Origin of the sequence: Xanthomarina spongicola (assembly GCF_003148645.1) — a bacterium.
In the GTDB taxonomy this organism is placed as follows: Bacteria; Bacteroidota; Bacteroidia; order Flavobacteriales; family Flavobacteriaceae; genus Xanthomarina; species Xanthomarina spongicola.
Genome location: NZ_QGGP01000001.1, coordinates 288,358 through 346,028, shown reverse-complemented (window position 1 = coordinate 346,028; position 57,671 = coordinate 288,358). Strand labels below are relative to the sequence as shown.

Annotated in this window: 53 protein-coding genes (2 of these 53 only partly in view); 9 read left to right on the top strand and 44 right to left on the bottom strand. The window is 29.4% G+C overall.

Annotated elements, in window-relative coordinates:
* From porW to LX78_RS01505, 3 genes are all read right to left on the bottom strand, one after another.
* Positions 1–800 carry the 5' end (the start) of a type IX secretion system periplasmic lipoprotein PorW/SprE gene (gene porW, locus LX78_RS01515; RefSeq protein ID WP_170109781.1) on the bottom strand. Its footprint begins 1,771 nt before the window's first position, so the window shows 800 of its 2,571 coding nt (coding positions 1–800); its start codon is at positions 798–800; its stop codon lies off the left edge, out of view.
* Between the two features lie 184 nt (positions 801–984).
* Positions 985–1,692 carry an ABC transporter ATP-binding protein gene (locus tag LX78_RS01510; protein WP_109680869.1) on the bottom strand — a complete coding sequence of 236 codons (708 nt, stop codon included), beginning with the start codon at positions 1,690–1,692 and terminating at the stop codon, positions 985–987.
* Positions 1,693–1,704: 12 nt separating this feature from the next.
* On the bottom strand, positions 1,705–3,186 hold the full coding sequence (locus tag LX78_RS01505; RefSeq protein ID WP_109680868.1) for a DUF5687 family protein: 1,482 nt from the start codon (positions 3,184–3,186) through the stop codon (positions 1,705–1,707).
* 103 nt (positions 3,187–3,289) lie between these two features.
* On the opposite strand from LX78_RS01505, the gene LX78_RS01500 reads away from it, so the two are divergent.
* Positions 3,290–4,345, top strand: coding sequence for a ferredoxin--NADP reductase (locus LX78_RS01500; protein WP_109680867.1), 1,056 nt, complete (start codon positions 3,290–3,292; stop codon positions 4,343–4,345).
* On the opposite strand, the gene LX78_RS01495 is transcribed toward LX78_RS01500, so the two are convergent.
* Both LX78_RS01495 and LX78_RS01490 read right to left on the bottom strand, forming a co-directional pair.
* A complete protein-coding gene (locus LX78_RS01495; protein ID WP_245881453.1) occupies positions 4,314–5,369 on the bottom strand; it encodes a glycosyltransferase family 9 protein in 1,056 nt (351 codons plus the stop codon). The two genes, LX78_RS01500 and LX78_RS01495, sit on opposite strands and share 32 nt — an antisense overlap.
* Positions 5,370–5,405: 36 nt before the next feature.
* A complete protein-coding gene (locus LX78_RS01490; protein WP_109680865.1) occupies positions 5,406–6,014 on the bottom strand; it encodes a DUF4254 domain-containing protein in 609 nt (202 codons plus the stop codon).
* Between the two features lie 161 nt (positions 6,015–6,175).
* On the opposite strand from LX78_RS01490, the gene upp reads away from it, so the two are divergent.
* On the top strand, positions 6,176–6,835 hold the full coding sequence (gene upp / locus LX78_RS01485; protein WP_109680864.1) for a uracil phosphoribosyltransferase: 660 nt from the start codon (positions 6,176–6,178) through the stop codon (positions 6,833–6,835).
* Here upp and LX78_RS01480 read toward each other — a convergent pair.
* Complete coding sequence (locus LX78_RS01480) at positions 6,824–7,750, bottom strand: DUF6427 family protein (RefSeq protein WP_109680863.1); 927 nt, start codon at positions 7,748–7,750, stop codon at positions 6,824–6,826. The two genes, upp and LX78_RS01480, sit on opposite strands and share 12 nt — an antisense overlap.
* Positions 7,751–7,891: 141 nt before the next feature.
* Here LX78_RS01480 and LX78_RS01475 point away from each other — a divergent pair, with 141 nt between their 5' ends.
* Entirely contained in the window at positions 7,892–8,119 is a 228-nt protein-coding gene (locus LX78_RS01475; protein WP_109680862.1) for a DUF6341 family protein, read from the top strand.
* Here the strand turns inward: LX78_RS01475 and purD are convergent.
* On the bottom strand, positions 8,114–9,385 hold the full coding sequence (purD, locus tag LX78_RS01470) for a phosphoribosylamine--glycine ligase (protein WP_109680861.1): 1,272 nt from the start codon (positions 9,383–9,385) through the stop codon (positions 8,114–8,116). The two genes, LX78_RS01475 and purD, sit on opposite strands and share 6 nt — an antisense overlap.
* 89 nt (positions 9,386–9,474) lie before the next feature.
* Here purD and LX78_RS01465 point away from each other — a divergent pair, with 89 nt between their 5' ends.
* Positions 9,475–10,791 carry a phenylacetate--CoA ligase family protein gene (locus tag LX78_RS01465; RefSeq protein ID WP_109680860.1) on the top strand — a complete coding sequence of 439 codons (1,317 nt, stop codon included), beginning with the start codon at positions 9,475–9,477 and terminating at the stop codon, positions 10,789–10,791.
* Between the two features lie 3 nt (positions 10,792–10,794).
* Positions 10,795–11,958, top strand: a complete 1,164-nt coding sequence (locus LX78_RS01460) for a glycosyltransferase family 4 protein (RefSeq protein ID WP_109680859.1) — start codon at positions 10,795–10,797, stop codon at positions 11,956–11,958.
* Here the strand turns inward: LX78_RS01460 and LX78_RS01455 are convergent.
* The 5 genes from LX78_RS01455 to LX78_RS01435 form a co-directional block, all read right to left on the bottom strand.
* Positions 11,955–13,313 (bottom strand): exopolysaccharide biosynthesis polyprenyl glycosylphosphotransferase, encoded by a 1,359-nt coding sequence (locus LX78_RS01455; protein WP_109680858.1) that lies wholly within the window; start codon positions 13,311–13,313, stop codon positions 11,955–11,957. The genes LX78_RS01460 and LX78_RS01455 overlap by 4 nt on opposite strands.
* A complete protein-coding gene (locus LX78_RS01450) occupies positions 13,314–14,300 on the bottom strand; it encodes a UDP-glucuronic acid decarboxylase family protein (protein WP_109680857.1) in 987 nt (328 codons plus the stop codon). It lies immediately after the preceding gene.
* A 96-nt stretch (positions 14,301–14,396) separates the two neighbouring features.
* On the bottom strand, positions 14,397–15,794 hold the full coding sequence (locus tag LX78_RS01445; protein ID WP_109680856.1) for a UDP-glucose 6-dehydrogenase: 1,398 nt from the start codon (positions 15,792–15,794) through the stop codon (positions 14,397–14,399).
* Positions 15,795–16,925, bottom strand: a complete 1,131-nt coding sequence (locus tag LX78_RS01440; RefSeq protein ID WP_109680855.1) for a glycosyltransferase — start codon at positions 16,923–16,925, stop codon at positions 15,795–15,797.
* On the bottom strand, positions 16,922–17,857 hold the full coding sequence (locus tag LX78_RS01435) for an O-antigen ligase family protein (protein WP_170109780.1): 936 nt from the start codon (positions 17,855–17,857) through the stop codon (positions 16,922–16,924). Before LX78_RS01435 ends, LX78_RS01440 begins: the two co-directional genes overlap by 4 nt.
* Positions 17,858–17,918: 61 nt before the next feature.
* Here LX78_RS01435 and LX78_RS14755 point away from each other — a divergent pair, with 61 nt between their 5' ends.
* On the top strand, positions 17,919–18,107 hold the full coding sequence (locus LX78_RS14755) for a hypothetical protein (RefSeq protein ID WP_170109779.1): 189 nt from the start codon (positions 17,919–17,921) through the stop codon (positions 18,105–18,107).
* Positions 18,108–18,132: 25 nt separating this feature from the next.
* Here LX78_RS14755 and LX78_RS01430 read toward each other — a convergent pair whose 3' ends face one another.
* The 24 genes from LX78_RS01430 to LX78_RS01315 all read right to left on the bottom strand — a co-directional run bounded on the left by LX78_RS01430 (position 18,133) and on the right by LX78_RS01315 (position 43,751).
* Positions 18,133–18,936: a glycosyltransferase gene (locus LX78_RS01430; RefSeq protein WP_109680853.1), complete on the bottom strand. Its 804-nt coding sequence runs from the start codon at positions 18,934–18,936 to the stop codon at positions 18,133–18,135.
* The gene (locus LX78_RS01425; protein WP_109680852.1) at positions 18,920–20,329 is read right to left on the bottom strand and encodes an O-antigen ligase family protein; all 1,410 of its coding nucleotides are present in this window, start codon (positions 20,327–20,329) and stop codon (positions 18,920–18,922) included. Before LX78_RS01425 ends, LX78_RS01430 begins: the two co-directional genes overlap by 17 nt.
* Position 20,330: 1 nt before the next feature.
* Positions 20,331–21,236: a sulfotransferase domain-containing protein gene (locus LX78_RS01420; RefSeq protein WP_109680851.1), complete on the bottom strand. Its 906-nt coding sequence runs from the start codon at positions 21,234–21,236 to the stop codon at positions 20,331–20,333.
* A gap of 3 nt (positions 21,237–21,239) precedes the next feature.
* Entirely contained in the window at positions 21,240–22,157 is a 918-nt protein-coding gene (locus LX78_RS01415; protein WP_109680850.1) for a sulfotransferase family protein, read from the bottom strand.
* A 6-nt stretch (positions 22,158–22,163) separates the two neighbouring features.
* On the bottom strand, positions 22,164–23,468 hold the full coding sequence (locus LX78_RS01410; protein ID WP_109680849.1) for an MATE family efflux transporter: 1,305 nt from the start codon (positions 23,466–23,468) through the stop codon (positions 22,164–22,166).
* Positions 23,469–23,524: 56 nt separating this feature from the next.
* Positions 23,525–25,345 (bottom strand): CotH family protein, encoded by a 1,821-nt coding sequence (locus tag LX78_RS01405; protein WP_109680848.1) that lies wholly within the window; start codon positions 25,343–25,345, stop codon positions 23,525–23,527.
* A 3-nt stretch (positions 25,346–25,348) separates the two neighbouring features.
* Complete coding sequence (locus LX78_RS01400; protein ID WP_109680847.1) at positions 25,349–26,026, bottom strand: DUF4956 domain-containing protein; 678 nt, start codon at positions 26,024–26,026, stop codon at positions 25,349–25,351.
* 29 nt (positions 26,027–26,055) lie between these two features.
* On the bottom strand, positions 26,056–26,796 hold the full coding sequence (locus tag LX78_RS01395) for a VTC domain-containing protein (protein ID WP_109680846.1): 741 nt from the start codon (positions 26,794–26,796) through the stop codon (positions 26,056–26,058).
* A gap of 12 nt (positions 26,797–26,808) precedes the next feature.
* Positions 26,809–29,364 carry a hypothetical protein gene (locus LX78_RS01390; protein ID WP_109680845.1) on the bottom strand — a complete coding sequence of 852 codons (2,556 nt, stop codon included), beginning with the start codon at positions 29,362–29,364 and terminating at the stop codon, positions 26,809–26,811.
* A gap of 119 nt (positions 29,365–29,483) precedes the next feature.
* Positions 29,484–30,320, bottom strand: coding sequence for a metallophosphoesterase family protein (locus LX78_RS01385; RefSeq protein WP_109680844.1), 837 nt, complete (start codon positions 30,318–30,320; stop codon positions 29,484–29,486).
* Positions 30,321–30,374: 54 nt separating this feature from the next.
* A complete protein-coding gene (locus tag LX78_RS01380; protein ID WP_109680843.1) occupies positions 30,375–30,971 on the bottom strand; it encodes an inorganic diphosphatase in 597 nt (198 codons plus the stop codon).
* A gap of 56 nt (positions 30,972–31,027) precedes the next feature.
* Positions 31,028–32,281: a sulfate adenylyltransferase subunit CysN gene (cysN, locus tag LX78_RS01375; protein ID WP_109680842.1), complete on the bottom strand. Its 1,254-nt coding sequence runs from the start codon at positions 32,279–32,281 to the stop codon at positions 31,028–31,030.
* A 56-nt stretch (positions 32,282–32,337) separates the two neighbouring features.
* The gene (gene cysD / locus LX78_RS01370; RefSeq protein WP_109680841.1) at positions 32,338–33,243 is read right to left on the bottom strand and encodes a sulfate adenylyltransferase subunit CysD; all 906 of its coding nucleotides are present in this window, start codon (positions 33,241–33,243) and stop codon (positions 32,338–32,340) included.
* Positions 33,240–33,839, bottom strand: coding sequence for an adenylyl-sulfate kinase (gene cysC / locus LX78_RS01365; protein ID WP_109680840.1), 600 nt, complete (start codon positions 33,837–33,839; stop codon positions 33,240–33,242). Before cysC ends, cysD begins: the two co-directional genes overlap by 4 nt.
* A gap of 4 nt (positions 33,840–33,843) precedes the next feature.
* Positions 33,844–34,296, bottom strand: coding sequence for a DUF2061 domain-containing protein (locus LX78_RS01360; RefSeq protein ID WP_109680839.1), 453 nt, complete (start codon positions 34,294–34,296; stop codon positions 33,844–33,846).
* A gap of 1 nt (position 34,297) precedes the next feature.
* Positions 34,298–35,098, bottom strand: coding sequence for a 3'(2'),5'-bisphosphate nucleotidase CysQ (cysQ, locus tag LX78_RS01355; RefSeq protein ID WP_109680838.1), 801 nt, complete (start codon positions 35,096–35,098; stop codon positions 34,298–34,300).
* A gap of 172 nt (positions 35,099–35,270) precedes the next feature.
* Positions 35,271–36,122, bottom strand: a complete 852-nt coding sequence (gene rfbD / locus LX78_RS01350) for a dTDP-4-dehydrorhamnose reductase (RefSeq protein ID WP_109680837.1) — start codon at positions 36,120–36,122, stop codon at positions 35,271–35,273.
* A 9-nt stretch (positions 36,123–36,131) separates the two neighbouring features.
* Positions 36,132–36,677: a dTDP-4-dehydrorhamnose 3,5-epimerase gene (rfbC, locus tag LX78_RS01345; RefSeq protein WP_109680836.1), complete on the bottom strand. Its 546-nt coding sequence runs from the start codon at positions 36,675–36,677 to the stop codon at positions 36,132–36,134.
* Positions 36,674–37,543 (bottom strand): glucose-1-phosphate thymidylyltransferase RfbA, encoded by an 870-nt coding sequence (gene rfbA, locus LX78_RS01340; protein ID WP_109680835.1) that lies wholly within the window; start codon positions 37,541–37,543, stop codon positions 36,674–36,676. The genes rfbC and rfbA overlap by 4 nt, the downstream gene beginning before the upstream one ends.
* 2 nt (positions 37,544–37,545) lie before the next feature.
* Positions 37,546–38,601 (bottom strand): dTDP-glucose 4,6-dehydratase, encoded by a 1,056-nt coding sequence (rfbB, locus tag LX78_RS01335; RefSeq protein ID WP_109680834.1) that lies wholly within the window; start codon positions 38,599–38,601, stop codon positions 37,546–37,548.
* On the bottom strand, positions 38,591–39,649 hold the full coding sequence (locus LX78_RS01330; RefSeq protein WP_109680833.1) for a hypothetical protein: 1,059 nt from the start codon (positions 39,647–39,649) through the stop codon (positions 38,591–38,593). The genes rfbB and LX78_RS01330 overlap by 11 nt, the downstream gene beginning before the upstream one ends.
* A 14-nt stretch (positions 39,650–39,663) precedes the next feature.
* Positions 39,664–41,352: a DUF6909 family protein gene (locus LX78_RS01325; RefSeq protein WP_109680832.1), complete on the bottom strand. Its 1,689-nt coding sequence runs from the start codon at positions 41,350–41,352 to the stop codon at positions 39,664–39,666.
* A 27-nt stretch (positions 41,353–41,379) separates the two neighbouring features.
* On the bottom strand, positions 41,380–42,882 hold the full coding sequence (locus tag LX78_RS01320; RefSeq protein WP_109680831.1) for a GH3 auxin-responsive promoter family protein: 1,503 nt from the start codon (positions 42,880–42,882) through the stop codon (positions 41,380–41,382).
* Complete coding sequence (locus LX78_RS01315) at positions 42,882–43,751, bottom strand: M23 family metallopeptidase (RefSeq protein WP_109680830.1); 870 nt, start codon at positions 43,749–43,751, stop codon at positions 42,882–42,884. Before LX78_RS01315 ends, LX78_RS01320 begins: the two co-directional genes overlap by 1 nt.
* 118 nt (positions 43,752–43,869) lie before the next feature.
* Between LX78_RS01315 and LX78_RS01310 the strand changes: the two genes are divergently transcribed.
* Complete coding sequence (locus LX78_RS01310; protein ID WP_007647261.1) at positions 43,870–44,052, top strand: Sec-independent protein translocase subunit TatA/TatB; 183 nt, start codon at positions 43,870–43,872, stop codon at positions 44,050–44,052.
* An 83-nt stretch (positions 44,053–44,135) separates the two neighbouring features.
* On the opposite strand, the gene LX78_RS01305 is transcribed toward LX78_RS01310, so the two are convergent.
* From LX78_RS01305 to LX78_RS01295, 3 genes are all read right to left on the bottom strand, one after another.
* A complete protein-coding gene (locus tag LX78_RS01305) occupies positions 44,136–45,113 on the bottom strand; it encodes a DUF4837 family protein (RefSeq protein WP_109680829.1) in 978 nt (325 codons plus the stop codon).
* A 28-nt stretch (positions 45,114–45,141) separates the two neighbouring features.
* The gene (locus LX78_RS01300; RefSeq protein ID WP_109680828.1) at positions 45,142–46,734 is read right to left on the bottom strand and encodes a LysM peptidoglycan-binding domain-containing protein; all 1,593 of its coding nucleotides are present in this window, start codon (positions 46,732–46,734) and stop codon (positions 45,142–45,144) included.
* A gap of 87 nt (positions 46,735–46,821) precedes the next feature.
* Entirely contained in the window at positions 46,822–48,009 is a 1,188-nt protein-coding gene (locus LX78_RS01295) for a phosphoglycerate kinase (protein ID WP_109680827.1), read from the bottom strand.
* A 74-nt stretch (positions 48,010–48,083) separates the two neighbouring features.
* Here LX78_RS01295 and LX78_RS01290 point away from each other — a divergent pair, with 74 nt between their 5' ends.
* Together LX78_RS01290 and LX78_RS01285 are read left to right on the top strand one after the other, a co-directional pair.
* On the top strand, positions 48,084–49,238 hold the full coding sequence (locus LX78_RS01290) for a DNA polymerase III subunit (protein WP_109680826.1): 1,155 nt from the start codon (positions 48,084–48,086) through the stop codon (positions 49,236–49,238).
* A 1-nt stretch (position 49,239) separates the two neighbouring features.
* A complete protein-coding gene (locus LX78_RS01285; RefSeq protein WP_109681348.1) occupies positions 49,240–50,160 on the top strand; it encodes a diacylglycerol/lipid kinase family protein in 921 nt (306 codons plus the stop codon).
* A gap of 51 nt (positions 50,161–50,211) precedes the next feature.
* On the opposite strand, the gene LX78_RS01280 is transcribed toward LX78_RS01285, so the two are convergent.
* From LX78_RS01280 to LX78_RS01260, 5 genes are all read right to left on the bottom strand, one after another.
* The gene (locus LX78_RS01280) at positions 50,212–50,727 is read right to left on the bottom strand and encodes an OmpH family outer membrane protein (protein ID WP_109680825.1); all 516 of its coding nucleotides are present in this window, start codon (positions 50,725–50,727) and stop codon (positions 50,212–50,214) included.
* A 231-nt stretch (positions 50,728–50,958) separates the two neighbouring features.
* On the bottom strand, positions 50,959–51,810 hold the full coding sequence (locus LX78_RS01275) for a class I SAM-dependent methyltransferase (RefSeq protein ID WP_109680824.1): 852 nt from the start codon (positions 51,808–51,810) through the stop codon (positions 50,959–50,961).
* A 65-nt stretch (positions 51,811–51,875) separates the two neighbouring features.
* Positions 51,876–53,747 carry a tRNA uridine-5-carboxymethylaminomethyl(34) synthesis enzyme MnmG gene (mnmG, locus tag LX78_RS01270; protein WP_109680823.1) on the bottom strand — a complete coding sequence of 624 codons (1,872 nt, stop codon included), beginning with the start codon at positions 53,745–53,747 and terminating at the stop codon, positions 51,876–51,878.
* A 127-nt stretch (positions 53,748–53,874) separates the two neighbouring features.
* Positions 53,875–54,294, bottom strand: coding sequence for an rRNA maturation RNase YbeY (ybeY, locus tag LX78_RS01265; protein ID WP_109680822.1), 420 nt, complete (start codon positions 54,292–54,294; stop codon positions 53,875–53,877).
* Positions 54,287–57,671, bottom strand: the 3' portion of a protein-coding gene (locus tag LX78_RS01260; protein WP_109680821.1) for a DUF4175 family protein. Its footprint extends 35 nt past the window's final position; only the last 3,385 of its 3,420 coding nucleotides appear in the window; its start codon lies beyond the right edge, outside the window; the stop codon is at positions 54,287–54,289. Before LX78_RS01260 ends, ybeY begins: the two co-directional genes overlap by 8 nt.

The following is a 57,671-nucleotide window of genomic DNA, read 5'->3' as shown; positions in this document are numbered from 1 at the left end:
ATACGAGGGGTTTTTCTGTTTAATTTTATAACTTCCTCAAAAGCTAGATTTGCGCTATCCTTATAACCAAGTCGGTTATAAAGCTGTCCTTGAATGTAACGATAACGACCTCTTTCGTCGTGATTTTTCGTATTTATACTAGCTATTTCTAATTGGGTTACAGCACTATCTAATGATTTTGTATTAATGTATGCTTGTGCTAATGTTGAAGTTGCATCGGCTAAATCTTGGTCTTCTAAAGCTTCAAGTTTTAGCAAGCGTTTAAGGTTTTCTATTGCAAGCTCATCGTTTTCTAATCGTAAATTTGTTTTTTCACGCCAGATTCTAGCTTGATTAATTTTATCGCTAGCTGCATATTTATAAAGAATATAATTAAAAGCTTCTAACGCTGGTACAAATCTTTGATCGAAGTATCTAGATTTTCCTAAAAGCAAATACGCTTCATCCATTTGAGGATTTACTTCTTTGCCTTGAATATTCATACTGTGCTTTTGAATGGCTTTAACAGCTTTTTCTTCAGCTCTACTAAACCTTTCGTTTTTGTTTTGTCCTGGAAGTGTTACCTCGTCTTGAATTTGCATTCTTTCTATTGGAAGAATATCCCAATAATTATCTTGGTAAGATTCGTTCAAATCCAGCCTTCCTTCTTCTAAAGAAATATAACCGTTATACAAGGTGTTATCCTTCGCAGATAAAGCATGATAATTTCTGTTAATAAAGGAGTCTTTTTTTCGAGAACAACTCGATATAAAAAGAGTGATACAGAACAAGAACAATATGATTCTAAAAGATGTACGCAACGTTGACAGTATTTGGTTTAAGTATAAACTAAAATAAGCTACATATATTATGTATAGCCGTAAAAATAAGGCATCTTTTTGAATTATTTGTAAAGAAATATATCAAATATGAATGTATGAGAAATATATCGAATTCTCTCAATCGCTTTTTTGTATAAAAACCAACTTGTTTATTTTGAAAACATTAAACAGTTTCAGTTCCTGCAAAATGAGCTTCTAAATCTTTTAAAGTAGCTTCACTAGTGGCTAAATCCTTAATAATTTTTCCTTTTTCTAAAACTACAATACGCTCGCAAACGTCTGTTACATGCATTAAATCGTGACTTGAAATTAAAACTGTAACACCTTTAGTTTCAGCAAGATTTTTAATAATCCCTTTTAAACGAATTTGCGTTGTTGGATCTAAATTTGCAAAAGGTTCATCTAGAATAATAACTTCTGGATTTCCTATTAAAGCCGCAACGATACCTGCTTTTTTCTGATTTCCTTTACTCAAGTCTCTTAAATATTTTTTCTGATTTAATATTTCTCCATGGAAAAAGTCTTCAAATTGAGATAATAAAGCATCAACATCTGCTTTATTTTGTCCACGAAGTTCTCCTATAAAATAGAAGTATTCTTCTGGTGTTAGGTAACCAATTAAAAAGCTTTCGTCTATAAAAGCAGATGTAAAAGGTTTCCAATCTTCGCTTTCTTTTACTAAAATGTCATTGCTTCTTATCTCTCCTTTTGAAGGTCTAATTAAGTCTAATAATAAACTGAAAAAAGTAGTTTTTCCTGCTCCATTATTTCCAACCAAGCCAAAACTTTGCCCTTTAGGAATATCTAAATGCTCTATATCTAAAACGGTTTTACTTCCGTATGTTTTTGTAAGGTTTGATGTATGTATCATAATCTATTTTTATTAATTGTCTTGACTAAATGCTTGAATCATTTTATATTTTGAATCTAAATATTTTTCGGTAATAAGATTCATTAGTTTTTGATGGAAAACAATTCCTATTACTCCAAGAATTGTTAATACTAGACAGCCTATTTCGAAACTAAAAAAGTAATACGAAGCTCCAAAAATAGCCAGTGGAAGTGCCATTAATGGAATACCAATAAGCCATTGTACTGCTCCAGTACCTTGGTAATTAAAAGCTGCACGTTGGTTTAGGTCTATCTTCTTTCTATTAAAAGAACCACCAAGTAACATAACATGTGTATTAACTCCAATATTATATACTGCTGCTGCAAAATGCGCTAATAAAATTTTCCATCCAAAATATACATACGGAATACTTAAAATAAATAAGATAACAACACTAACAGCCATCAAGGTATATTTAGATTTTAAATACTGTTTGTATTTAATATTTTGGCTCATAAGCATTTTGTAGTAACCACTATCCCAAGCTGGAATAAACTGTCCGAAATTAATTAAAAAGATTCCTGTAACAAATATGCCTACAAAAGCAAACATCCAAGGCATGTCTTGATATACTGGATTCGGATAGAAAAACAAGCCATAAAGCAAACCAATAACTAAAATAAAAACAGAAGATCTTGGGCGTTTATTACGCCAAATTAATTTTAAATCTAATTGCATAAAAGGAGCTGCATCTCCAAATTTTCTAGTCCATTCTAGATTTGAAGCTTTTACTTCTTGAGCTTTAGCTTTTAAAGAACTATCTAAATACAATTGCTTTTTTAATTTGCCAAAATTAACAAGATATAACCCTATTAAAACTAATACAGGAATAGCAATAAGCAATGGCGTTTCATAAATTGATGAAACAGCATTTGAAACTAAATTTGTAAAAGAGATTAAGTCGAAATAATTGATAGCAAATAAGCCTCCAGCAAATAATATTATTGGTAAATAAGATAACTCTGTTTCAGAAGAAAGGCTTTCAATAATAAAATTTAAAAAGTTAATAACTAAGGTTATAACAAATATGGCTATTACCCAAAAAATAACTGAGGTTATTGGATACCCATTTATTATTAGCATAACTCCAAAAGGCACAAACGCGAAAAGTGGTAAGAAATTAAAAAAAGAAAAACCCGATTTCCCTAACACATAATGAACCACTTTAGATCGTTTTATTGGGAGTGTTAATAAGGGTTTTACGCTCATAACTGGCAATTTTTGAAAGAAAAATCGCATGATTACATCAGCCAAAAACCAGTAAAATAAATAACTATTTACTATTACTAATGGATCTTGTTCTGGAAATGTTTCTTTTAAAATTGGATATAATGCAATCCCTAATGCTAAGAATGTTACTACAAAATACAAGGCAACAAAAACAAGCAAAACATTAAGAGCCATGCTTTTTTGCCAATAAGCAGACCTAAAATATTGTTTCCATTCTAAGTTAATAAAGTGTTTAATTTTCATACGCTTCGAGTTGGTTTCTTCTATTAGTAATATTAATACACATTTTGTTACAATCAAAACTTAATTAATAACTGTATTTCTTATTTTTGTGAAAAATTATAATATGTCACATTTTCATAAGCTTACTATAAAAGAAATTAGAAGAGAAACAGATAAATCTGTTGTTATAAGTTTCGATGTCCCAGAAAATTTAAAATCGACTTATGCTTTTAAAGCTGGTCAATATATTACTTTAAAAACTAATATTAATAACCACGAAGTACGTAGAGATTATTCGTTGTGTTCCTCGCCAAAAAGTGGTGATTTAACAGTAGCTGTTAAAGAAGTTACAGATGGCACATTTTCGGCTTATGCTAATAATACGTTGAAAGCTGGAGACACATTAGAAGTAGCTCCACCAAAAGGACGCTTTCTTTTTGAACCTAACGATTCTAAAACAAAAAACATTGCGCTTTTTGCTGCTGGTAGTGGTATTACGCCAATTCTAAGTATTATTAAATGTGCTTTAGAAGAAGAAGTTTATAGCAAAGTGATTCTGGTTTATGGTAACAAATCGACTAAAAATACCATGTTTCTGCAAGAACTTCTAGATTTACAACATCAATATAAGGACCGTTTTTCTATACAATTTGTGTTTAGTCAAACAGATGAAGATGATGCCATTTTTGGACGCATTGAAAAAAGTACGGTTAATTTTGTTATGAAAAATACGCATAAGCACGTAGTTGTAGATGCCTTCTATTTATGTGGTCCAGAAGCCATGATTCATACGGTTAAAGATGTGTTAACCGAACACAATATCCCTGAAGACAATATTCATTACGAGCTTTTTAAAGCAGCAAAACCTGCAGATGTTAATGAAGATGAAATAGCTAGTGGGAAAACTAAAATTACTGTTGTTGTTGATGAAGAAGAAACCACGTTTGAAATGTCTCAAAAACAATCTATTCTTGAAGCTGCTTTAGATGAAGATTTAGATGCACCTTATTCTTGCCAAGGTGGTATTTGCAGCAGTTGTTTGGCGAGAGTGACTGAAGGTGAAGTAACCATGAGACAAAACAACATTTTAACTGATGGTGAAGTGGCCGAAGGATTGATTTTAACTTGTCAAGCACATCCAACAACGCCTACTGTGAAAGTGGATTATGATGATATTTAATTTTAGTTGTTAAAACGTCCTTTATTTTCCCTACAACAGTTTCTGGAGTTATACTTCTTGAAGCTTCTTCATAACCTTCGGGATATTTATTTCCGTAGATAGATGTTGGAATTGAAGGAAATTGTTCTCTGTCTGAAAGTAAGGCAAAATCTTCTGGTTGGTTAAAAGGCGCAAAGCCAGCAAAAGGATGCGTCACTCCCCAAATGGTAATTACTTTTACACCTAACATAGCTGCCATGTGTGCATTTCCAGAGTCCATAGAAAGCATAACATCTAGATTGGAAATAACATCTAATTCTTCACCTAACGTTAGTTTTCCAGCTAGATTGACAAGATGTTCGTACTTATTTTGATACGAATTAAGAATATCAATTTCTTTTTTTCCACCACCAAAAAGTAAAATTTTGTTTGTTTTTGAAAGCGAATCGATTACTTTTTCCATCAAATCTAAAGGATACATTTTGCTTTCATGAGCTGCGAAAGGAGCAATACCAATCCATTTTTTAGTGTCTGCTCCTACTAAATCCTGCAATTTGGAATTCAACGCTACACGATTTGGAAATTTAGGGTTTGCTAAATCTAAAGGAAATCCTAATTTTCTAAAAACATCAGTATATCGTTCGTGCGTTGTTTTAAGTTGTTGGAATGTTTTTCCTGTAATCAACCCTTTTTTTTCTGCTCTTCCTTTATCTATTTGAACAAAAGATTTTCCGAAGAAAAAGCATTTTAAAATATTTGTGCGCAATACATTATGTAAATCTGCAACAGCGTCAATATTCAGCTTTTTTAACTCTTTAGATAATTTATAAAGCCCAAAAATACCTTGATGATTTCCTTTTAAATCTGCAGGATAAACAGTTACGTTTTCTAAATCTCTAAAGAAAGGTGTGAAAAATTCTCTAGTTAAAACAGTTAGCTTTGCTTCTGGGTATTGTGTAGTGAGTGCCTTTATAACAGGAACAGTCATGGCAACGTCTCCCATAGCTGAAAGACGAATGACTAGGATGTGTTTTGGTTTTGACATCTTAATTAAGATGAGATTCCTGCTTTTGCAAGAATTTTATTTTTGGGAACGCAATACAGGATTCAACTCGTCGTCGTTGTACATTTTCATTTGCTTATACACTTTCATGTACTTATCGCCTTTTTCAATATCGCTTAACAAAGTGTCAATTGCAGTAGATAAATCTACTCTTTGTTCTAACAAAACGTCCAATTTCTTTTTACATGCTGCTAAATGTGCTTCGGAAGCATCTGTTCTTGTTGCTTCTTCGTTCATATGATACACTTTTAGTGCTAAAATAGACAATCTATCAATTCCCCAAGCTGGACTTTCAGTGTTAATTGTAGCGCCAGTTTTTGGTGTTACATGTTTATATTTTTCAAGAAAATAACTATCAATATATTCCACCATATCTGTTCTATCTTGGTTAGAAGCATCTATCTGGCGTTTTAGTTTTAAAGCAGCAACTGGATCTATTTGTGGATCGCGAATAATATCTTCGTAATGCCATTGAACTGTATCTATCCAACTTTTTCTGTAAAGCAAATGTTCTAATAAATGTGATTCTTTGTTATATGGGTTTTCAAAAGATTGATCGACTGTATTTATAACATGATATTTTTCAATTACGTCCTGAAAAATTTTATTGGCTTTGTCTGTAAACATGATTTCAAATTTAAGACACAAATCTACATATTTTTTAGCTAAAAGGTTTTTAAAGCCTTAAGAAAGTAGATTCACGTTTACTTTTCTATTAAAATAAAAATTACAAACGTAAATATAAGCCTAATTAATTAACTTTACCACTCAACAAAATTAGCACAAACATGCACATTCATAATTTTTCAAAACAAAATACCATCTTAAATACATTTGTCTCTGAAATGAGAGATGTTAGTATTCAAAAAGACAGCATGCGCTTTCGAAGAAACATAGAACGTATTGGTGAAATTTTGGGTTACGAATTAAGCAAAAAATTAAGTTATAAACCCACAACCATTAAGACGCCTCTAGGAGTTTGCGAAATTGAAAAAATAGATAATGACATCGTGCTTTGCTCTATTTTAAGAGCAGGAGTTCCGTTACACGATGGCTTATTGAATTATTTTGATAAAGCAGAAAATGCTTTTATTTCTGCCTACAGACATCATAAAGAAAAGCCTGAGAGTTTTGAAATAATCGTCGAATATTTAGCGTGTCCTAGTTTGGAAAATAAAACTTTAATTTTAGCTGATCCAATGTTAGCGACTGGACAATCTATGGTTGCTACTTTTGAGGCTTTAAAACCATTTGGAACGCCTAAAAATATTCATTTAGTTAGTGTTATTGCTGCACAAGAAGGGATTGACTTTATTGAAAATCATTTTGATAAAGACACCCATTTATGGGTTGCAACTGTAGATGAAAAACTGAATGAAAAAGGATATATTGTTCCTGGATTAGGTGATGCAGGTGACTTAGCCTTTGGTGAAAAACTACAGCAATAAATTGATTATTGGAACAAGGATAAGAATCCAAATTAATGCTTCTTTAAACCATTTTTCTTTAACTATTTCAAAATAGCTTGCCATTATTATAGATAATGGAGCAAAGAGAAATATAAATTCTGCACCAGTTTTTTGTGGTGAAATTATAATGATTGTAACAGCAATTATAGCTGCTAAAAGTATTAATAAATATGAAGGTTTATAGCTTTTAGATTTAGTTTTTATATTGATTATATAGAAGAAGACTGCCCATACAAAATAGGATAATATAACTGTAGAAGAGAGCACGATTTGAGTTTCGTTTAACATGCTAAAATCGAAACTAATATCTGTATTAATATTAGAAAAATAACTTATAATATCTGTATTTGTAAGCAATAAATAGCAAATGCTGATTACACCAACAGTTAATATACCAATAAAAGGTATAATCCAATTTTTTACATCGGCAACAGTAAATAATAAAAGAGCTGCGAAAATTAAAATATAAAAAAGAGATGACCAAAAACATAATAGTGTTGCAAGGCTTATCCAAAAGGCTGCATCAAAAACTTTTTTATTTATCTGCTTTTTTGTCCTAATACTAATAATTCGTCTTAAAGCAAACAGAATAAAAAGGTTTGCGACTAAAATCTTAGAGTTTATAAAAGTTTGTGGCATCATGACCATGAATAAGCTAAAAAATAAAATTTTGTAGCTATTGCTTTTGGTCAAATCGTTTTTACCTGATAAAAAATCGAAAACAAATACTGAAAAGATACAAACACCAAACAATACTATTTGTTTACCAACATTAAGTGCATTATATGCTACTGTAGTTTTAAAAACTTTAGTTGAAATAAAAGCAATCATCAACAAAGTACTTACAACAACAAAATGTATGGGTTTGGCTTTGCTAAAGAAACTAGATATCATTTAAAAAAATATTTGTTTGTAGTAGTTATTTTAATATTCTTTACAATTTATTAAAATTTAAAATGAAAAAAATGTAATATTGCTATGTAAATATATTGATAATCCCTTTTGGCTCTCTTTGAGCATTAAATTTTATATATAATGAAAGACTTTTTTTACGCAATCCAGGATTTATTTGTAAACGTATTATTTGCTCCTTATGATGCATTAGCTAAACTAGAACTAGAAAATTGGTTTGCAGCAAATATAGTTTCTTGGTTATTTGTTATTATTGGTTTTGTTGCTTTTTTATATTGGATGAAACAATTAAAAGGATATAACGATGTTAATGATGATGATAAAAGTATTACATCGCATTCATACTTATAAATCGAATCCAATATCTTTTCGATAATTCATCTTATCAAAATGTAGTTTTTCTATATTTTGATAAGATTTTTTTATGGCTTCTTGGTACGTATTCCCAAAAGATGTTATTGCCATAACTCGTCCTCCAGAAGTTACAATTTTTCCGTCTTTATTAATTGCTCCAGCATGAAAAGGTATTGAATCTATAATCTGTTCTAGACCTGTAATTACCTTTCCCTTTTCGTAAGCTTCAGGATAACCACCAGAAACTAGCATGACTGTTGTTGCAGCACGTTCATCAATTTCTAAATTAATTTTATCTAATGTTTGATTGGCTATTGCTTGGAAAATTTCAACCAAATCGGTTTTTAGTCTTGGTAAAACAACTTCAGTTTCTGGGTCTCCCATTCTAACATTGTACTCGATTACTTTCGGATCATCTCCTACTTTAATCAATCCAATAAAAACAAACCCTTTGTATGGCAGATTGTCTTTTTTAAGTCCTTCAATTGTTGGTTTTACTATACGCTCTTCAATTTTATTTAAAAAGTCATCTGTAGCAAAGGGAACTGGAGAAACTGCTCCCATACCTCCTGTATTTAAACCTGTATCGCCTTCACCTATACGTTTATAATCTTTAGCTGTTGGTAGTACTTTATAGTTTTTTCCGTCTGTTAAAACAAAACAACTTAACTCAATTCCGTCAAGGAACTCTTCAATAACTACTTTCGTGCTTGCTTCACCAAATTTAGCGTCAATTAACATGCTTTTTAATTCGGCTTTTGCTTCGTTTAAATTGTTTAAAATCAAAACACCTTTTCCGGCTGCAAGACCATCTGCTTTTAAAACATAAGGTGGGTTTAAAGTTTCTAAAAAAGCATAGCCTTCTTCAACGTTAGAAGCGTTAAAGCTTTTATAAGCTGCTGTTGGAATGTTATGACGCACTAAAAATTCTTTTGCAAACTCTTTACTTCCTTCTAATTCGGCTGCTGCTTTTTGAGGTCCAATAACAGAAACGTGCTTAATATCCTCATCATTTAAAAAGAAATCGTGAATACCTTGTACCAAAGGATCTTCTGGTCCAACGACAACCATATTTATTTTATATTCTAAAACAGCTTCTTTAATGGCTAGAAAATCTGTTACTTTAATATCTAAATTTTTTGCAATTTGATTGGTCCCAGAATTCCCAGGAGCCACAAAAAGTGACTTACATAAAGGGCTTTGTGCCATTTTCCAAGCAAAAGTATGCTCTCTTCCACCAGAGCCAAGAATTAAAATGTTCATGTTGTGTGTTGTTTGTCGCAAAAATAAAACTAATGCTTCGAATACACGAATAATTTTTGTTTACTTTACAGAAATTATGTTTTTATATTTTGAATTTATTCGATCTTACTTTAAAATTTAATGGCTTTCCAATTAAGAAGGCTGAAATTGCTTTAGAAGGAATTCAACAAATAAATGAGGATGTATTTGAGGTATATATCAACGAAAAAAAGCAGGCTATTGTTGATTTTCATTTAAAAAACAACTCCTTTTACAAAGAACTAGCAAAAGACGCAATTTCTTTAGACTGGAATTCAATTCCTGTTATGACAAAACGCGATTTACAACAGACTTTAGATAAACGTTTATCGAAAGGTTTCACACGCAAAAACGTTTATATAAATAAAACCTCTGGCTCTTCAGGAGACCCTTTTGTTTTTGCAAAAGATAAATTTTGTCATGCTTTAACTTGGGCTCTAATTAAAAATAGATTTGGTTGGTATGGTTTAGATTTTAATAGCTCAAAACAAGCTCGATTTTATGGTATCCCATTAGATAAAAAAAGTTATTATAAAGAGCGGTTTAAAGACGTATTAAGTAAACGTTATAGATTTTCTGTGTTTGATTTAAGTGATAAGGCTTTTCATAAATATTTAACTGTTTTTAAATCTAGTAAGTTTGATTATATAAATGGTTACACCAGTTCTATTATTCAATTTGCCAAATTTTTAGAACGACAAAACCTAAATCTAAAAACCATTTGTCCAACGTTAAAAGCATGTATTGTAACTTCTGAAATGCTTTTTGAAAACGATAAGGTACTCATGGAAACTCAGTTTGGAATTCCAGTAATTAACGAATATGGAGCGTCAGAACTTGATTTAATAGCTTTCCAAGACCCTAATAATAATTGGCTAGTAAATAGTGAAACGTTATTAGTGGAAATATTAGATAAAAACAACAATGTACTTCCACTTGGACAGGAAGGACGAGTCGTTATAACCTCACTTTACAACAAGGCTCACCCTTTTATAAGATACGATATTGGAGATATTGGAATACTTTCAACACAAAGTACATTTAAAAAACCCATTTTAGAAAAATTAATAGGACGAACTAATGATATTGCTATTTTACCAAGTGGAAAAAAAGCAGCAGGTTTAACATTTTATTATATCACAAAAAGTATCATTGAGGACGATGGAAACGTGAAGGAATTTGTTATAGAACAACATAAAAAAAATACTTTCATCATAAAATATGTGAGTTTATATGAACTTTCTGTTGAAAAAATGAAACTAATTTCAAAAGAAATGGAACAGTATTTAGAAAAAGGGCTTCATATTGATTTTGAACGAAAACATCAATTAGAACGTTCGAAGAGTGGTAAACTGAAACAGTTTTCGTCTTTAATTCAGGAACCTTAAAAGATGAAAAGCATACTAATAATTACAAGTTATTTTCCTCCAGAAACTGGAGCTGCCTCAAATAGGATGTTCCATTTAGCTAATGGCTTACAAAATCAAAATTATAAAGTTTCAGTAATTACACCATTACCTAATTACCCAACAGGTGAAATTTTTCCAGAATATAAAGGTAAATTTAAGTGTACCACAATTGAAAACAACATAACCATCCATAGACTTTGGCTTTATGCTAGCAACTCTAAAAACAAATTTTTACGCTTATTCGCAATGTTTTCTTATAGTTTTAGCTTGATTTGGTTTTTTATTTGGAATAAGATTCCTCAAACAGTTATTGTGCAATCACCTCCTTTAATAGTGGCTTTTACTAACATGATTTTTTTAAGATCTAAAAACAGAAAACTTATTTTAAATGTAAGCGATTTATGGCCAATTGCTGGATTGGAATTGGGAGCTTTTAAAAAGAATTATAGCTATAGATTACTAGAGAAAATTGAACGTTTTAACTATAAAAAGGCAGATATTGTTTTAGGGCAAAGTGACGAAATTTTAACTCACGTAAGATCACTTATTCCAAACAAAACGTCTTACTTATATAGAAATTACCCAGATTTTGAGGTGGCTGAATTAGTATTACCTTATCCTTCTGAAGGAAAAATAAAATTAGTTTATGCTGGCTTATTAGGAATGGCTCAAGGTATTTTTAAATTATGTAAACAACTAGATTATTCTTACTTAGAGTTTCATATTTATGGCGCTGGAGCAGAGCAGAAAAAAATTGAAACATTTATTCTGAATCATCCAGAATTACCAATTGTATATCATGGAGAGATATTAAGAACTAAACTCCATTCAGAGCTTTTAAATTATGATATAACTATTATCCCTTTGCTTAATAGAATATATGGCTCTGTTCCATCAAAAATTTTTGAATATGCTAGATTAGGATTGCCGATACTTTATTTTGGAGGAGGAGAAGGTGAAAGTATTGTTAAAAAAAATAGTTTAGGTTGGACTGCAAAGGCTGGTGATTACGAGGCTTTAAATAAAGTGATTTCGTGTATCAAAAAATCAGAATTAACTTTAGAATTTAAAAAAAATATAAGAAAGACTGCGTTAGAAAATTTTGATTTTAAAACCCAATTTAAAACCATAAAAAAGCTTATTTAATAAGCTTTTTCTTCTCCTTTTATAGCATTTAAAAACGTTTTGAAAATAATTTTAATATCTAATAAAAGAGACCAGCTTTCAATATAAAATATATCGTACTTAACACGTCCAATAATGTCTTTATCTGTTTCAACTTCACCTCTAAAACCACTTATTTGCGCCAATCCTGTTATGCCTGGTTTTACAAAATGTCTTACCATGAATTTATCAATTCTTTTTGCATACATATTTGTATGGCTAACCATATGAGGTCTTGGCCCAACTACAGACATATCCCCAAATAGTACATTAAAGAACTGAGGTAATTCATCTATACTGGTTTTTCTTATAAACTTTCCAATTTTTGTGATTCGTTGATCTCCTCTTGTTGCTTGATATAAATGTGCATCTTTATTAGGCATCATAGATCGAAATTTATAACAATCAAATTCTTTATAATTAAAACCGTTTCTTGATTGTTTGAAAAATATTGGCCCTTTAGATTCAATTTTTATAAGAATCGCTATCAAAGGTGTAAGCCATGATAATAAAAAAATAATGACCAAAGAAGAAAACAAAATATCAAATGTTCTTTTTAAAAACAAATTAACTGAGTCTTCCAGAGGAATATTTCTTAAAGATAAAATTGGAATATAATCATAATACTCGTATTTAAGTTTTTTAGAATATATGTCTTTATTATCAGGTAAAAACTTTAGTATTTTTAAATTATTATCTGCAAAATCAATAACCCTATACATTTGAGTGTTTGATAGTTCTGAGATAGAGCAATATATTTCATCAATTGACTCCCTTTTAATAAAATTAAAACATGCTTCTAAGCTAAAGTTGTCTTTATCTTTAATATTAAATGTTTTCTTATGCATATAGCCATATTCTGGATTTTTATTAAAAAAACTCTCTAGAGCCATAGTTTGTTTGTTCTTACCTATAATGGCTGTAGTTCTGTAATTTCCACCAAATACTGTTCTATATTTTTGTAGTAAATAATATAAGGTAAATTTAAAAAGCCCTATTAATAAGAAAACTAATAAAGAATATTTTATAATGGTTAAAGGTTGAATGTTTAATTCATGGTTGAAACCAGAAAAGGCAAACATTAATAATGTAAACAAAGCCAATTGTTTAATTAATAATGATGCAATTGTAATTTCTCTTGAATATCTATAAACTTCGTAAAATTTTGAATAAATAGAGAGTACTACCCAACAAATAGAAACAATAAATACAAACTTTATTGGCTCTACCATTTTAAAAAAATACAAGACAGCCAATACATTAATGATACTTAAATCAATAATGTAAGCTATATGCTTTAAATAACCAGAGTATCTACCTTGTTTAAATGTTGTCACTTATTTTCTAATATGCTTTGAAAAGTCTTTGTGTTCGCTTTTATATAATTCGTCTTTTGTAAGGCTTTTAAAATAATTAAATGTTTTAAGCATACCTTCTTCTCTTCCAACTTTAGGCTCCCAGCCTAATAGTTTTTTTGCCAGTGTAATATCTGGTTGTCTCTGTAATGGGTCATCTTTTGGAAGTTCTTTATAGGTTATCTTTTGGTCTGTTCCTGTTAATTTAATTATTTCTTCGGCAAAATCTTTAATTGTAATTTCATGAGGATTCCCAATATTTACTGGATTAGAATAGTCGCTAAATAAAAGCTTATAAATTCCATCTACTTGGTCGCTAACATAACAAAACGATCTAGTTTGCATGCCGTCTCCAAATACCGTCAAATCTTCACCTCTTAAAGCTTGACCCATAAAAGCAGGAATAACCCTTCCGTCGTTTAATCTCATTCTTGGACCATAGGTATTAAAAATACGTACAATTCTAGTTTCTAATCCATGAAATCTATGATAGGCCATTGTTATAGATTCTTGAAATCTTTTAGCCTCATCATAAACACCTCTCGGTCCAATAGTGTTTACATTTCCATAATATTCTTCGGTTTGTGGATGAACTAATGGGTCGCCATAAACTTCAGATGTTGATGCTATTAGAAGTCGTGCATTTTTAGCTTTAGCAAGACCTAATAAATTATGTGTCCCTAAAGAACCAACTTTAAGTGTTTGAATAGGAATTTTTAAATAATCAATTGGACTTGCAGGTGATGCAAAATGAAGTATATAATCTAGTTCTCCTTCAATTTTAATGAATTCTGTAACATCATGTTCGATAAATTGAAATAGAGGATTATCTAATAAATGGCTTATATTTTTTTTGTCGCCTGTTATAAAATTATCCATCCCAATAACTTGGAATCCTTCTTTAATAAATTTATCGCATAAATGCGAACCTAAAAATCCTGCTGCACCTGTTATTAATACTTTTTCCATTATTTCAATATATAACTAAGCTTAAATATTATTTAATATTATTTAATAGCCAAATTTTAGCTATAGATAGTTTAATAAATTAGATAAATGAATTTATTAGGCACCACTCCCTATTTTATAATACACAAAGCCAATTCTTTCTAATTCTGTTTTGTTTAATATACCTCTTCCGTCAAAAACAAAAGCTGGTTTTTGCATATTATCATAAATTCTCTGCCAATCATAGCTTACAAATTCATCCCATTCAGTAAGAATAGCTACGCTATGAGATTGATTGCAAGCTTCATAAGGATCTTTGTGTACTTGTAACAAATTTCTATTTTCTTCAGAAGATCTGGTTTTTAAATAATCTAAGTCTGAATATATTTGTTTAGCAACTACTTTAGGATCGTAAACAGAAATTTTAGCTTGTTCGCTTAATAAGCTATCTGCTACTTTTATTGCTGCTGATTCACGAGTATCATTCGTGTCTTTTTTAAATGCCCAGCCTAAGAATGTTATTTTTTTACCTGAAACTGTATTGTATAATGTGCTTACAATAAGATCTGAGAAACGCTGTTTTTGATGTTCATTTATTAGTATTACTTGTTCCCAATAATCTGCAACCTCATCTAGTCCATAGCTTTTTGCTATATATACTAAATTTAAAATGTCTTTTTGAAAACATGAGCCTCCAAAACCTACTGAAGCTTTTAAAAATTTTGGGCCTATTCTACTATCCATTCCTATAGCTTTTGCTACTTCGTTTATGTCTGCTCCTGTTTTTTCACAAATTTCTGACATGGCATTTATTGAAGAAACACGTTGTGCTAAAAATGCATTTGCAGTTAGTTTAGAAAGTTCTGACGACCAAACGTTTGTAGTCAATATTTTCTCTCTAGGAACCCAATTAGCATAAATGTCGGTTAAGGCTTTTAAAGCCTCCTTGCCTTTAGGAGTAGATTCTCCTCCTATTAAAACGCGATCTGGCATTAGTAGATCGTTAACTGCTGTTCCTTCGGCTAAAAATTCCGGATTAGATAATATTTCGAAATGTACATGATGACCTGTATTGTTTAAAATACTTTTTATTGCAGCTGCAGTTCTAACTGGAAGTGTCGATTTTTCAACAACTATTTTATCTTGTTTTGAAACTCTAGCAATTTGGCGAGCACAAAGCTCAATATATTTTAAATCTGCAGCCATTCCTTTACCTTTTCCATAAGTCTTAGTAGGCGTGTTTACAGAAATAAAAATAATTTCAGAATTATCAATCGCTTTATCTACTTCTGTTGAAAAAAATAAATTTCTCCCTCTTGCTTCTTTTACTATACTGTCTAGACCCGGTTCGAAAACTGGAAGGTTATCTAAATTTTCGTCATTCCATGCTGCAATTCGATCTTCGTTTATATCAACAACTGTTACATTTATATGTGGGCATTTTTGTGCAATAACAGCCATAGTTGGACCTCCAACATAGCCTGCGCCTATACAGCAAATATTTTTTATTTTCATTTATTTAATTTTATTATACTCGAAATATACTTTTTCTAACTTAAAAATATTCTTACTTAGGTCAAAGTTATCTAAAAATAGTTGAACTGCATTTTTTGAGAATTGCAAACTCAATTCTTTGTTTCCTAAAATCCTTAAAATATAACTTGACATTTCTTTAACATTATTATTTTTAACAAGGTAGCCATTAAATTCATGCTTAACCAAATCTCTATTCCCATCGCAATTTGTAGCCACAATTGGTTTGCCAATGGCTAAGCTTTCTATAACTGAATATGGTAAGCCCTCATATCGTGAAGTAGAAATATATAACTGACTATTTGTTATTATATGAAATATATCCTGTCTGGATGTCCAGTCTAATAAGGTAATATTTTTATCTAAGTCTAAACTCATTATTTTTTGTTTAACTGCCTCTAAATTAGGCGCATGAAAACCAACTCCCATTAATACCAAATGAATACTACTATTTGTTTTTTTTAGCTCATAAACAACATCAACCATAAACTCAATATTTTTTTGAAAAGATGGTCTTCCTACGGAGCATATATATTGTTCCGGCCATGTTTTTTCAATACTTAAAGGCTCAATGCTTTTTACTGGTAAAATTGAATTATTAAATAGTAAGGCTTTATTCTTTTTGTATCCTACTTTCTCAATTCCTTGATTTAATTCCGATTCTGAAGTAGCCAATAAATACGAATTAGCATGTTTAAAAATTTTCTCAATTATTAAAAAAAAACTTTTTTTGAAATTAGATTCTGCACTTAAGAAAGAATACGCATGAGGTGTATGCAACACATTTACTTTATAAAATAATGAAGCAGCTCTAGCAATAATCCCTCCTTTAGCGCTATGAGCATGGATAATGTTTGGGCGTTCTTTTTTTAAAATCTTTACTGTAGAAATAATAGACTTTAAATCTTGAATAAAACTAATTTCTCTTTGAATAGGAATTTTATATTCAGCTATTGGATTGTTATTTTTATCAGTATACGGCTTTTTATCTTTATCATCTTGATGAATAATAATACTTTGAACTTTATTAGGGTCTATGTTATTAGTTACTAGCCTTAAATAAACATCAACACCTCCAACTGAATGTAATATATGTGCAACTTTTACTTTCATTGATGTTTTATTGATTTTTCTGTTTGAAAATATTCAGAGTTATAAAAAATCAAAACTATTGAAAATAAGAATACACCTAACTGCCTGTGTAATAAATTTTCTATGGTACAAAAGAATAGTAATATTAATACCATTGATAAGCTTTCAATGTTTTTTCTAGAAACAATAATCAAGTATACAAGTAATATGTTGAAAATTAAAAGGGCAATTATACCATAACTCAATAATAAATCTAAATATTGATTATGGGTATTGAAGCCTTTAGTAATAAACCAATTTTTTCGCTTTTCTTTAGTAACCACTTCAGAATAACACTTAATAAGCTTTTGTGTTGTGTGCTTAAAACCATGTCCTAAAAGTATGTTACTATTTGGAGCGTTTAAAATATTTAGACAGCAATTCCAGATAACATATCTAGGTTCCCAAATTTTTATATTTTCAATAAATTCATTTTTCTGGTCTGAATAAAAGAACCTCTGAGATAAATTTTTATTTACAGAAAAAAATATGACTATTATTACAAATGATGCTAAAATAGAGACAATGGCTTTTTTTATATTTAATCTTGAAAAAGCTCTAATTAAAAACACAATCATCAATGTTAAAATGGCCATTCTAGCTACGATGGTAAGCGTAAATAATACACAAATAATTATACTTATAATTAGTGCTCTTTTATATTTGATATTAGTTGTTTCATTAAATAGTTTTAATGAAAAAACAATACTTAAACAACACAGTAATCCAAAATACAACCTTTCGTTAATTAAAATTGAATTTATACCATCTCCTCTAGAAAAATCAAAAGATCCTTGTTCTACAATAAGATTTATAATACTAAAGGAAGAAATTAGAATACTTATAAATACAGCAATTATAAAAGAAATGAAAATTTGTTTGTAGTTTTTAATAGGCAAAGAAAGGATTGCCATTGCAACTATTATTAAAAGCTTTTTTATAACATAAAAATCTTCTAAGAAATCATTATATAATATGGCTTTTAAGAGAATAAAAATAATTAATAGAAATGCAAGTAAATATTTTGTGTCTTTTAACTTAATAAAATCGTTACTCTTTACAACAAAAGGTAATAATACAGCTAGCACTCCAAGTGTTATGTTTGGTATTGCCTTAACTAAATCAATTATTGGAAAAGTAAATACTAGCAAGCAAAATAGATAATGGTATATCTGTTTTATATGCAATTTCATTTATTAAAAAGTTTTTTTATTTTATTACTTAAGTCTCTCGAAACAAAATATAAAATAATACTTCGAAACAAACCAATTATTGGATAATATCCTAAATAAAAATGCTTTAAAATAATTCTAATTCTACTTTTTACCTGAAGTTTTCGTTTTGTTGAGGAAATAGAATTTTCATCAACAATATAATCTAACAATATTTCTGGGAGATTTTCAGATTTATATTTTTTTATAATATTAAAGAAATAAGCATAATCTTCTGCTGCTTTAAAATTGGTTGGATAATAACCAACAGAATCAACAATACTAGTTCTAAATACTACTGATGGATGCACAAACATACTGTTTAAATACATTTTTTTCTTTAATTCATTATAAGTTACTGGGTGTTCTAAAACATATAATAAATTACCCTTTTCATTGAGTATATTAACCCAAGTTCCTAATAAGTATATGTCTTCGTTATTATTTAAATATTCTATTTGCTTAATAAATCTATTAGGTTTACAAAAATCTCCGCAATCTAGCCTTCCTATATATTTGTAATCTTTTTTTTTAATTTCTTTTAATCCAACATTTAAAGCGTTTTCTATTCCTTGATTTTGTTGTAATTCAATAAATTCAATCTCACCAAGAGTAAAGATTTCTTTTAATTTGGTTTGGTTTGGTTTCTGGTAACTTCCATCATCAACAATAAATACATCAATAGGAATGAGTTCGACAATAGATAAAATAGTTTTTTCTAAATCTATTGGGTTATTATAATGTGGTATTAAAACAGCAATGTTGCTAAGACTTTTCGGCATTTAAATTAAACTTTATTCTGTTTTTTGTTATGGCTAATAATAATGCTAAGTTAATCCAAAAATTAAAAGTTCTAAAGGTGTCCATTTTTAACCAATTAAAAAAGACACCTAGTATAGAAACAAAAACCACTATTGCTATTAGAGAGGTGCCTTCGTCTTTATTTCGGGACATTTTGTATGCTACATATAAAATGGCAAATAAAAGAAATAGAAAAATAACTAAACCAATAATCCCTAATTCAGCCATTATTCTTAGATAAATGTTATAACCAGGTGGAAAGCTTTTAACATCTTCATTTAAATATTTTAATCTAAATTCCCAATTGTCTTCTGTTGCCCAATCTGGATAAAAATCTTTAGATACAAATGTCTGTTGTCCTAAACCAACACCAAAAACTGGGTTTTGCAAAAACACTTGGTAAAGAGCGTACTGTATTCCAAATCTAGATTTGTTAGAAATGGCATGAGTATCGTCTTCTATCTCAAATGATGTTGCTTTTTCGTAAATATAGGTGGTTACTGTTCTTCCTTTAAAAATAAATATTACAGCAAAAAGTAATAACGAGTACTTTACAATTCTAACAAATAGAATTTGATATTTTTTACTTTTTAATAAAAAATATCCAAAAGCTATTGCTTGAATAAAAATTATTAAAAACCCAGCTCTTGAACCTGAAAACAATGTTAATACTATAGTTAATAATCCTGGAACATATTTCTTAAGTCCTTTTTCTGTTATGACATAACTAAACATCCATCCTGAAATAAAAAACAAGTAAGTGGCTAATGCTGGAGTTTCAAAAGTAACAGATGAAATTCTAAAATTTCTATCGTCTATATAAACATCAACAAATGGAAAATAATTAAACAACTCAACTACTGGACTTAACCATAACATGTTTAATTTTAGAATTAAAATCTCTAAAAAGGCATAAATAAGTACTATTACAAAAGAATAATATAATATTTTTCTGATTTTAAAAAAAAGTTCTTTTGCAGTAAATTGAATAAACGCATTATAGTATGTAATTAAAAAAACAATACTTGAAAAAATAAGCACAATGTACTGCCTAATCGTTCTACTTATTCCTGATGTTTGCTTAAAATAATATCCAGCAATACTTATGCTGTTTATAATTGTAGAAATAACCACCCAAATAATTAAAAGCAGAATTAAATGAAAAAGAGGATTTGAATAAGGAACTTCTATTTTCCCTTTTAATATAGCCCTAAAAGCTAAGACCATTGCTGCTAGCAAAAAAAATATGGTACAAGAGTCTTGACCAAACTCACCTAAAAAACTTATTCCCATATATGAGTTGAAAGGCAGGAAGAAAATACCTATGAATACCAACCAGGAAACAATATTTTTTAAGTTATATTTTATTTTCATGTTATATTTTCCATGAACTTAAATCTTTTGATAAAAAAACTTCTAAATGTTCTATATCTTGTTTGAAAAAAGAAATTAATTCATTTTTTAAATCTACATCAATTGCATCTAAATAAGTTGATTGCTTTTCTTTTGTATTTAAATGAATAATTTTCCATCTTAACTTTGCTTTTAAAGCATCTGAAATAATTGATTTAAAAACCTTTTTTACTAGAAAATTCCTAAAAGCTCCATCTCCAAAAACGATTTTTTGAAATGTTTTATTTTTAATATCTCCAGTATTATTTAATGACTTAAATTCTGGAATAAAACCATCATCAATGTTTAAAAAAGTAAACAAATCTTTTACTACCTGATTAGAGTTTTCTGAAACATCATCATACAATACTACCTTTAGTTGTTCTTTTTTAAAATATTTTAAAAATGTTTGTATTTGTTTATAGTATAATCCATGATGCTTATATGTTAACTCAGATAATGTACGTACATCACAACCTTTTAATCGTTCTTCCTCCTTAGCAAAAGCTTCTTTAATAGGTAGGTTTTCATAATTAAATTTAAGAGCATATTGATAAGCCGAAATAGCTCTTTCAATTGGATTTCTAACGATAAGTATGAATTTAGAATTTGGATTAAATTCTTGGATTCTTTTTAATGCTTTTTCGAAAAATATATAATGAACACTTCCTTGTAATACTATTTTTTCGTTTTTATGCTCGTCTTCATAAAAGTTTGAAAGATGGCTTAACCCTTTAGCGTAAAATTCGTCTCTTGTAAAAAACGCATAATCTTTAACAGCCATAGGAGCGCAAATCTCTGTATGTTGTGCTAACCAGCTATAAACAGAAGTAGTAGCAGCTTTTTGTGCACCTATTAAAAATGTGTTTGGTAATGTTAGGTCTTTCATTTTTTAATTCTCAGAAAATTTAGAATTCCATAATTCTGTTTTAACATTAAAATCCTTTTTCAGCATTATAACGTCTTCTTTAAATAGATTTATTAAATAATCTTCCGTTTCTTGGTTTATTTGAGGTGTTTCTTTTTTAAAATTTCCAATTACTTTATGTTTTAGGTGTTTCATCCATGGTGTAATTGGCATAATTTTTTTAATAAAAACTCTAAAGCTACTTTGTTTAAAGACTAATCTTGTTATCAAATTATCGCTATAAACTCCTCCAGGATTATAACGCCTGTCTATATTATTAGGTGAAAACTCTGTATCTACTTCCAAAAAACGATAGACTTTCTTTACAGTTTCTTCGGTGTTATTATTTAATTCTTCGGTTGTAATTAGTAATACATTTTTAAAAGCTTCCTTATATGCTTTTATTTTCTTGTAATAAAAGGAATTAAATGTGTAATACCAAAAATCTGAATAAGTTGCTTTCACTCTATTTGGCTCTTCATAAATAGCATCCTTAAAATTTAATTTTTCTCTATGCTCTCTTACTAAATGTAGGTAATTTGAATAAGCTCTTTTTATTGGATCTCTTAACAGGATTACAATCTTAACATTGTCCCCTAACTTTTCTTTTAAATCTGGAATACAGGAATCATAATTTATATAAGAAGGTGATGCTTCGCCAATAGCAATTTCATTTTTTACATCATTATAGCATTTTTGGTATTCCCTAAAGGAATTAATATGAAATTTATTAACTTCATTATCTTGTGGGCCAGCAGTCATGCTAGATAAAATGTTATATGTAAAATAGTGAAGTTCTTTTTGCTTTGGCATAAAGATTTCAGGGTGCTCTTCTAAATAATAATGCAATGACGTTGACCCACATTTAGGGAACCCTGCAATGATAAAATTAGGTAATGCCATTAATTATTAATTTAAAAATGTTTTTATTTTATCTGTTTTAAAAAGATAAATAGTTCCAGTTATATTCCATAAAACCATACTAATACTTGTGGCACTAGCTGCGCCAATCATGCCATATAAAGGAATAAATAGCCAGTTTAATATTAGGTTTAATAAAAATGAACTTATTAATATTATTTGTAATATATTTTGTTTTCCAGTCATATTCATATACACACCTACAGAGCCACATAATGCATTTACTGTTTGCCCTAATAATAATATAATCAAGGCATTTTTTGCCTGCATATATCCTTCTCCAAAAAAAGATAAAAATACTGTAGAAAACACTGCTAGCAAAACGATTCCGGGAATAGTTAAAATAAAAATAAGTCTCGTTGCTTTTTTTAAACTTAAATTCAGATTTAAAAAATCTTTGTTACTATATAATTCAGCGATTTTAGGAGCAAAGACTGCATTTACAGAAGTAAGTACTAAAGATATTATTGTTGTTAATTTTATTGCTGCTGAATAATATGCAACTGTTTCGAAATTAGTAAATTTTCCTAATAGAATAACATCGACACTTTGCATTAAAACTAATGCTATTGTGCTTATTGCCATTGGCCAGGATCGTTTAATTATTGTTTTATAGGAAAAATTAAACGAGTTTTCTGTTAATCTGATTTTATTAAAATATAACAACAGAATTACTGTAGAGACAATAGCTAATAGTAAAAAGTTCAATAAAAACACATCTACCAACCAATTACTATTATTGGTGTAATAAACACCTATTACTGCAAGAAAAAAGAAAACAAACCTAAAAACATTTCTAAATAATTCTGAAATATAAATTTTGTTAATAGCTCTAAATACATCTATATTAAGCATAGTTAAGCCATAAAAAAAGATGGTTACTACAGACTTTAAGATTAAATTTGAAACTTGCTTTTCAAAAAAAGAATTTATAAAGTCATCATTAATTAAAAGGTATAAAAAGCCTAAAATCAAAGAGATACAAAAAATGATAATTATCATTTTTATATATAATTGCTTTAAGTGATTGAATGCATTGTTTGAAACTAAATACCCTGAATAATAAATTATAGACTGATTCATACCTATAACACTTAATCCTCCTAAGATAATAAGTGTAGATCTAGTAAAATCATACTTTCCAACAGTTATTGGGTCAATGAAATTTGTAATAAAAAGAGTTGTTGAAAAAAACAGTAAAACCCCTAAAACTCTTAAAAGCAGAACCTTAACGCTTTTACTAATTAACTCGTTATTATATAACTCTATTACTATTTTTTTTATTTTATGCATAAAAATTATACAATGCAATAATTATGTACGTACACAAACACTTATTTTATAAAAAATTATTTTAATTCTTCAATTTTTAAACTTGAGTAATTTATAAAAGAACTTTCTTTATTAGTAGTTGGACTAACCCACTTTAATATTTGGCTATCTATATTTGTGGGTCCAAATACAAGTTTAATAATATTTGTGTTTGGTTTTACCTTAACAGTTATTTCAAACCAATTATCATCTTGTTTTTTTATTGTTGCCCCTTCGTTAATAAAGCTTCCTGTATTGGCAATATTTTTTAAAGTTCCTTCCTCTAAATTAAAAACAGCATCTATTCTATTTGGAAAAACACCTTGAACCCTAAGCCCGAAAGCATTTCCAATATCGCCTTTTTTAATTAACATAGATATTTTATAAGTTGTATTTAAATATGTTTTTAAGCTATCTATAATAACATATGCAGCTTGATTTGGGTTGCTTCTTTCTAATTTATATACATTCTTGGTGTTTTTAACTTGACTGATATTTATATTTTTATTTTGCCATTTATTTGGTTCGGAAATTTTAATTTCGTCAAGGGTATTCAGTTCATTTAATTCTGTTGGTATAGTAATGTTTTCAATATTATATATATTTTTTAGCCTTATTAGTTCATTTTTTAAAATCATTTGGTTTTTTTCAAAGTTTTCAATTTTTATAAGTGGCCATCTATACTCATTTTTTAATTCTTTTTTAAAATATGTAAGCTCTTCTTTATGTTTTTGTACTATGTTATTTAGATAACTAGGATTAGAAACTTTTTCTAAAGCATAAGCCAGCTCTTTTAAATAAATTGAATCTTTTTGTGAATTAAGAAAATCAAAATGTATATAGTTGTCAATGATTTTTCCAGCGTTTCCATCAAATGCTAATGGTTCTAACTTGCTAGTAATTGGATTATAATAAAACCTAACATTTATGGCATATACACCATGTGTAGCCCCAAATAAATTTAGAATAGCATTTTGCATGGCTAACTCTTTAACATCAAAAACCTGGTCAATAGTTTTATTGCCATTTCGTAAATCACTTAACAAATTTTTACTTAGCTTAAAATATTGATGTAAAGTTTCGTTTTGTAATACTTTATCTTCACCAAATGTAGTTATAGGAAAATCTACATCTAAACTCATAAAGTTTCGCCAAAAAATACCAGATGGGTCTCCTATAGCCTTACTCCTTTTTACTTTAGCCCAAAAATCTTCTTCAGAGAATTTTAATATAACACTTTCTTTCCTTGCATTACTTTCAATAGTTCGTTTATCAAAAGATTCTTCAATAGCATAAATACCTACTTCTTTAGTTAAGTATTCTGATGAATGATTTTTTTTAACATGAATCATTCCCTCTAGAAACCCATATCTTAAACCCATTATTTTTTCAGCTTTTATTGCTTTATGATAAAGCCATTCATTAATAAAGCCTCTAGATTCAGGTCTATGCACAGAAAACTTACGCATACCCATTATGGTTTTATTGTCTTTTAATTTTATTCTAAAAGACCATTTGTCATCTTTTAAATGATCTGTCCAATCTCCTTTTAATCTTATCTCTGCTCTATAATTTTCATCTTGATAAGTTATAGTTGCAGGAACATAATCTGAATCATTAGTTTCTAAAATTCCTACGCTTAAAGCCTTATCTCTTTTTTTCTTAAGTTTAAGATAGTTTTTTTCATTGAGTGAAATTTGAATTAAATCTAATCCTGTTTTTTTTTCAATTAATGGTGGTAAAGGGTATTTAGTTGGCTTCTTTGTGTATATTTCTTTGAAAGCAAAAAGAAACACAATACAAAATAGTAAACCACCTATAAATAGATATGTTTTTTTATTTGAAGATTTAAGCTTCATTAATTAATAATTTTCTATAAAACTAAACTGTATATCTCCTAATGCTTTAAGGTCGTTTTTAGCATTTAAAATGCTTTTTAGATCTTTAAATTCTACATTTAAGGATAGTTCTGTATTGTTATTAATATTATCTAATCTTCTTAAATCTAATTTTGTGGTATGATTTTTTAAAAGTTCTAAAATTTTATTCTCGTCTAAACCTTTATCTGTTGTATTTGAAATTGTAATGATTAAGTTTTGTAGTTTTTGTTTCTTAGCAGAATTAAAATTTTGTAAAACTACATATAGAATAATTATAATTGCTCCAATTAAAGTTACAATACGTTGGTTTGCTCCCATACCCAAACCCATAGCTATCGCAACAAAAAAATAGGCTAATTCCTCTGGTTCTTTAATAGCGGTTCTAAATCTTACAATAGACAAAGCACCAACCAAGCCTAAAGATAATGCTAAAGAAGATTTTACAATTGAAATAACCAGCATAACTGTTAAAGCAAGTAATACGAATGTTTGTATTAATTTTTTTCGGTTAGATAAGGAGTTGCCATATCTAGAATATATTAAACCAATAATGTAAGCCAAAATAATGGTTATGAATATGTTTATTATAAAATCTAGAATAGATGATTCTCCTGAACCAAATTGGTTGGCGATGTCGTTTAAAATTGAATTGTCTTGCATTATAATTACTCTTTAAATTGTTATTTTTTTTATTGTGGAAATTGTTTTATGGTGTTAACACCATTTACATATTTAGAATTTTTATTTAATCTAAATGGAAATTCTGTTGAAATTTTATTTGCTAAATCATCTTCTTGCAATTCATATTTAAGTTCTATTATTTTATTTTCATCTTGTGCTGGCTTTTTCACGCTAAAATTATTGAAGCGCTTATCTATTTTATAATAAATTAAATCAAAATCAATTGTAATTCTAAATTTATTATCAGCAGATAAAAAATATCTTCTATTGTATGAATTTAATAATTTAGGAGCTACCATTTTAACAGATTCCAAAATTGGAATAGGTAAATTTGAGTCTTTAAAAATATCTTGAATATAATTATTGGTAAACGTATTATCTAGTGTAAAAGGCTTCAACTTATAAGACCATTTGTCTCCAACCAAACCTTTTTTAATTTTAATTTCTAAAACGGGGTTTTGAATAACGCCAAAAGTGTTTCCATACCATCTAATTCTAATCTTTTTTCTGTCTGATACACCTAAAACATTATCAAAATAATCGTTATATATTTCTGTATCGAAATAGATATTATTGACTTGTCTTAAGTGAAAAACCTCTCTAAATAGATGCGTATTTCTCTTTACAAACTGCTCTACGGTTTTAACAGTATAACTTGTAGGCACTGTAAATTTACGCTCAAAACGATAATTGTTTTTAGCTTCAATTAAATGAATATCTTTATCTTGTTTTATGTCTAGCAAAGTCATATATAAAGTATTCTAGTTATTATATTGTTTATTTCTAGTTTCATCACTACTTATACCAAATTCAGCTCCATACATTCTATCTTTTACATTTTGAGATGTCTCTACTTTTACACCTTCCATTAATAGACTTGAAGTGCTCTCTACTAAGTACTTAATTTCAACATTCTCCATTTTTACATCTATTGCAGTTATATTAGAAGGTCCAAATTCTGGCTTTTTCTGGAATGCAGTAAAAGCAAGTTTGGTATTTTCTATGAATAATTTATCTATATTAATTACAGATAAATCTTTTCCTGCTACTGCAATTTCACTTGTTGATATATATACGTTCTTTACTGTCATTTTACTGTCTTCTCCTGCGCTTAAACCTTTATCTCCTGCTTCTGATATTTGAACATTGAAAATATTAATGTCGGACCCCGAAACATCTATAGCGTCATTACCAAGGTTTATAAATTTTGAATCTTTTATTGTACCAACAACAAAATCTCCATCAAAGGCATCAGATTGTGTATTAGATAGTGTACAATTTCGCATTTCAAAAGTGGTTCTAATAATATTTAAAGCGTCTTCACATCTATTATTACTAACTGTTACGTTATTTAAAGTTACTGGAGACTCATAAAATGTAACAGCTCCAGTAACATTCCAAAAGCCATGTTCCAGATTAGTTAAGTAATCAAAAATTGTATAATTCACAATATTGGGTTGATCTTCACTTAATACTAAAATGCCCTGCCCTTTTTTATCTGAAGATCTTATTACAATTGGGTTTTCTTTAGTACCATTAAATTTTATGGGAGAATGAGAAATTATTTTTCCTCCTTCAACAACATCAATTATAGTGCCTTCTTTAATTACAAATGTATGGTTGTTTGGAATTATTAAAGGCGTGCTAATTGTTATGTTTTTTTCTTTAAATGTAATAATGTTTTTCTTATTATATATTACAATATCATTTCTGTCTGAGATATTTATGGAATCTCTAAATATATCCTGGGTTACTTCTTCTTTTTCCTGATATGGTAAAATTGAAGAATAAAGGGTGTTATTTATTCCTACAATTGAATATGATATATATAAATCATAAATATGCTTATAAAGTTTAAAGCCTACTTCCTTAGTCTTTTTACTTACAAAGAGGTTTTCAAAACTTCTTGGTAAATTGATTATAATAGTATCCTTTTTACCACTTAAAATCTGCTTATTGGAATTTAAAAGTGTTATGGATTTTTTCTTTTCATGATTAAGCCCAATAATATTTACTGGATATTTACTTAAATTAAGTATCGATAGTATCATTTTATTTTTATCAACACTTATTACTTCAGGCTTTATGGCTTGGGTGTCATTTATATTTTGAAAAATTATTCTTTGATTAATGTTTAAAACATCAATGTCGAATATTAAATCTGGATGATAAGAGTTAATGAAGCTTAACTCTTCTTCGAAAGTTGTATTGTTGTTTAGTAAATCGGTTTTAATATCTAGATTAGTTAGTTTGTCTAACTCGCTTAAATAAAAGTCAATAAAGTTAATGTCATGTATTAATGGTTTCTCTATAAAATCAGAAACTTTACCTAAGCATTCAGAATGAACAAAATATGGTTCGAGCAACTTATTAGTTGAATTATATAAAAAATATACATACTCGTTACATCTAGAAATAAATAAATCTTTTATTGCAAAATATTGTGCTGTTTTTTCAAGATTAAATACCTCGCTAATCTCTTTTTCTTCAGTAATTAAATCTTGAATTAACGTCATGGCCTGACCTTTGTTCTCTCCACTAAATTGGATTAATTCTAATAAATTTTTGTTTTTTGCATTTAAAGCTTCCCAAAATAAAACTGGTTTTTGAATTTTACCTAGGGTTAACTTTTCTTCTAAAAAATATTTTTCTACTTCTGGTTTAGTTTGATATAATGAGTCGTTTTTAAATACATATGAATAAGGTAAAAAACGAATACCTCTTAATTTTAATAAATCTGTAAATAATGAAAAATATGGGTTTGATAGTTTATCAAACCCTTTACTTTCTCCAATATAAATATCTGGCTTTAGAGTTGTTTTAAAAGGGGTTTGTATTAATGTGTCCCACTTTTTTTGATGCTTATTTAAAACTTTTCTTTTTACTTCAAGTTTTTCTGTATTAATAAATGGTAATGAAATTCTATGAAAGCCATAAGTTACATTTTCATAATTAAAAATTACAGCATCATTAACTAAATTAAGCCTTAAAGGTTTTGATAAGTAATTATCAGTTTCTGGAAAAACTGTAATTATAAAATCTGTTTTTAATAATTGATTAACTGGAGCTTTTTTAAAAATTATCAATTCTCTGTTTCCGTATTCTTCTAAAATTGTACAGAAAAAATTAGTAGAATCTTTTTTTATTTTATTAAAAATAGCAGTGTACTTTTGAGGTAATTCGTTATAATATTTAACAAAATCACCTTGTTCAATTTCATCTTCAGAATTAGAAAAAACAGAAAAGATAAGTAATAAAATAATTGGTATTCCAACAAGAAGAATTAATGAATGTTTCTTTAAAAAATTACTTAACATATTATTATATTAGTCTTGAAAATAGTTGCAAATATATGTTATTTTTACTAACATTCTTTTCAAGCTAACTTATTCCTTTTTATTGAAATTAAAGTTAATTATCATTATTTAAAAAAGGATTAAAGCATTGGAAGAAGCACAAAATCCCATTTTAATTTCTTTGTAAGAATATCGTGTTCAAACACTAACCCTTTATTCTCAGAATTATGATTAAATTTTATTCCAGACGCAAGAAAATAAACACCTTCGGGAGTTACATATTCAAACTCTTTTGTTTTATAACCAATATCTCCACCAATACAAATAACTTCTATTCCCTTTTGCTTTGTTTTTAATAGTAATGGATATATATCTGAATAAAAATTATTAGGATTTATACAATGAAAACAGTCACCTATCTTGCCATTTGAGGTTTTCTTTACCCTAGATTCTAGCTCTGGATTATTATACATCCAGATTAGTTTATGGTGTAAAATTAATAAATGTGACGAATGCTTTAAGGTGTCTACAACTTTTCTTACTAATTGCATCTGCTTGCCAACAATATTGCTTAGACTATCTTGTGTGTCTAATACTAAAAAAGTAATACCGTTTTTATGATAGGAATAATATGGTAATCTATTTGTATGCTCTTTAACTAAACTTAAATTTCTATAATCGTGGTTTCCTAAAGACCATAATGTATTTGTACTCCCCAAATTAAAAATTGAATCTACATGTGTAATGGCATTTCTACTTATAGAAGTTGATTTAGCTAAATCTCCACCAAGCCATAACATATCATATTTTGTATAATCAATAGTTTCTATAACACTATCCATTTTTGGATTTTTATTCGTTCTAGTGTGAGATAGATGTAAGTATTTTTTAGCAGAGCTGTGATTTAACTGTGATTTACTGTTATTATTACATGAATATATTAATACAAATATTAAAAAGTATATGGCTTTATTCATATATTTTAATTTAAAATTAAAAAACTAGGTTTATTAATGTAACAAGCATACTCATTATAGTTTGCTATTTTCAATTTCTAAAATAGCTTCCTGTTCAGTTCCCCAACCATTTATTGAAGCTAGATCTTCTTTATTATAATTTAAAAACCAACTTTCAATAATATTTTTAGCTTCTGGGTATTTAATTAAAAATTCTTGATAAGTTTTTACTTTTATAATCTGTTTTAAACTGTTTGCAGGAATAGCAATAATTTTAGAGTCGATTTCGCCATCATCAATTAGTTTTAAAACACCTATAGGAATAATTTCTATAACAGTTCCAGTGGATACAGTTTCAGATAATACTAATACATCTAGTGCATCACCATCGCCTCCTTTTTCTGGATTAGAATATGTTGAAGGAATAAAACCATAATTCCCTGGGTAAGGCAAAAATTGAATAACTCTTTCTACACCATTTTTTTTGTCAATCTCAAATGTATTGGTCTGGCTATTGTATTCGAATTTTTTGTTAGTTCCTGCAGGAATTTCAATAACAGCTTGAAGTATATTGTTTGAAGAATATGTTGGTAAATGGTAATAGTCTTCTGCTTGTTTACATGAAAATAAACACATGAAAATGACAAATAATATGTCTGCTTTTGTATACATAATCTTTACAAAATTCTAAAAATTATTAATTAACATATTATATGTGTTTTCTATACTTAGACTATCATTCCTGCTGCAACAGTTTCGTTTGTTGAGTCATCTACAAGAATAATACTTCCAGTGGTTCTATTCTCTCTATAGGAGTCAACCATTAATGGTTTTGTGGTTCGAATTTTTACTTTACAAATATCATTCATATTAAGCTCGTTATCATCATGTATTCGATCTAGAGTATTAATATTGTATTTGTATACCACTTCTTTAATCATGGCCTTTTGCTCGTTAGACGTATGTTTAATTGTGTATTTGGCTCTAGGTTTGGCAGGATTATTATTCAACCAACATAGCATAACTTCTATATCCTGTAGTGCTTCTGGTTTATTATTAGAACGAACAATCATGTCGCCTCTGCTTATATCTATATCATCTTCAAGAGTTATAGAAACAGACATAGGAGCATAAGCTTCTTCTAATTCTCCTTTTAAAGTATCTATAGTTTTTATTTTACTTGTAAAGCCAGATGGCATAACCGTAATTTCGTCTCCTTTTCTAAAAATCCCACTTGCTACTCGCCCAGCATAACCTCTATAATCTATAAAGCCTTCCCTCTGTGGTCTTAAGACAGTTTGTACAGGGAAACGAGCATCTACTTTATTAATATCGCTACTAATATGCATAGTCTCTAATGTGTGAAGCATTGGCGCTCCTTGATACCAAGGCATGTTTTCAGATTTATTTACTACATTATCTCCATTCAATGCGCTCATAGGAATAAAACGGACATCTGTTACTAACATTTTTGACGATATATCTTCAAATTGTCTAACGATATTGTTATATACTTCTTCTGAATAATCCACTAAATCCATTTTATTAATACAAACTATTATATGCGGTATTTGCAATAAGGAGGCTATAAAAGCATGTCTTTTGGTTTGTTCTATCACACCATGTCTTGCATCAATTAAGATTGTAGCAACATTAGCTGTTGAAGCTCCCGTAACCATATTCCTTGTATATTGAATATGTCCAGGTGTATCTGCTATAATAAACTTTCTTTTTGGTGTTGTAAAATATCTGTAAGCTACATCAATGGTGATTCCTTGTTCTCTTTCGTCGCGAAGGCCATCTGTAAACAAAGCCAAATCTACTCCATCATGACCTTTTTTCTTGCTGGTTTTTTCAATAGCTTGTAGTTGGTCTTCAAAAATAGATTTTGAATCGTAAAGTAAACGTCCAATCAAGGTACTTTTTCCATCATCTACACTTCCTGCTGTAGTAAAGCGTAATAATTGATTATTGTCTAACATGTATTTTGTTCTTTATTTTATAATTCTTGCAAAAGCAAAAAATTGAAACTTATTTTTTAGAAATACCCTTGTCTTTTTCTGTCTTCCATTGCAGATTCTGAACGTTTATCATCACTTCTGTTTCCTCGTTCAGTATTTCTCATTCCGGCAACTTCTGCAGCAATTTTCTCTAAAGTATCTGCTTCAGACTCATCTCCACCTGTAATTGTAATATCACCTAAAGTTCTAAATCGAATTTTTTTAACTACTACCTCCTCGTGGTCTTCTAATATCAAAAATTCAGAATTTGGTATCCAAGTGTCCTGTCTCCAAACCACTTCTCTTTCATGTGCAAAATATAATGATGGGATAGCTATATTTTCTCTTTTAATATAATTCCATACATCCATTTCTGTCCAATTACTAATTGGGAAAGCTCTAAAATGTTCGCCTTGAAAATGTTTTCCATTAAAAATATTCCATAGTTCTGGGCGTTGATTTTTTGGATCCCATTGACCAAAATCATCTCTGTGTGAAAAAAATCTTTCTTTAGCTCTGGCTTTCTCTTCGTCACGTCTTCCTCCTCCAATAGCACAGTCTACTTTATTAGCCTCAATAGCATCTAATAATGTAGTTATTTGAAGCGCATTTCTTGTGGCATTTTTACCTTTTTCTTCGGCTACACGTCCATCATTAATAGATTCCTGTACTGAACCAACAATAAGGTTAACACCTAATTCTTTTATAATATTATCTCTAAATTGAATAGTTTCAGGAAAATTATGACCAGTGTCTACATGCATTAAAGGAAAAGGGATTTTAGCTGGATAAAATGCCTTTTTAGCTAGATGCGTCACTAAGATTGAATCTTTTCCACCAGAAAATAAGATAACTGGATTTTGAAACTGTGCCCAAACTTCTCTTAAAATAAAAATGGCTTCACTTTCTAATTCGTCTAAATAATTTAAATAATATTTACTCATTTTTTGAGTTTTAATTTTGGTGTTATATATTCTATAATCTGTTTAACAGCTTGTTCAACAGATTCTTTTTCTGTTTTTATTTCAACATCCGGATTTTCCGGTGCTTCATACGGAGCAGAAATTCCTGTCATATTTTTTATTTCTCCAGCTCTTGCCTTTTTATAGAGACCTTTTACATCTCTACGCTCGCATTCTTCAACACTGGTATTCACATAAATTTCAACAAAATTAACATCTTTAACGATATTTTTGATATTCTCTCTATCTTTTTTATAAGGCGAAACAAAAGCTGCTAAAACTACAAGTCCTGAATCAACCAATAAGTTAGCTACTTCTGCAATACGTCTAATGTTTTCTGTTCGATCTTCAGGTGAAAAAGTAAGATCACTATTTATACCCTTTCTAATATTATCTCCATCTAAAATATAAGTCTTAATTCCAAGTTTAAATAGTTCCTGTTCAACGACATTTGCAATTGTAGATTTTCCTGAACCAGAAAGTCCAGTAAACCACATAAGAAAAGAGTTGTGATTATTTGCTTCTTTTCTATCTTGTCTTGAAATTTGATATGAATGTGGAATAATGTTCTCTTTCATTTTTTTATTTTCTTCCTAAGAAAAAATTTCTAATTCTTCCTAAGGGTAATTTTAACCAAGCTTTTTCATGCAAATAATAAAGTACAAATTTCGTAAATAATTCTGTAAGAGCAATATATAATGCTACTTCGTTAAACGATTTTAATACAATTCCCGAAATAATAAATGTAGTTGAAGTAGCTACAAATCTCCAAGAAATAGATTTATAAACTATTTCTTTATTTGTTGTAGCTTGTTTTTTTAATATGTTTAACCATACTCTTTCGTGGAAATAATAGATTGCTAGTTTTATAATAAATTCAAATAAACCAATCTTTAAGGCATTCTCTATGCTACATTCTCCGGTAAGACAAGTTACTAAAAGTACAACTAAAATAGTGTCTGTAGTAGCAACGATTCTCCAAGAAATGCCTTTTATAATACTCCGAAAATGTGATTCTTTTTTATATGGAGACATATTAGTTGATTTTAGAAACTATAAACCATGGGTTTAAGAGATTCTCTTTATTATATAAAAGTGGTTTATTAGTTTCTTTAGAGATAACTTCTATACCAACAGCATTACATATAGCTTGACCAGCTGCAGTATCCCACTCCATAGTTGGAGCAAAACGAGGATAGATATCGGCGTTCCCTTCTGAAACCAAACAAAATTTTAATGAACTTCCTTTTGAAACTACTTCTACTTGAGTTCCGTTTACTTTTAGTGTCTCCATAAAATCTAATGTTTCTTGACTCATATGAGAACGGCTTCCAACAACTTGAATAAGATCTGTATTTCCTGCTTTAGGTTTCAATGGTGTTGCGCTTTCTGTAATTTTTTGGATACTTACTTCATGAGATTTTAAATTTACTTTATATCCTTTTTGAAGTGTAACATCTGCATAATATAAAACTTTAGTAGCAGGCACATAAATGACTCCTAATATTGGTCTTCCGTTACTTACTAAAGCTATATTTACTGTAAACTCACCATTACGTTTAATAAATTCTTTAGTTCCGTCTACAGGGTCTACAACCCAACAAAGTTTCCAGTCTTTTCTAACTGAATAATCTGTTTGTTTATTTTCCTCGCTAATGATTGGAATTTGCGTAGGAATTAAAAAAGAATTAATAATATCATTCGCTTTTTTATCTGCCTCTGTTAAGGGAGATTTATCATCTTTTAACTCGACATTAAAAGGGGTGTTATAAACTTCCATAATAACTTGACCCGCTTTTAAAGAAGCTTCTATGGCTGTTTGTAGATTTTTATTCATTTTTTACATTTAAAGCAATACATTTTAAACCCTTCATCATAATTCCATATTCATGAAATTAATGCTACTTTAATTTTAGAATTAATTTCTAAAACAAAGTTCTTTTACTATATTTTTAACGTGTAAAATTACCACAAAAAAAACGCTTTAAAAAGTATAATGATGTATTAATTTATTGGAGTTGAACAAACTCAGCTAATGCCGTTTTCCAACCTTTAATTTCTACTTGAAACTCTGTCGCAATTTTATTAGTTTCTAATACAGAATATCTAGGTCTTTTAGCTAATGTTTTATATTTACTGGAAGGTATTGGTTGAACATTTATCTTTCTATTAAAAACACTAAAGATGGCTGTAGCAAAATGATACCAACTTATTTCTCCTTGATTGCTAAAATGATATAGGCCAAATGCATTGTTGTTTTTGTTTATAATTTTTAATATGGCATGAGCTAAATCTAAAGCATGTGTTGGTGATCCAATTTGATCGTTTACAACATTAATTTTATCTCTATCTTGAGATAATTTTAGCATTGTTTTTACAAAATTATTCCCATGTTTAGAATATAACCATGAGGTGCGAATGATAAAATGTTCTTTTAATATAGATTCTATATGTTTTTCTCCTTGTAATTTTGAAGCACCATAAACATTTATAGGATTAGGTCGGTCTTGTTCTGAGTATGGATATGTTTCATTTCCATCAAAAACAAAATCTGTTGAAATGTGAATTAATTTAACCTTGTGTTTTCTAGAAGCTTCTGCTAAAAATTTAGCGCCTTCAGCATTAATTTTGAAGGCTAATTCTGGTTCAGCCTCTGCTTTATCTACAGCTGTGTATGCAGCACAATTTATACACCAATCAAAATGATTAGATTCAAATAAGTTTCTAATTTGTTCTTGATTTGTAATGTCTAATTCTGAAGCGTTCTTATAAATAAATTTAAAATCTAAATAATTAGATTCAATATCTTTTATACAACTAGCTAGTTGCCCATCTCCACCAGTAACTAGAACTGTTTTCATCTTTAAGTTTTATAATATTGCTTCTTCGAAACTCGGTAAATCAATATCTTTTTCTGATATAATAAGAGATTCTGGAGGAAGTTTCCAATCTATATTTAAAGTCGTGTCGTTATAAATAATGCCTTCTTCAGATTCTTTATTATAAAAATTATCGCATTTATATGATAATATGGCTGTATCGCTTAACACAACAAATCCATGAGCAAAACCTCTTGGGACGAAAATTTGTTTTTTGTTTTCTTCAGTTAATTCTATTGAGATGTATTGCCCAAAAGTTGGAGATTCTTTTCTAATATCTACAGCTATGTCTAAAACCTTACCTTTTACAACTCTTACGAGTTTTGCTTGGGCAGAATTTCCCGTTTGATAATGTAATCCTCTCAAGACGCCTTTGGTTGAAAAAGACTCATTATCTTGAATAAAACGACTGTTTAAATTTAAAGCTTCATTGAATTTTTGTTCATTAAAACTTTCAAAAAAATAACCTCGTTTATCTTTAAATATTGTAGGTTCAATAATAAAACAACCTTTTAATTTGGTCTCTATCACTGTCATACATCATTATTTATTAGGCCTAACAAATTTTTACCATAGCCACTTTTAAGTAATGGTTCTGCTAAGGCTACAAACTGTTCTTTATTTATATAGTTCATTTCAAACGCAGCAGCTTCTATCGATCCTATTTTCAACCCCTGCCTTTCTTCAATTACTTCAATAAATTGAGATGCTTGCATTAAAGATTGAAATGTTCCAGTATCTAACCAAGCAGTTCCTCTGTCTAAAATACTCACACTTAATTTTCCTTGTTTTAGGTATTCTCTATTAACATCAGTAATTTCAAGTTCTCCTCTGTGACTTGGTTTAATGTTTTTTGCAATTTCAACTACCGAATTATCATAAAAATAAATCCCTGGAACAGCAAAATTTGATTTTGGATTCTTAGGTTTTTCTTCAATAGAAATTGCCTGTCCTTCATTATCAAATTCAACAACACCGTAACGTTCAGGATCATGAACTCGATATGCGTAAATAATGCCTCCTTCTGGATTGTTGTTACTTTGCAATAAAGTTGCTAAACCTGTTCCGTAAAAAATATTATCTCCTAAAATTAAAGCCACTTTATCTTTTCCAATAAATTTCTCACCAATTATAAAAGCTTCAGCTAATCCGTTTGGCTCTTCCTGAATTTCATATTGAAAGGTGCAACCATATTTACTGCCATCTCCTAAAAGGTCTTTGAATAAAGGTAAATCTTTAGGTGTTGAGATAATTAAAATTTCTTTTATTCCAGCATACATTAATGTTGAAAGGGGATAATATATCATCGGTTTATCATAAATAGGCATTAATTGCTTACTTATAGATAAAGTTAAAGGGTGTAGTCTTGTTCCAGATCCACCAGCTAGAATAATTCCTTTCATAATTATTGATATTGTTTTTCGTAATATTCTTGGTACTCACCACTTGTGACGTTTACCAACCACCTTTCATTCTCTAAATACCAATCAATTGTTAGTAATAGGCCTTCTTGAAAAGTAACTGAAGGCTGCCAACCTAACTCATTTTTTATTTTAGATGCGTCTATAGCATATCTTAAATCGTGTCCAGGTCTATCTTTAACATAAGTAATTAATTTCTCAGATGTGCCATTAGGTCTGTTTAGTTTTATATCCATTTGTCCACAGAGAACTTTAACTAAATCTATATTCTTCCATTCGTTAAAGCCTCCAATGTTGTATGTTTCAGATTTTTTTCCTTTATGAAAAACCATGTCTATTGCTACTGCATGATCTTTTACATATAGCCAATCTCTAGTGTAGTTACCGTCACCATAAACTGGTAAAGGTTTATTATTTATTATGTTATTTATAAATAATGGAATGAGTTTTTCTGGGAATTGATTTTGACCATAATTGTTAGAACAATTAGTAATAACATAAGGCAAGCCATAAGTTTCGCCATATGCTCTTACAAAATGATCTGAACTTGCTTTTGATGCAGAATATGGTGAGTTTGGATCGTAAGGTGTTGTTTCTGTAAACAAGCCTGTTTTTCCTAATGTGCCATAAACCTCATCTGTACTTATATGATAGAATAGCTTATCTGTAAAATCATCTTTCCAAATATTTTTAAAAGCATTCAATAAGTTCATAGTTCCTATGACATTTGTTTTTACAAATGCTAAAGGATCTTCTATAGACCTATCTACATGAGATTCTGCAGCTAAATGGATAACACAATCAAATTTATACTTATTAAAAAGTGAATTAATTTCTGATTGATTATTAATATCAGCCTTTAGGAATGTATAATTTGTTTTGTGTTCAATATCTATAAGATTCTCCAGATTTCCAGCATATGTTAATTTGTCTAAATTAAAAATGTTGTATTCTGGATATTTATTTACAAATAATCTAACAACATGAGATCCAATAAAACCTGCTCCTCCTGTTATTAATATATTTTTTTTATGCTTCATATTGTTTCACAAATCTAACTAACCTATTTGTTAAATATACAAAACACAAGAAGACAAAGGCGAGTATAGGAAATATTAGCTTATACATTTGATGCCATTCTATATCTCTACTTCCAACTTGTTGAAAACTTGCAATGACATCAAAAAAGACATCTTCTTCTACTTTTTGCTCATCTAAAGCCTTCAATTCGTTCCGTAATTTAATTTCAGTATTTAATAGCTCAAACTCTTTGGTTTGGGTTTTATCTTTATTAAACGTTAGTCCTTCGCCTCCAATACTAACCTCGGTTGGGGCTGATTTGGATTCTTCCTCTAACACTTTAATGTAAACATTTTGTAAAGAAGCTACACCTCTTAATTGTTCCATTATATTTTCTTTTTGAATTGAAATTAAAGAATCTCGTTTCTTCATTTTCTTTTCTGAATAAACGTTTGTAAACGATCCTCCCAATCCTTCTTCAAGCTTTTGAAAGATATCTTTTTTGTATGAAAAAACTTTAATTTCAAATAACTCACCTGAATATATACTTCTATTTTCTACAAAATCATCAAAGGTAATTTCGCTTGCATAAACACTGTCAACAGATTTTAAAAAGTTATTATATTGAACAATTTGTTCGTTTTCAGTCTCTGGTCCTGGATTAACTTCAAAAGTTGAGATTTCTTTAACTTCTTCTTCTTCTAAACTAAAAACTTTAGATAATGTTCCATATTCTTCACTTTCTAAAAGCGCATTATAATAATTGATGGTATTTACTAATTGATACTTAGAGTCGAAATATGGTTTAACCAACATTGTTGAACTGTATAAATTTGGCTTGTATTTATCTAAAAAAAAGCCTAGAACACCAGCAATAATCATAGTGATTACTATAATTTTAAAATTTACTATAAAGGCTTTAAGTGTTAAAACAATTACAGAAAAAATAGTTTTAAATATAGAAGCTATAAAAGAAAATAATTTATTAAAAGCATTTCCAATTAGGGTAAATAGCTGGCCTAAATCTACTTCCTCTGAATTATTTTGATCTGGTATTTTATCACTCATCTTAATGGTTGGTATTAATTAAAAATTTGTTGTAATATTTTTCTTGTTATTAAATATGTAGGTTTAACACCTGAGGTCCCTAAACCTCCAGATGCTAGTGTACTTCCAGTTTCTAACGGGTTATCACTTGCGTAATATGCATATCTTACTTTTACCTTTGGATTGATACTTCTTCTTACTTTGGAAGCTGCTTGAATTGCTTTCTGGTAATGTGCTCCTTCCATTTCTAATCCTATAACATTCCAAGTTGAATTAAAGAAAAATTTCAAAATCTCTTTGTTTTGTAAAGAGGTTCCTAAAACTGTAATCATTGCTCCTTCGTATACCGCAACTCCAGATTCTTCAAAATCATTTTTACTCAATTCGTTTTTAAAAGGGTAATTATCTGCAGTTCCTTCAAAAATATGAGCCGAAGGTATCATGATATCTCCTTTCCCACCTTCTAAAATCCCTGCTTTACCCATTATAGAAATAGACTCTACATTAAAATGGGTTTTCTTTCCATTAAAGTGAATAGGTTTTAATAGTTCATCTATAGTTTCATAAGCTTGCTCTCCAAAAGCATAATCCATAACGAATATAACTGGCTTTTCTGATTTTTTAAACGACTCACTTACCTCAATATCTAATTTTGAAAAATCTATTTTTTCTGTATCAAAAATTTGAACATCTATATTTGTTCCAGATGTGTCTGGAACATAAATCATTCCATTTTGCAACGCTTCTTTAGTTACTTTATTGCGTAATTCTTGATTATTTTTTTGACTTATAGCTTCGTAAATTTCAAAGATGGTTTTCTTTTTTGCAAAAGTTTTTAAGGCTGATGAAGCAAAAAGAGAATTCATAACACTATGCATGTTAGCGCTAATAATATGAATTGGTCTTTCAAGTAGTCCGTTATTATTTAGAATTTCTTTTATGTTATTAGACCATATTTCCCCATGAATATGATGACCTAAACGCTCTCTTAAAACTGGACTAAATGTTACGGTTCTTTTATTGTTGTTTACCACCTCTTCAATGGCTAATTTACCTAACCAATAAACAATATGTAATAACCTTTCAGGCTGAGATTCTAATGCGAACTGACTGTAAACTGTAACAATCTCATTAAAAGTTCTTCCTAAAATATTTGCAGTATGAGAAATAGCAATTTCTCTTTCTTCTTGGGTTAGTTTTTTTTTGGAAAGAACGGCTTTTTCAAGTTTTTTCCAATCTCTAGTTGTATTGCCATTTTCATCAATTAGTACACGTTTACTAATTTTATGAGACTCAATAAATATAAAAGTAAGATGTGTAAGAATGTCGTATATTTCCGAACGTCCACGAGTGATTTCAATATTCATCTGTTCACTATCTATGCGATAACAATTGCGCCTTCTCTTTGGTGGAATAATTGGCTTGAAATGAGAATTTGCATAGCCTTCATCACTTGTTAAGTTAATGAAAGTACATTCTTCAATACCTTGAGGTAATCTGTCTATCACATAAAGTAAGCCTTCTAACTCAGCTTTTTCTTCTCCTATAGAACCGTAAATTTCTGGTCTTAATAATAATAATGCTTCGCGAAGTGTTTCGCCAGAAACTCCCATTGGCTTGTAAAACCCTCTGTTAAACAAGTGTCTCATGGTAATATACATTCTTTCTATCGCATTTGAACTCTCTTGAGCTCTCGTTCTTTCATGGCGTTTAATTTTACTCATACATTGTATTTAGCAACAAATATAATATTATTTAATCAGATTTTGTGCATCTAAAATATCTGCTATTTTCCTATCATTAGAAAGTCTAGCTATTTTGTTCTGACCTCCTAACTTTCCAATAGATTTCATATAATCTTGAAATCCATTCTTCTTTACCTGAGATATTTTTAAAGGCTGCAAAACTTTTCCCTTTATTAGGTCGAAATAATAACTGTTTTGTTTTTGAAGCGAAGCATCAATTTTATTAGAAAATTCTTCAATATCTGATGGTTCTTTTTCAAATTCTATAAACCATTCATGATAAGGTAAACCTGAATCTGGATTTATTTTTGGCGCTACAGTAAATTCTGTAACTTGAGCATCACTTTCTTTAACTGCTTCTTGTAATGCTTGCTCAACTTCTTTTCCAATAACATGTTCTCCAAAGGCAGAAATAAAATGTTTTATTCTACCAGATACAATTACACGATAGGGTTTTGTTGAAGTAAATTCTACAGTATCTCCAACATTATAAGCCCAAAGACCAGCATTTGTTGAAACTATCATAACGTAATTAATTCCAAGCTCTACATCTTTAATGGTAAAACGTTTTGGGTTCTTGTTAAAAAATTCGTCTGCTTTGATAAATTCATAAAAAATCCCTGAATTTAGCTGAAGCAACATGCCTTTCTCGTTCTGCTTGTCTTGAAATGCAAAAAACCCTTCGCTAGCAGGAAACAGTTCTATACTATCTACTTTCCGTCCAATTAAATTTTCGAATTTAGCTCTGTATGGTTCGTAGTTTACACCTCCAAAAATAAATAGATTGAAATTCTTAAAAACATCTCCTACTTTTTTACCTGTTCTTTCCTGAATTTTTTCAAAATACATTTGAACCCAAGATGGAATGCCTGAAATAATAGTCATGTTTTCGGGTAGCGTTTCTTCAACAATAGCATTTACTTTTGTTTCCCAGTCTTCTATACAATTAGTTTCCCAAGAAGGCATTCTGTTTTTTTGAAGATATTTAGGCACATAATGTGCTACAATACCTGACAATCTTCCTAACTGAATACCATGTTTTTTTTCTAAGATGGGGCTTCCTTGTAGAAATATCATTTTACCGTCAACAAATTTGGCATTACCAGTTTCTGCTATATACAATAAAATAGCGTTTCTAGCTGCCTCTACATGTGTTGGCATACTTTCTTTAGTAATAGGAATGTATTTTGCTCCAGAAGTTGTTCCAGAAGTTTTAGCAAAATAAATGGGCTTTCCTTTCCATAATATATTTTCTTCTCCAGCAACTACACGCTCGACATAAGGTTTTAATTCTTCATAATCTCTTACAGGAACTCGTTTTACAAAATCTTTATGTGTATTGATACTTATAAAATCGTGGTCTTTTCCAAACTGTGTTGATGTAGCACTACTTATTAATTCTTGAAAAACTTTTTCTTGTGTTTCAATAGGGTTATTTGCCCATTTTTGGACAGATTTATAAACACGTTTGGCAAAAGGCTTAGCAAGTGCTGCTTTAAGTGATAACATTAATTAAAGTCTATAAAGTTGGTTGGATTAATAGGATAACCATCTTTCCAAAGTTCAAAATGTAAATGTGGTCCTGAAGACAATTCTCCAGTATTTCCTGATGTTGCTATTACTTCTCCCGATTTAACTAATTCTCCTTGAGATTTTGTAAGCGACTCGTTATGCTTATATACCGAAATAAGTCCGTTTCTATGTTCAATAATTATAACATTTCCAGTTTCAACCGTCCATTCAGCAAAAATAACAGTTCCATCGGCAGTGGATTTTACAGGTGTATTACTTTCAACAATTATATCAACAGCATAATGCTTGTTTTCAAAGTCATAATCTTCAGAAATATTTCCTGTAACAGGTGGAAATAAAACAAAATTTATTTTTGATGTTGCTTCCTCAAACAAATTATATTTATCTTCTTTTGCTACTTTTTCTCTCAATAGTGAATCTTCTTTTGATGGTCTTAAATCTATTTGTGATGCAAACTGCTTTGCTTCTTCTATAATAGAGTCTCTATTAAAATCTACTGAACTTATTTCTCCTTGAAGGACCTTTTTAATAGAAGAATAATATCTCTCATTAACTGCAATTAACTGCTGCAAGGAATCTGTTTTATAATTTAATTCGACAGCTTGTTTTTTTAATGCTGTTGAAGAATAGCCTGGAATATATTCTCTTAAAGATGTAAATGCTATTAATATGGTAGTTGCTGTAATTAGCAATATGGAAGATAATGACAATAATACAAACACATTTAAACGTGTTAACTTGAAAGATAAACGCTCTTCAAAAGTGTCTTCGTTAAGTATGACTAAGCGATACTTATGAAGTAGTTTCTTTTTAAACTTTTTTTTTGTTTTTTTATTCTCTGTCATTATATAAACAAAATTAAATAAAAATATGACACTTGTTGACTTGCTTTATGCTAAAGTTCTTGTTAAAACGATAATATTAAACTTTAATTATTAACTTTGCACTTTAAATTAAATCAATATGAGTTTATATATGTTACCCTTAGCAATTGGACCATGGCAAATAGCATTAATAGTTGTTATTGTGTTATTATTATTTGGTGGGAAAAAAATACCAGAATTAATGCGTGGCCTAGGTAGTGGAATTAAAGAATTTAAAGACGCTAGCAAAGAAGAAGACAAAACAAAAGACACAAAAGAATAGTGTTCTTATTATAACGAAATAAAGCCCAACAAATATTATTTATTTGTTGGGCTTTTTTGTGATTTTTATTTTATCTAATAATCTTAATTTTCTATTTTAAGCGATCTAATAATAGCTTCTAACTCAAACATATAATCTCTTTTTTCTACAGAAGGCGCAAATGCAAAACCTTCTATAACTAATAGTCTATTATTAATTTCATCGTCAATAATATAGTTAATAAATGGTCCAGACATAAAGGCATTTTTAACATCCCAAAGCCCTTTTGTTTCAATAGCTGGTTTGTTATCAATAATAGTTTCGAAAACTGCAGGAGCATAAGCTTCTTCTGTTATCATATAAGTTCCCTCTGTTGGTCCTGGAATATGAGCTTGCCCAATAGAGTCTCTTAATTTTATAATTTGATCCACCAAACTGTCTCCTTTTTTTACGGCATTATAAGGCAATTCAAATATCATTAAATTGGTTGTTCCTGTAGTAATATCTTTTCTTATCCAGAAAAAATCATCTTCTTCTTTAGCAATTCTATATGCTGTTGGAAAATTTAAAGAAACACCTAATTTAGCTTTCAAGTTATTGTTTTTATGAAGAGATAAATTTATACGTCTTTGTTTTTCTTTAATTTCTTCACTTTTAAAAGCTGCAATTATTTTTTGAGAATTCTCTTGAATCTGTTGTATTATTTCTTCGTTTGTTTTGCCAGTAATCAAGACTAATTTTTGAGGTCTTGCAAAAACATCTGAAGCTATTTTTACTGATGCTTCTCCTCCTTTTTCTACTTTAAAAACCGTTCTATTATGTGTAACAAATCCAGAAAAAACAGCAGGTGGAATCTGACTCATGTTAAATAATGGCTCATCTTGAGGTAAGCCATCTAATGGTGCGGCTAATACATCTCTAATAGCTTCGCCAACATTTCCTTCCCAAAGATTGTTATCTATAACAACCGATAAATTATTAATGTTTCCTGAAGAATCTGATAAGATTTTTTGGTTTGAAGATTTTTTATTTCCACAACTAAAAATGAATAAAAATGACAATAATAAAAGTGATTGTTTCATGTGTTTGAAATTTTGTTGGTTTTAAAGCTTAACCTTTAGAAACTTTAAGTTTCATTCCTGGCTTTAAGTTATTCCCACTAATATCGTTCCAATCTCGAATATTTTGAACAGAAACTCCTGGAAATTTTTGAGAGATACTCCAAAGAGAGTCTCCACTTTTAACTGTATATATGCTTGCTCCACTTGATGAAGTGGTGGTGTTAGCTGTTTTATTTACTGTTGAAGCTTGACTTGCTGCAGGATTTCTTGGATAAATAGTTAGTCTTTGTCCAATTCTAATATTATTACTACGTAAGCCATTCCATTTTTTTAAGTCGCTAACTCTAACACTATATTTTCTAGCAATAAACCCTAAATTATCGCCACTCTTTACACGATAACTAATTTTAGATTGCGATTCAAAAAATTGAGGTAAAGGTTTTTCTTTTTCATCAATTTCTGCTTTGGCAGATGCATAAATTGCTTCCTCATTATTTACAAAACTCCCTATAGCTGTTCTTGGTAATCTTAAATAATAATTTTTGCCTTCTATATATGGTATAATATCTAATTTATATGAAGGATTTAAAAACTGAAGTTCTTCAATTGGTACTTCAGTTGCTTCAGAAACTTGATCGAGAGTAATTAATTGTTTCACTCTAATGGTATCTGTTTCTATAATATGAAATAAAGGTTTTTCAGGTTTAAATCCGTGTTCATCTGCATACTCAAAAATATACATAGTGGCTAAAAACGCTGGAACATATCCAGCTGTTTCTCTTGGCAAATTATGACGAATGTTCCAATAGTTTTCATAACCTCCAGAACGTCGAATAGCTTTAGACACATTACCTGGACCAGAATTATATGCTGCTAATGCCAAATCCCAATCTCCAAAAATCTCATACAATTTAGATAAATATACAGCTGCAGTTTTTGTAGATTTTATTGGATCACTACGTTCGTCAACATAACTACTAACATCTAATCCATATTGCTTTCCAGTAGCAAACATAAATTGCCATAAGCCTGTTGCACCAACTCTAGATTTAGCTCTGGGTTTTAAAGCAGATTCTACTATGGCTAAATATTTCATCTCAAGAGGAATGTCTTTAGCATCAAACTCTCGCTCAAACATTGGGAAATAGTAATAGCTTAAACCCATAATACGTTCAAAATAAGACCTTCTATTTTTTAAAAAGTTTTTAATAACGCTTTCTAAAGATGGATTATATGCAACATTAAAAGGTGTTTTAGCATCTAATCTTTTAAGCCTAGCTTTTAAAGTATCTGTTGAAAGTTCTGGATAATCAATGTCATTATATTCTAACTCCGAAACCGTTTTGTAGATGGTATCGTACAAACTGTTGTTATATAATTCTTCCAACCACTTCTCATCAAATTGTTGTGCCAGCTCATGATCTTTTAAAGAATCTAATTCTGAAATTTTTGGAATAGCTTCAATTTGTAATTTATATAATGTTTTACCATCTATAATTGTATCTACTATATACTTTTCTCCAGCAACTAGCTCTGAGTCTGAAAGTTTGCTTGCTTTCTTTTTAGTAACTAAAGAATCTTGAGCATATGTAATACTAATGCTTAAAATAAATAAAAAGGTTAAGGTTTTATATAAATACATAGGGCTTAATATGTTTATTAAACGGAAAACGTAATTACTATTAAATTCTTACTTTAATAACAATTATAAATATACAATATTAAAGTCTTAATCTAATATGGCTGCAATTCCAGGTAGTGTTTTCCCTTCAAGACTTTCTAACATAGCTCCTCCACCTGTACTTACATAACTTACTTTGTCTTCAAAACCAAACTGTTTTACTGCTGCAACCGAGTCTCCACCACCAACAAGAGAAAATGCGCCTTCTTTTGTGGCTTCTGCTATAGCATAACCTAAAGCTATGGTTCCTTTAGCAAAATTTGCAAATTCAAAAACACCTAAAGGTCCATTCCACAAAATAGTTTTAGAATCTTTAATAACTTGTGCAAATAGCTCTTCGGTATTTGGCCCAATATCTAATCCCATCCAACCATCTGGAATATTGTTAATATCACATGTATTTGTATGTGCATTATTACTAAAAGCATCAGCAATAATAGCATCTACAGGAAGATGTACTTGTACGTTTTTTGATTTAGCTTTCTCCAATATTTCTTTAGCTAACTGCATTTTATCGTCTTCAACTAAGGAGCTTCCAATTTTTCCTCCTTGAGCTTTTATAAAAGTAAAGGTCATGCCTCCACCAATAATTAAATGATCTATTTTATCTAAAATATTATCAATAATCGTGATTTTAGAAGACACTTTTGCTCCTCCAAGAATTGCACAAACAGGTTTTTCTCCTGTTTTCATTACCTTTTCTATACTTTCAATTTCTTGAGCAAGTAAATATCCAAAACACTTGTTGTCTGGAAAAAATTGAGCCACTATAGTTGTAGAAGCATGTGCTCTATGCGCAGTACCAAAAGCATCATTTACATATATATCTCCTAAGGTTGAAAGTTGTTTTGCAAAATCTACATCTCCAGCTGTTTCTTCTTCATGAAATCGTAAATTTTCAAGTAATAATATTTGTCCAGCTTCTAAATTATTTGCAGCATTAGTAGCCTCTTCTCCAATACAATTTGAAGCGAATATTACTTCTACACCTAAAATATCTTCTACTTTATCTACTATATGTTTTAATGAAAATGCTTCATCTACACCTTTAGGTCTTCCTAAATGAGACATTAATATACAAGACCCTCCATCTTCAAGAATTTTAATAATAGTTGGTTTTGCAGATAAAATTCTTGTAGCATCTGTAACCTTAAATTCATCATTTAAAGGCACATTAAAATCTACACGAATAAGGGCTTTTTTGTTTTCGAAATTAAAGTCATTTAGTGTTTTCATAAAATCAAATTTTAAGAGACAAATATAATTTTTTCATTTCAAAAAAAAGAGATGATTTCTGTTATCTTTGCCTTATGCAATTTCATGAAATTCTTGGTCAAGAACATATAAAAACCCATTTAACACAAAGTGCCGAAAATGGTCGTGTTCCACATGCGCAACTTTTTGTAGGTCCTGAAGGTTGTGGCACATTGCCAATGGCTATTGCTTATGCACAATATTTATTATGTAAAAACATAAATGGTGAAAATACAGGTGGAAACGATTCTTGTAATTTAAAATTTGAACATTTTTCTCATCCAGATTTACATTTTGCATTTCCTGTTGCTACAAACGATAAGGTAAAAAAGCATCCTGTTTCTAATTATTTTTTAGAAGAATGGAGAGAACTTCTAGCCGAACAACCTTATGGAAACTTGTTTGATTGGTATAAAAAGCTTGGTGTAGATAATAAACAAGGTCAAATTGGTGTAGATGAAGCTTCTGAAATTGTAAAATCTTTAGCCTTAAAATCTTATGAAGGTGGTTACAAAGTCATGCTGATTTGGATGGCTGAAAAAATGAATACATCGGCCGCAAATAAATTATTAAAACTAATAGAAGAACCACCAAGTAAAACGGTTTTTATCCTTATTGCCGAAGACGAAGAACAAATTATTAACACTATTAGATCTAGATGTCAAGTGTTACATTTTCCTCCTTTAGCCGAAGATGTTATTAAAGATGCTATTATAAAAAATTATAGTTTAGAAAATACCATAGCTACAAAAATTGCACACCAAGCTAATGGAAATTATAATAAAGCATGCGATTTAGTCTATCATGATAGTGAAGACACACCTTTTGAAAAATGGTTTATTTTCTGGATTAGAAGTGCATTTAAAGCCAAAGGAAATAAAAGCGCCATACACGATTTAATTTCCTGGAGCGAAGACATCTCTAAAACAGGTAGAGAAACACAGAAACAGTTTTTACAATTTTGCATGACCTTTTTTAGACAAGCCATGCTTATGAATTATCAAGCAAACAATTTGGTTTATATAGAAACTAAAGAAGAAGGTTTCAATCTAAAGAATTTTGCTCCTTTTGTACATGGTAATAATATTGTAGAAATTACTCAAGAGCTGCAAGACGCTATTTATCATATTGAACGCAATGGTAATTCTAAAATAATTCTTACAGATCTTTCTATAAAACTTACCAGATTACTTCATAAAAAAGATGCTTAAAATGGCAAACTCTAACTCATGGTTTGTTATTATTAATCCTACTTCTGGAAATGGAGCAAGCAAGAAAAAATGGCCTGAGATTGAAAAGCTTTTAAAAACTTATAAATTTGAGTTTGAATTTGAATTTACTAAACACAAAAACCATAGCATTGAATTAGTTCAAAATGCTATTATTCAAGGGTTTAACAGGATTATCTGTATTGGAGGAGATGGCACCTTGCATAATATTGTAAATGGTATTATGCTCCAAAATAAAGTACCTTATAATCAAGTTCATATTGGTGTTATTCCTATTGGAACTGGAAACGATTGGGTTAAAACTCATGGTGTTTCTAACAACTTAGAAAATGCCATTCAAACTATTAAAAATGGGCATTTAAAAATACAAGATGTTGGTAAAATTATTCTTAATAATATAGACAAAGATCCAACATATTTTATAAATCTTGCAGGAATTGGTTTTGATGGTTTTGTGGTTAGCAAAGTCAATAAATACAAGCATCTTGGAGCTATTGCTTATCTTTCTGGAGCGCTTTTAGGATTGTTTTCTTTTAAAAATTTCCATTCTAAAGTTCGTGTCAATTCATCTATTATTGAATCTAAAACATTAATGATTTTAATCGGTATTTGTCAATATTCTGGAGGAGGTATGCAATTAACAAAAACACCAAATCCGTTTGATGGTTTGCTTGATATTAGTATAGTAAAAAATATAGGAAAGATAGATATTCTTAAAAATGTCGTGAATCTTTTTAATGGTAAGATTACAAATCATAAAAAAGTAGAAACCTATAAAAGCAAAACAATTAGTGTTGTAATAACAGATATTAACAAACCATATATTCAAGCTGATGGAGAATTAATTGGTACGGGAAATTTAGAGATTTCAATAATTCCAAAAGCCTTTTCGTTTTACTGTTAAACAAAAAAACGCCAAACTTTCGTTTGGCGTTTTCTAAATTAATTTTAGAATTTAGTCTTTTTTATACTCGGCATTTAATGCATCAAGTATTATTTGAGTCACTTCGTTTTCTTCAGCTCCATACATAACAGATCCACCTTCATTACTTCCAAAAATATAAGAGTAACCATTTGTTTTTCCATAATCTGAAACAAAGTTCTTTACTTTAGAAATTAAAGAGTCTATTTCAACTTGACTTTCTTGTTGGATTTGTTGCTCTTCAAATTGAATACGTTGTTGTAGCATTTGTTGTTTCTGACTTAATACTTGGTATTCTTTTTGCGCTTGAGCATCTGGTAAACTTTGTGCTTTTAATTGGAATTCTTGAGCTTCCATTTGAAACGCTTTACTTGTGCTATCCGTTCTTTTTTGAAATGCTTCAATCTTAGCTTTATATTTAGCTTCAATATCTAATTTCTCTTGATAATTATTGATTACTTCTGAATTATCAATAAATCCTGTTTTAAGTGATTGCTCACATGAAACTAAAGTTGCAATTGCTAATACAACTATAAATATGTTTTTCATTTTTTGTTATTTTATTTTTTATGGCGCAAATGTAAAAAAGTAAACTTGATAGTTTTTAAAAATTACACATAATTTACACTATAAGGTAAATTTATTAATGCTTAATTAAGCTATAGTTAATCTTTATTAGATATTGCTTTGTTTTAAGCCATTTAAGATACTTTTAAAAAAAATAGTAACAAGTAATCGTTTGAGGTTAAAATCTGCTTGCACGAAGTTTAAAATTAAGTATTACTTGTTTTTTATAACATAAATTAAAGAAGAATACTCTCCAGAGCGTTTAGCTTTTAAATTTGATAGCAATCCAACACGAAACGCATTAAAAATATTTAAGGATCCTTTTTTATATTTTTCTGAAAGCATACTAACATAAAAAGAGTCAAAAGTCATAGGAAGTGTTTTTGTAACTTTCATTTCTTTCTTAGAAACTAATTTTGAAATGGATTGTTGCGAAAAATGCCAAAGGTGTCTTGGCACATCAAAAGCTGCCCAAAAGTTTTTGTAATACAAAGCATCAAAACTTTTAAAATTAGGAACAGCAATAATTAATGTTCCATTAGCTTTTAATAACTGTTTAAAAACTGATAAATGGTTATCTAAATTTGGCAAATGTTCTAACACATGCCAAAGTGTAATTACATCGAAACTATTAGGCTTAAATTTTAATAATTGATCGATTTCAAATACAGAATTATTTGTTTTAGAATTTGCAATTTTTCTTGCATCTGGATTTGGCTCAATTCCTGAAACGTTCCAATTATTATTTAATGCAATTTTTAAAAAATCTCCAGTGCCACAACCAACATCTAAAAGATTTTTTTCTGTTGAATTGAACGAATTAATTAAGTTTAATTTCCGTTTTAATGAAATAGATCTAACTAGATGATATACTTTTTCAAAGAGGTTTCTTTTAGAATCTGTATGCGAAATATAATCTTCGGTTTTATAATAATCTGGTAACTTATCCTCTTTTGGTTGAGGAAAAGTTTCTAACATATCTAATTCCAAATTATGTAAAAGTTGAAATTCTTCTCCAGAAACAGAGTAATCTTTTACTTCTAAATACACATTCTTTTTACTCATAAATTAAGGTTTCTGCTCTTCAGAAATTAAATGTTCCACGTGAAACATTTATAAATAATTTGCATCTATCTTCCCATATAAACTAAAAGCACAGACACATCGCTAGGAGAAACACCACTAATTCTTGATGCTTGAGAAATAGTTACAGGTTGTATTTTGTTTAGTTTTTCTCTTGCTTCTAAACTCATAGATTTAAGCTTAGAATAATCGAAATTTTTAGGGATTTTAATATTTTCTAATCTATTTAATTTATCAGCATTATTCTTTTCCTTTTCAATATAACCAGAATATTTTATTTGAATTTCTGCTTGTTCTATTACTTCGTTATCTAGATTATTTTCTTGAATATAGGTCTCAACCGAAGCTACTTTTCGCATATCGTCTATGGTGATATTTGGACGAGAAAAAATCTTTTGCATCTTATCAGATTGCTTCATTAAAGCTGAGTCTTTAGATTCTAAAATAGGATTTATCTCTTCATGTTTCACACTAGTGTCTGCAAAAAACATAACAAATGCTTCAGCCTTATTCTGTTTTTCCTCCATGCGTTTTAACCTCTTTTCTGATGCTAAACCTAGCTCAAATGCTTTTGGAGTTAATCTAAAATCTGCATTATCCTGACGCAATAAAGTTCTGTATTCTGCTCGAGAAGTAAACATACGATAAGGCTCTTCTGTTCCTTTAGTAATTAAATCGTCAATTAAAACACCAATATATGCTTCGCTTCTACTTAAAATAAATGCCTCTCTTTCTTGAATTTTTAAAGCTGCATTTATTCCTGCCATCAGCCCTTGCGATGCTGCTTCTTCATAACCTGTGGTTCCATTAATCTGACCAGCAAAATACAAACCTTCAATTAGCTTAGTCTCTAAAGTATGCTGTAATTGTGTTGGTGGAAAATAATCGTATTCAATAGCATAACCTGGTCTAAAAAACTTCACGTTTTTAAATCCTGCTACAGAACTTAAAGCTTTAAATTGAACATCTTCAGGTAAAGAAGTCGAGAAACCATTGATATACATTTCAACCGTATTCCATCCCTCTGGTTCAATAAATAACTGATGCCTATCTTTGTCTGCAAATCGATTTATTTTATCTTCAATCGATGGGCAATATCTAGGTCCTAGACTTTTTATTCTTCCGTTAAACATTGGTGATCTTTCAAATCCTTCACGAAGTAAATCGTGAACTTCCGGACTTGTATAACTCATAAAACAAGAACGTTGTTTTGTAAGAGGTTTAGTAATATCTAAATAAGAAAACTTTTCAGGATTTTCATCTCCTGGTTGTTCAATCATTTTTGAATAATCTAAAGATCTTCCATCAACCCTTGGAGGTGTTCCTGTTTTCATTCTACCAGATTCAAAACCGAAACTTACCAATTGTTCTGTAATTCCAGTAGCCGCCTTTTCACCTGCTCTTCCTCCACCAAAATTTTTATCTCCAATATGTATTAATCCATTTAGAAAAGTGCCATTTGTTAACACAACAGACTTGGCTTTTATTTCTAATCCAAGAGATGTTTTAACTCCTTTTACAATATTATTCTCCACAATAAGACCAGAAACCATTTCTTGATAAAAATCTAAATTTGGTGTGTTTTCTAACATTAAGCGCCAATCTTCAGCAAAACGCATACGATCACTTTGAACTCTAGGACTCCACATAGCAGGTCCTTTAGATTTATTTAGCATTTTAAACTGAATAGCAGATGTATCGCTTACAATTCCACTATAACCACCAAGTGCATCAATCTCACGAACAATTTGGCCTTTAGCAATTCCTCCCATAGCAGGATTACAAGACATTTGTGCAATGTTTTGTAAATTCATGGTAACAAGTAATGTTTTGCTTCCCATATTGGCAGCAGCTGCAGCAGCTTCGCTTCCTGCATGTCCTCCACCAACTACTATAACGTCATACTCTGTTTGAAACATGATAATTTCTTTATTCTTTAATATTAAAAATTACTTTCATCTTTTCTGAAATAATACAGAATTAAAAATTGTTCCACGTGAAACAATTTCAGTTAAAATAATTTTAAGTTTGCAAATATACGCTGATTTACTGAATATTAGCTAGCAACTGTAGATAATGATTTTCTTTGCTTCGCATGATAGTCGCGTCTGCTTCTGTTTTGTCTTTGTAGCCACAATAGTGTAAAATACCATGAACCATAACTCGATGCAATTCTTCTTCGAATGTAACTTTAAAATCCAATGCGTTATCTGCTACTCTTTCAGTAGAGATAAAAACATCTCCTTGTATTATTTTTCCTACAGTATAATCGAAGCTTATTATGTCTGTTAGAGTGTCGTGATTTAAAAATTCAACATTCATTTTGTGTAAATAATCATCGTTACAAAAAACAAAATTTATTTCTCCTAACTTTTTATCTTCACTTAAAATTACTTGCTCTAGCCATTCACTTAAGTGCTCTTCGTTATCTATGTTAAAGGTGTTTTCCGAATTAAAACTAATCATTTTCCTGCTTAAAATATTCTTGTACTTTTTTATTATAAACTGGTTGCAAAGGTAAACTTTGTCTGTTTAAAATTTCATTGGTATTAAAATATTCTTTAGCAGTTGGAATTTGATTATTTGTATTGTTATCAAACTGTTTTTTATTGCTTTCAGATTTTCTTTTTGTATCCATACCTTGCTGAAAGGTTGCATTTTCTAGTTTTAATAATTGATGTTGTAAATTCATCATTTTTTCTAAAGTACGCTGTGTAAAACCTTTATTCAATAAATCCATTTCAACATCTTCCATTTGCTTTAATAAATTATTTGCATTTGGATTAATACCTTCTTTTGCCAACTTGTCTTTTAAAGCTTGTCTAATTTGTTGTTGTCTTTGGTAAATTTGAAATAATTCGCCATGCATTTCTTCAGACATAGAACCTTCACCTTCACCTTGTTGTTTTCCTTCTTTCCCTTCTTTTCCAGATTCACCCTCTTTACCATCCTTACCTTCCTTTCCAGACTCTCCTTCTTCACCTTCTTTTTCACCTTCTTTACCTTCTTCTCCATCTTTTGGCTTTCCTTCTTGACTTTTCTTCATGCCATCTTGCATTTGCTTGTTAAGCTCCTCTTGGCTCATAATAATATCTGGAAGTCCTTGTTCTGGCTGTCCTTGGCCTTGACCTTGACCACTAGCCTGCATTTGCATAGAATTCATTATGTTACTTAAAAAATCGGCTAAATTATTAGCAGCAGTAATCGTATACTGTTGATTAGAAACACCTTGAAATATTCTATTTTCAGAAAATTGGTCTAAAGATTTATCTATATTATAAAACACTTCAGAAATTTCCTTATTTACAAATTCTGATAGCTTAGGTTGCCTTAACGATAACGCGAATAAACTGTCGTCAATATGAGAAAAGTGCTCTTTTAATGTGTATTGCTTTCTAAGATATGTAGCATATTTATTATGATTAACTTCAATAACTTTAAACTGATTCATTAAGGCTTCTTGGTCTAATGAAAAGACAATTAAGTTGTCTAATATCTGACGAAGCATCTCAATATCTTCCTGCATTTGTTCTCCTCCTCCCATCATTTGCATGCTAGCCTGCATTTTCTCACTCATGTTTTTCATTTTCTGACCAGCTTGCTTTTGCTTTTTAGAAGCATTCTTTTGGTTTTCCTGAGCATCTTGTTCTTGATTCTGCTCTTCGTTTTCTTCTTTTTTCTCTAATTCATCTGACGCTGCTTCTTGATCTTTTTTAATGTCTTCTTTTTGCTTTTCATCGTCAGGTATCTTCATTGGTTGCTTCAAGTCATCATTTTCTTTTTGAAGGTCTTCCATTTCTTTTTTAAAGTCGTCAAATTCTTTATTTAATTCATCCTGCTTTTCTTTTGTGTTGTTTTCTTTTGTTTCGTTAGAAAGCTCTAATTGTTTTTCAGCTAAGTCTTCTAATTCCTTCTGAAGTTTTTCTAGTTTTTTTGCTACATAATACCTCTTAGTTAACTCTAGTAATTGCTCTAAACTTCGTTTCTGATTTTTGTTTTGCTTGGCTAATTTTTCTAGCTTTTCTGTTAACTCTTCCTTATTTATCTTTTCTTGAAGTTTTTCTAATTCTTCAAGTAGCTTTTCGTCTTTTTTTAATTGCTCTTCATTGTCTTTTAAGCGTTCTTTTAAATCTTCTTTAAAAGTGTCTTCCTTTTCATTTTCTTTTTGAAAATCCTCTAAGTTTTCTTGCAATTTCTTATTGAAGTTTTTCATCATTTCCTCTTGTTGTTCTTGACGTTTAAGGAAATTTTCTAACTGACGTTTATCATTAAAATTAAGTTCAGATTTTTCTTTTTGGGTTTTAGATAAAGACTCTAATTCTTTTTGTCTTTCTTCAAGCTTCTCCATAGATTTATCTAAATCCTGAATGGTTTCGTTTTGTTGTTCTAATTGCTTTTCCTCTTCTTCTTCTTTAGTAAGTTTTCTATAAGAGTAAACATTACTTTTAGTGCTTTTAAATCTATTTAAGGCATCATTATCAAACACTTGAAAGTATAAATTATAACTTATTCCTTCTTTTAGTTGTAACTGATTTGGAAATGCGCTTATAAATTCTGCAATATTTGAAGAGGTAATTGAAATTGGTTCTATTAGTTTATCTGCTTCATTTTCTGCAGGATAATATACTAATTGAAGTTTACTCAAACCATAATCATCGCTCGCTTGACCATGAAAATAAAGGGATTGCTGATCTAAACTATCAACAGCCATTTTTATATTAAGTTCTGGATATTCGTCTTTTATTACTTCTATTTGAAATGCTAATGTTTCGTAATTATTTATGTTTTTATTGCTTGTGCTTAAACTATAGATTGTTTGATTAAAGATTTGTTTTGTTATTTCAAAATTATCTGAATCTGTTTTAGTTAATAGCGTTGTATCTTTTGAAATCCATTGTACTTGATTGGTCGCTTTTGTTTGTAATTTCCAGGTAATGTTTGTTCCATGTGGAACAACTGCGTTTCCAGTGCTTTTTAAAACCTCATCTGTTTTTTTAATATATGATGGATAGTCTAAAACCATATCAAAGCCAAGCAAACTCGGTACTTCGGTTACTAGAAGTTCGTATGGCTTAGAGATAACATTATTAGCAGAAAGTTGAAACTCTACATTCTGTTTAGGTTTTGAAAAAACATATTCGAAATTCCCTGAGTTTACTTGTTGTAATAAATAAGATTCGTTATTAAAAGTAATTTTTACATTTTCGGGAACAACTTCTCCAACTGTAGAAACCATTAATTTAAAATCTTTATTTTCAATTACATTTAAATCTTCATTTATAACAAAAAATTGAAAAGGTGCTGGTGGCTCGTAGGCTGTCTTGTAATTTACAACACGATTATAACTGTCGCTAAACCAATTAATATGCCCTGTTACAAAAGTTAGAAGCAGAATAATAACAGGAATGGCTGCGTATTTTAAATACTTTAAATTCGATTTAAAATTGACTGCTAGTTTAAAGGGAATAGGCTGTAATTCGGTAGATTTTTGCTCGATACTTGCCAGTAATAATTCCGATTCGGCTGAATCGTCTTTAAGCTGAAGCATATTAAGAAGCTTGTCGTTAACTTCAGGGAAATGGTTTCCAATAATTTTTGATGCTTCTTTAAAATCAATCCCTTTTTGGAGTTTAAATAACTTCGCCAATGGTATAGCAATAAATTTATAAAACAACGCCAACTCCACACCAATAAATACCCAAAACAAAATGGTTCTGGCTGTTGGATTTAACCACAATACATATTCCACAAAAAGTGTGAATAAAAGATACAAAAATCCAATAGCAAAAAAGAGAATAGCTCCTTTAAGCAATTCATTTGCATAAAATCGCTTAATAAATTGC

Coding starts and splice junctions, on each gene's coding strand:
- LX78_RS01445 (WP_109680856.1), bottom strand. CDS start 15,794: ATGAAAATAAAAAATATTTGCTGTATAGGCGCAGGCTATGTTGGAGGT.
- LX78_RS01320 (WP_109680831.1), bottom strand. CDS start 42,882: ATGTTATCACTTAAAGCAGCACTTGCTAAGCCTTTTGCCAAACGTGTT.
- LX78_RS01435 (WP_170109780.1), bottom strand. CDS start 17,857: ATGGCAATCCTTTCTTTGCCTATTAAAAACTACAAACAAATTTTCATT.
- LX78_RS01420 (WP_109680851.1), bottom strand. CDS start 21,236: ATGAAAGACCTAACATTACCAAACACATTTTTAATAGGTGCACAAAAA.
- LX78_RS01460 (WP_109680859.1), top strand. CDS start 10,795: ATGAAAAGCATACTAATAATTACAAGTTATTTTCCTCCAGAAACTGGA.
- LX78_RS01495 (WP_245881453.1), bottom strand. CDS start 5,369: ATGTCAAAACCAAAACACATCCTAGTCATTCGTCTTTCAGCTATGGGA.
- LX78_RS01405 (WP_109680848.1), bottom strand. CDS start 25,345: ATGAAGCTTAAATCTTCAAATAAAAAAACATATCTATTTATAGGTGGT.
- rfbC (WP_109680836.1), bottom strand. CDS start 36,677: ATGACAGTGATAGAGACCAAATTAAAAGGTTGTTTTATTATTGAACCT.
- LX78_RS01480 (WP_109680863.1), bottom strand. CDS start 7,750: ATGATATCTAGTTTCTTTAGCAAAGCCAAACCCATACATTTTGTTGTT.
- mnmG (WP_109680823.1), bottom strand. CDS start 53,747: ATGTTTCAAACAGAGTATGACGTTATAGTAGTTGGTGGAGGACATGCA.
- cysN (WP_109680842.1), bottom strand. CDS start 32,281: ATGTTAGACAATAATCAATTATTACGCTTTACTACAGCAGGAAGTGTA.
- LX78_RS01425 (WP_109680852.1), bottom strand. CDS start 20,329: ATGAAAATAAAATATAACTTAAAAAATATTGTTTCCTGGTTGGTATTC.
- LX78_RS01415 (WP_109680850.1), bottom strand. CDS start 22,157: ATGGCATTACCTAATTTTATCATTGCAGGGTTCCCTAAATGTGGGTCA.
- LX78_RS01500 (WP_109680867.1), top strand. CDS start 3,290: ATGTCACATTTTCATAAGCTTACTATAAAAGAAATTAGAAGAGAAACA.
- LX78_RS01410 (WP_109680849.1), bottom strand. CDS start 23,468: ATGCATAAAATAAAAAAAATAGTAATAGAGTTATATAATAACGAGTTA.
- LX78_RS01505 (WP_109680868.1), bottom strand. CDS start 3,186: ATGAAAATTAAACACTTTATTAACTTAGAATGGAAACAATATTTTAGG.
- LX78_RS01390 (WP_109680845.1), bottom strand. CDS start 29,364: ATGTTAAGTAATTTTTTAAAGAAACATTCATTAATTCTTCTTGTTGGA.
- LX78_RS01450 (WP_109680857.1), bottom strand. CDS start 14,300: ATGGAAAAAGTATTAATAACAGGTGCAGCAGGATTTTTAGGTTCGCAT.
- upp (WP_109680864.1), top strand. CDS start 6,176: ATGCACATTCATAATTTTTCAAAACAAAATACCATCTTAAATACATTT.
- LX78_RS01325 (WP_109680832.1), bottom strand. CDS start 41,352: ATGAGTAAAATTAAACGCCATGAAAGAACGAGAGCTCAAGAGAGTTCA.
- ybeY (WP_109680822.1), bottom strand. CDS start 54,294: ATGATTAGTTTTAATTCGGAAAACACCTTTAACATAGATAACGAAGAG.
- rfbB (WP_109680834.1), bottom strand. CDS start 38,601: ATGAAGCATAAAAAAAATATATTAATAACAGGAGGAGCAGGTTTTATT.
- LX78_RS01380 (WP_109680843.1), bottom strand. CDS start 30,971: ATGTATACAAAAGCAGACATATTATTTGTCATTTTCATGTGTTTATTT.
- LX78_RS14755 (WP_170109779.1), top strand. CDS start 17,919: ATGGCTTTTAAGAGAATAAAAATAATTAATAGAAATGCAAGTAAATAT.
- LX78_RS01440 (WP_109680855.1), bottom strand. CDS start 16,925: ATGAAAGTAAAAGTTGCACATATATTACATTCAGTTGGAGGTGTTGAT.
- rfbA (WP_109680835.1), bottom strand. CDS start 37,543: ATGAAAGGAATTATTCTAGCTGGTGGATCTGGAACAAGACTACACCCT.
- rfbD (WP_109680837.1), bottom strand. CDS start 36,122: ATGAAAACAGTTCTAGTTACTGGTGGAGATGGGCAACTAGCTAGTTGT.
- LX78_RS01305 (WP_109680829.1), bottom strand. CDS start 45,113: ATGAAACAATCACTTTTATTATTGTCATTTTTATTCATTTTTAGTTGT.
- cysD (WP_109680841.1), bottom strand. CDS start 33,243: ATGAGTAAATATTATTTAAATTATTTAGACGAATTAGAAAGTGAAGCC.
- LX78_RS01330 (WP_109680833.1), bottom strand. CDS start 39,649: ATGAGTGATAAAATACCAGATCAAAATAATTCAGAGGAAGTAGATTTA.
- LX78_RS01285 (WP_109681348.1), top strand. CDS start 49,240: ATGGCAAACTCTAACTCATGGTTTGTTATTATTAATCCTACTTCTGGA.
- cysC (WP_109680840.1), bottom strand. CDS start 33,839: ATGAAAGAGAACATTATTCCACATTCATATCAAATTTCAAGACAAGAT.
- LX78_RS01510 (WP_109680869.1), bottom strand. CDS start 1,692: ATGATACATACATCAAACCTTACAAAAACATACGGAAGTAAAACCGTT.
- LX78_RS01280 (WP_109680825.1), bottom strand. CDS start 50,727: ATGAAAAACATATTTATAGTTGTATTAGCAATTGCAACTTTAGTTTCA.
- LX78_RS01315 (WP_109680830.1), bottom strand. CDS start 43,751: ATGACAGAGAATAAAAAAACAAAAAAAAAGTTTAAAAAGAAACTACTT.
- LX78_RS01385 (WP_109680844.1), bottom strand. CDS start 30,320: ATGAATAAAGCCATATACTTTTTAATATTTGTATTAATATATTCATGT.
- cysQ (WP_109680838.1), bottom strand. CDS start 35,098: ATGAATAAAAATCTACAAACAGCCATAGAAGCTTCTTTAAAAGCGGGT.
- LX78_RS01430 (WP_109680853.1), bottom strand. CDS start 18,936: ATGCCGAAAAGTCTTAGCAACATTGCTGTTTTAATACCACATTATAAT.
- LX78_RS01310 (WP_007647261.1), top strand. CDS start 43,870: ATGAGTTTATATATGTTACCCTTAGCAATTGGACCATGGCAAATAGCA.
- LX78_RS01360 (WP_109680839.1), bottom strand. CDS start 34,296: ATGTCTCCATATAAAAAAGAATCACATTTTCGGAGTATTATAAAAGGC.
- LX78_RS01275 (WP_109680824.1), bottom strand. CDS start 51,810: ATGAGTAAAAAGAATGTGTATTTAGAAGTAAAAGATTACTCTGTTTCT.
- LX78_RS01475 (WP_109680862.1), top strand. CDS start 7,892: ATGAAAGACTTTTTTTACGCAATCCAGGATTTATTTGTAAACGTATTA.
- LX78_RS01300 (WP_109680828.1), bottom strand. CDS start 46,734: ATGTATTTATATAAAACCTTAACCTTTTTATTTATTTTAAGCATTAGT.
- LX78_RS01290 (WP_109680826.1), top strand. CDS start 48,084: ATGCAATTTCATGAAATTCTTGGTCAAGAACATATAAAAACCCATTTA.
- purD (WP_109680861.1), bottom strand. CDS start 9,385: ATGAACATTTTAATTCTTGGCTCTGGTGGAAGAGAGCATACTTTTGCT.
- LX78_RS01295 (WP_109680827.1), bottom strand. CDS start 48,009: ATGAAAACACTAAATGACTTTAATTTCGAAAACAAAAAAGCCCTTATT.
- LX78_RS01400 (WP_109680847.1), bottom strand. CDS start 26,026: ATGCAAGACAATTCAATTTTAAACGACATCGCCAACCAATTTGGTTCA.
- LX78_RS01490 (WP_109680865.1), bottom strand. CDS start 6,014: ATGTTTACAGACAAAGCCAATAAAATTTTTCAGGACGTAATTGAAAAA.
- LX78_RS01395 (WP_109680846.1), bottom strand. CDS start 26,796: ATGACTTTGCTAGACATAAAACAAGATAAAGATATTCATTTAATTGAA.